General features: G+C 55.9%; 54 protein-coding genes, 1 CRISPR repeat array and 1 riboswitch (1 of these 56 cut by a window edge). Of the genes, 22 read left to right on the top strand and 32 right to left on the bottom strand.

From position 1 onward, the window contains the following. The first annotated feature begins 382 nt into the window (after positions 1–382). The 3 genes from QT231_RS19105 to yegQ all read left to right on the top strand — a co-directional run bounded on the left by QT231_RS19105 (position 383) and on the right by yegQ (position 4,187). Entirely contained in the window at positions 383–1,714 is a 1,332-nt protein-coding gene (locus tag QT231_RS19105; protein WP_374694415.1) for an SPOR domain-containing protein, read from the top strand. A gap of 82 nt (positions 1,715–1,796) precedes the next feature. Next, a complete protein-coding gene (locus tag QT231_RS19110) occupies positions 1,797–2,672 on the top strand; it encodes a DMT family transporter (RefSeq protein ID WP_308338419.1) in 876 nt (291 codons plus the stop codon). A 129-nt stretch (positions 2,673–2,801) separates the two neighbouring features. Continuing rightward, positions 2,802–4,187: a tRNA 5-hydroxyuridine modification protein YegQ gene (yegQ, locus tag QT231_RS19115; protein WP_308338420.1), complete on the top strand. Its 1,386-nt coding sequence runs from the start codon at positions 2,802–2,804 to the stop codon at positions 4,185–4,187. Here the strand turns inward: yegQ and QT231_RS19120 are convergent. The 4 genes from QT231_RS19120 to QT231_RS19135 all read right to left on the bottom strand — a co-directional run bounded on the left by QT231_RS19120 (position 4,180) and on the right by QT231_RS19135 (position 7,068). Continuing rightward, positions 4,180–4,917, bottom strand: a complete 738-nt coding sequence (locus QT231_RS19120; protein ID WP_308338421.1) for a class III extradiol ring-cleavage dioxygenase — start codon at positions 4,915–4,917, stop codon at positions 4,180–4,182. The genes yegQ and QT231_RS19120 overlap by 8 nt on opposite strands. A gap of 198 nt (positions 4,918–5,115) precedes the next feature. Continuing rightward, positions 5,116–5,748: a thiamine phosphate synthase gene (gene thiE, locus QT231_RS19125; RefSeq protein WP_308338422.1), complete on the bottom strand. Its 633-nt coding sequence runs from the start codon at positions 5,746–5,748 to the stop codon at positions 5,116–5,118. Further along, on the bottom strand, positions 5,738–6,547 hold the full coding sequence (gene thiM, locus QT231_RS19130) for a hydroxyethylthiazole kinase (RefSeq protein WP_308338423.1): 810 nt from the start codon (positions 6,545–6,547) through the stop codon (positions 5,738–5,740). Before thiM ends, thiE begins: the two co-directional genes overlap by 11 nt. A gap of 23 nt (positions 6,548–6,570) precedes the next feature. After that, positions 6,571–6,669: riboswitch (TPP riboswitch) on the bottom strand. Positions 6,670–6,723: 54 nt separating this feature from the next. Beyond that, positions 6,724–7,068 carry a hypothetical protein gene (locus tag QT231_RS19135; RefSeq protein ID WP_308338424.1) on the bottom strand — a complete coding sequence of 115 codons (345 nt, stop codon included), beginning with the start codon at positions 7,066–7,068 and terminating at the stop codon, positions 6,724–6,726. Positions 7,069–7,314: 246 nt separating this feature from the next. Here QT231_RS19135 and gloA point away from each other — a divergent pair, with 246 nt between their 5' ends. Together gloA and QT231_RS19145 are read left to right on the top strand one after the other, a co-directional pair. Next, positions 7,315–7,851, top strand: a complete 537-nt coding sequence (gloA, locus tag QT231_RS19140) for a lactoylglutathione lyase (RefSeq protein WP_308338425.1) — start codon at positions 7,315–7,317, stop codon at positions 7,849–7,851. Between the two features lie 9 nt (positions 7,852–7,860). Beyond that, the gene (locus QT231_RS19145; protein WP_308338426.1) at positions 7,861–8,229 is read left to right on the top strand and encodes a DUF6164 family protein; all 369 of its coding nucleotides are present in this window, start codon (positions 7,861–7,863) and stop codon (positions 8,227–8,229) included. Here QT231_RS19145 and QT231_RS19150 read toward each other — a convergent pair. Both QT231_RS19150 and ampC read right to left on the bottom strand, forming a co-directional pair. Beyond that, a complete protein-coding gene (locus QT231_RS19150; protein ID WP_308338427.1) occupies positions 8,226–8,891 on the bottom strand; it encodes a cupin domain-containing protein in 666 nt (221 codons plus the stop codon). The genes QT231_RS19145 and QT231_RS19150 overlap by 4 nt on opposite strands. Before the next feature lie 130 nt (positions 8,892–9,021). Then, complete coding sequence (gene ampC / locus QT231_RS19155; RefSeq protein ID WP_308338428.1) at positions 9,022–10,191, bottom strand: class C beta-lactamase; 1,170 nt, start codon at positions 10,189–10,191, stop codon at positions 9,022–9,024. Positions 10,192–10,340: 149 nt separating this feature from the next. Between ampC and QT231_RS19160 the strand changes: the two genes are divergently transcribed. Further along, complete coding sequence (locus QT231_RS19160) at positions 10,341–11,216, top strand: LysR family transcriptional regulator (RefSeq protein WP_308338429.1); 876 nt, start codon at positions 10,341–10,343, stop codon at positions 11,214–11,216. A 24-nt stretch (positions 11,217–11,240) separates the two neighbouring features. On the opposite strand, the gene QT231_RS19165 is transcribed toward QT231_RS19160, so the two are convergent. The 5 genes from QT231_RS19165 to QT231_RS19185 all read right to left on the bottom strand — a co-directional run bounded on the left by QT231_RS19165 (position 11,241) and on the right by QT231_RS19185 (position 15,009). Beyond that, positions 11,241–12,383 (bottom strand): metal ABC transporter solute-binding protein, Zn/Mn family, encoded by a 1,143-nt coding sequence (locus tag QT231_RS19165; RefSeq protein ID WP_308338430.1) that lies wholly within the window; start codon positions 12,381–12,383, stop codon positions 11,241–11,243. A gap of 37 nt (positions 12,384–12,420) precedes the next feature. Then, positions 12,421–13,311, bottom strand: coding sequence for a metal ABC transporter permease (locus QT231_RS19170; RefSeq protein WP_159175916.1), 891 nt, complete (start codon positions 13,309–13,311; stop codon positions 12,421–12,423). After that, the gene (locus QT231_RS19175) at positions 13,295–14,029 is read right to left on the bottom strand and encodes an ABC transporter ATP-binding protein (RefSeq protein ID WP_308338431.1); all 735 of its coding nucleotides are present in this window, start codon (positions 14,027–14,029) and stop codon (positions 13,295–13,297) included. The genes QT231_RS19170 and QT231_RS19175 overlap by 17 nt, the downstream gene beginning before the upstream one ends. Beyond that, on the bottom strand, positions 14,026–14,175 hold the full coding sequence (locus QT231_RS19180; RefSeq protein ID WP_170938615.1) for a hypothetical protein: 150 nt from the start codon (positions 14,173–14,175) through the stop codon (positions 14,026–14,028). Before QT231_RS19180 ends, QT231_RS19175 begins: the two co-directional genes overlap by 4 nt. 156 nt (positions 14,176–14,331) lie before the next feature. After that, the gene (locus tag QT231_RS19185) at positions 14,332–15,009 is read right to left on the bottom strand and encodes a hypothetical protein (RefSeq protein WP_308338432.1); all 678 of its coding nucleotides are present in this window, start codon (positions 15,007–15,009) and stop codon (positions 14,332–14,334) included. 158 nt (positions 15,010–15,167) lie between these two features. Between QT231_RS19185 and cas3 the strand changes: the two genes are divergently transcribed. The 8 genes from cas3 to cas2e all read left to right on the top strand — a co-directional run bounded on the left by cas3 (position 15,168) and on the right by cas2e (position 24,110). Continuing rightward, the gene (gene cas3, locus QT231_RS19190; protein WP_308338433.1) at positions 15,168–17,843 is read left to right on the top strand and encodes a CRISPR-associated helicase Cas3'; all 2,676 of its coding nucleotides are present in this window, start codon (positions 15,168–15,170) and stop codon (positions 17,841–17,843) included. Between the two features lie 74 nt (positions 17,844–17,917). Continuing rightward, entirely contained in the window at positions 17,918–19,618 is a 1,701-nt protein-coding gene (gene casA, locus QT231_RS19195; protein WP_308338434.1) for a type I-E CRISPR-associated protein Cse1/CasA, read from the top strand. Further along, entirely contained in the window at positions 19,618–20,283 is a 666-nt protein-coding gene (gene casB, locus QT231_RS19200) for a type I-E CRISPR-associated protein Cse2/CasB (protein WP_308338435.1), read from the top strand. The genes casA and casB overlap by 1 nt, the downstream gene beginning before the upstream one ends. 60 nt (positions 20,284–20,343) lie before the next feature. Further along, positions 20,344–21,435 (top strand): type I-E CRISPR-associated protein Cas7/Cse4/CasC, encoded by a 1,092-nt coding sequence (cas7e, locus tag QT231_RS19205; protein ID WP_308338436.1) that lies wholly within the window; start codon positions 20,344–20,346, stop codon positions 21,433–21,435. A 9-nt stretch (positions 21,436–21,444) separates the two neighbouring features. Beyond that, complete coding sequence (cas5e, locus tag QT231_RS19210) at positions 21,445–22,197, top strand: type I-E CRISPR-associated protein Cas5/CasD (protein ID WP_308338437.1); 753 nt, start codon at positions 21,445–21,447, stop codon at positions 22,195–22,197. Next, on the top strand, positions 22,197–22,886 hold the full coding sequence (cas6e, locus tag QT231_RS19215; RefSeq protein WP_308338438.1) for a type I-E CRISPR-associated protein Cas6/Cse3/CasE: 690 nt from the start codon (positions 22,197–22,199) through the stop codon (positions 22,884–22,886). The genes cas5e and cas6e overlap by 1 nt, the downstream gene beginning before the upstream one ends. Before the next feature lie 9 nt (positions 22,887–22,895). Further along, complete coding sequence (cas1e, locus tag QT231_RS19220) at positions 22,896–23,816, top strand: type I-E CRISPR-associated endonuclease Cas1e (RefSeq protein WP_035564115.1); 921 nt, start codon at positions 22,896–22,898, stop codon at positions 23,814–23,816. Continuing rightward, complete coding sequence (gene cas2e / locus QT231_RS19225; protein WP_035564117.1) at positions 23,817–24,110, top strand: type I-E CRISPR-associated endoribonuclease Cas2e; 294 nt, start codon at positions 23,817–23,819, stop codon at positions 24,108–24,110. Positions 24,111–24,220: 110 nt separating this feature from the next. Beyond that, positions 24,221–27,974: a CRISPR direct-repeat array (repeat unit 29 nt; unit sequence CCGATCCCCGCACGGGCGGGGATGAACCG). Between the two features lie 637 nt (positions 27,975–28,611). Here cas2e and QT231_RS19230 read toward each other — a convergent pair. Further along, a complete protein-coding gene (locus QT231_RS19230) occupies positions 28,612–28,917 on the bottom strand; it encodes a hypothetical protein (RefSeq protein WP_308338439.1) in 306 nt (101 codons plus the stop codon). A gap of 69 nt (positions 28,918–28,986) precedes the next feature. Further along, a complete protein-coding gene (locus QT231_RS19235; RefSeq protein WP_308338440.1) occupies positions 28,987–29,955 on the bottom strand; it encodes an alpha/beta hydrolase-fold protein in 969 nt (322 codons plus the stop codon). Between the two features lie 152 nt (positions 29,956–30,107). Here QT231_RS19235 and QT231_RS19240 point away from each other — a divergent pair, with 152 nt between their 5' ends. Continuing rightward, positions 30,108–31,139 carry an acyltransferase family protein gene (locus QT231_RS19240; RefSeq protein ID WP_308338441.1) on the top strand — a complete coding sequence of 344 codons (1,032 nt, stop codon included), beginning with the start codon at positions 30,108–30,110 and terminating at the stop codon, positions 31,137–31,139. A 62-nt stretch (positions 31,140–31,201) separates the two neighbouring features. Here the strand turns inward: QT231_RS19240 and QT231_RS19245 are convergent, their stop codons facing one another. Next, entirely contained in the window at positions 31,202–31,822 is a 621-nt protein-coding gene (locus QT231_RS19245; protein ID WP_308338442.1) for a hypothetical protein, read from the bottom strand. Positions 31,823–32,354: 532 nt separating this feature from the next. Between QT231_RS19245 and glnA the strand changes: the two genes are divergently transcribed. The 3 genes from glnA (at position 32,355) to ntrC (ending at position 36,779) form a co-directional block, all read left to right on the top strand. After that, the gene (gene glnA, locus QT231_RS19250) at positions 32,355–33,761 is read left to right on the top strand and encodes a glutamate--ammonia ligase (protein WP_035582759.1); all 1,407 of its coding nucleotides are present in this window, start codon (positions 32,355–32,357) and stop codon (positions 33,759–33,761) included. Positions 33,762–34,296: 535 nt separating this feature from the next. Further along, positions 34,297–35,355, top strand: coding sequence for a nitrogen regulation protein NR(II) (gene glnL, locus QT231_RS19255; protein WP_308338465.1), 1,059 nt, complete (start codon positions 34,297–34,299; stop codon positions 35,353–35,355). Continuing rightward, complete coding sequence (gene ntrC, locus QT231_RS19260; protein ID WP_308338443.1) at positions 35,352–36,779, top strand: nitrogen regulation protein NR(I); 1,428 nt, start codon at positions 35,352–35,354, stop codon at positions 36,777–36,779. Before glnL ends, ntrC begins: the two co-directional genes overlap by 4 nt. A gap of 3 nt (positions 36,780–36,782) precedes the next feature. On the opposite strand, the gene QT231_RS19265 is transcribed toward ntrC, so the two are convergent. The 4 genes from QT231_RS19265 to QT231_RS19280 all read right to left on the bottom strand — a co-directional run bounded on the left by QT231_RS19265 (position 36,783) and on the right by QT231_RS19280 (position 38,107). Continuing rightward, positions 36,783–37,196: a ChaN family lipoprotein gene (locus QT231_RS19265; protein WP_308338444.1), complete on the bottom strand. Its 414-nt coding sequence runs from the start codon at positions 37,194–37,196 to the stop codon at positions 36,783–36,785. Next, positions 37,180–37,353, bottom strand: a complete 174-nt coding sequence (locus QT231_RS19270; RefSeq protein ID WP_308338445.1) for a DUF6435 family protein — start codon at positions 37,351–37,353, stop codon at positions 37,180–37,182. The genes QT231_RS19265 and QT231_RS19270 overlap by 17 nt, the downstream gene beginning before the upstream one ends. Positions 37,354–37,442: 89 nt before the next feature. Further along, positions 37,443–37,970 carry a YqiA/YcfP family alpha/beta fold hydrolase gene (locus QT231_RS19275; RefSeq protein ID WP_308338446.1) on the bottom strand — a complete coding sequence of 176 codons (528 nt, stop codon included), beginning with the start codon at positions 37,968–37,970 and terminating at the stop codon, positions 37,443–37,445. Between the two features lie 5 nt (positions 37,971–37,975). Then, the gene (locus QT231_RS19280; RefSeq protein WP_308338447.1) at positions 37,976–38,107 is read right to left on the bottom strand and encodes an entericidin A/B family lipoprotein; all 132 of its coding nucleotides are present in this window, start codon (positions 38,105–38,107) and stop codon (positions 37,976–37,978) included. Positions 38,108–38,823: 716 nt separating this feature from the next. On the opposite strand from QT231_RS19280, the gene QT231_RS19285 reads away from it, so the two are divergent. After that, positions 38,824–38,955, top strand: coding sequence for a hypothetical protein (locus QT231_RS19285; protein WP_308338448.1), 132 nt, complete (start codon positions 38,824–38,826; stop codon positions 38,953–38,955). A gap of 79 nt (positions 38,956–39,034) precedes the next feature. Here QT231_RS19285 and QT231_RS19290 read toward each other — a convergent pair whose 3' ends face one another. The 3 genes from QT231_RS19290 to QT231_RS19300 form a co-directional block, all read right to left on the bottom strand. Beyond that, a complete protein-coding gene (locus QT231_RS19290) occupies positions 39,035–40,489 on the bottom strand; it encodes a sodium/glutamate symporter (protein WP_308338449.1) in 1,455 nt (484 codons plus the stop codon). A 142-nt stretch (positions 40,490–40,631) separates the two neighbouring features. Continuing rightward, entirely contained in the window at positions 40,632–41,171 is a 540-nt protein-coding gene (locus QT231_RS19295; protein ID WP_308338450.1) for a phosphatase PAP2 family protein, read from the bottom strand. Continuing rightward, entirely contained in the window at positions 41,134–42,297 is a 1,164-nt protein-coding gene (locus QT231_RS19300) for a glycosyltransferase family 1 protein (protein ID WP_308338451.1), read from the bottom strand. The genes QT231_RS19295 and QT231_RS19300 overlap by 38 nt, the downstream gene beginning before the upstream one ends. Before the next feature lie 320 nt (positions 42,298–42,617). Between QT231_RS19300 and QT231_RS19305 the strand changes: the two genes are divergently transcribed. Next, positions 42,618–43,622 (top strand): porin, encoded by a 1,005-nt coding sequence (locus QT231_RS19305; protein WP_308338452.1) that lies wholly within the window; start codon positions 42,618–42,620, stop codon positions 43,620–43,622. Between the two features lie 218 nt (positions 43,623–43,840). Further along, the gene (locus tag QT231_RS19310; protein WP_308338453.1) at positions 43,841–45,559 is read left to right on the top strand and encodes a 5'-nucleotidase C-terminal domain-containing protein; all 1,719 of its coding nucleotides are present in this window, start codon (positions 43,841–43,843) and stop codon (positions 45,557–45,559) included. Between the two features lie 23 nt (positions 45,560–45,582). Here the strand turns inward: QT231_RS19310 and QT231_RS19315 are convergent, their stop codons facing one another. From QT231_RS19315 to ugpB, 8 genes are all read right to left on the bottom strand, one after another. Then, positions 45,583–45,951, bottom strand: a complete 369-nt coding sequence (locus tag QT231_RS19315) for a DUF1428 domain-containing protein (protein ID WP_308338454.1) — start codon at positions 45,949–45,951, stop codon at positions 45,583–45,585. Further along, positions 45,948–46,337: a YciI family protein gene (locus QT231_RS19320; RefSeq protein WP_308321975.1), complete on the bottom strand. Its 390-nt coding sequence runs from the start codon at positions 46,335–46,337 to the stop codon at positions 45,948–45,950. Before QT231_RS19320 ends, QT231_RS19315 begins: the two co-directional genes overlap by 4 nt. After that, positions 46,334–47,179: a YciI family protein gene (locus QT231_RS19325; RefSeq protein WP_308338455.1), complete on the bottom strand. Its 846-nt coding sequence runs from the start codon at positions 47,177–47,179 to the stop codon at positions 46,334–46,336. Before QT231_RS19325 ends, QT231_RS19320 begins: the two co-directional genes overlap by 4 nt. Positions 47,180–47,261: 82 nt before the next feature. Then, positions 47,262–48,521, bottom strand: a complete 1,260-nt coding sequence (locus QT231_RS19330; protein WP_308338456.1) for an RNA polymerase sigma factor — start codon at positions 48,519–48,521, stop codon at positions 47,262–47,264. 129 nt (positions 48,522–48,650) lie between these two features. After that, complete coding sequence (locus QT231_RS19335) at positions 48,651–49,706, bottom strand: sn-glycerol-3-phosphate import ATP-binding protein UgpC (protein WP_308338457.1); 1,056 nt, start codon at positions 49,704–49,706, stop codon at positions 48,651–48,653. A gap of 1 nt (position 49,707) precedes the next feature. After that, the gene (gene ugpE / locus QT231_RS19340; protein WP_308338458.1) at positions 49,708–50,550 is read right to left on the bottom strand and encodes a sn-glycerol-3-phosphate ABC transporter permease UgpE; all 843 of its coding nucleotides are present in this window, start codon (positions 50,548–50,550) and stop codon (positions 49,708–49,710) included. A 146-nt stretch (positions 50,551–50,696) separates the two neighbouring features. Further along, complete coding sequence (gene ugpA, locus QT231_RS19345) at positions 50,697–51,581, bottom strand: sn-glycerol-3-phosphate ABC transporter permease UgpA (RefSeq protein ID WP_308338459.1); 885 nt, start codon at positions 51,579–51,581, stop codon at positions 50,697–50,699. Positions 51,582–51,647: 66 nt separating this feature from the next. After that, positions 51,648–52,973: a sn-glycerol-3-phosphate ABC transporter substrate-binding protein UgpB gene (ugpB, locus tag QT231_RS19350; protein WP_308338460.1), complete on the bottom strand. Its 1,326-nt coding sequence runs from the start codon at positions 52,971–52,973 to the stop codon at positions 51,648–51,650. 231 nt (positions 52,974–53,204) lie between these two features. Between ugpB and argE the strand changes: the two genes are divergently transcribed. Then, positions 53,205–54,371, top strand: a complete 1,167-nt coding sequence (gene argE, locus QT231_RS19355) for an acetylornithine deacetylase (protein WP_308338461.1) — start codon at positions 53,205–53,207, stop codon at positions 54,369–54,371. A gap of 35 nt (positions 54,372–54,406) precedes the next feature. On the opposite strand, the gene QT231_RS19360 is transcribed toward argE, so the two are convergent. From QT231_RS19360 to QT231_RS19370, 3 genes are all read right to left on the bottom strand, one after another. After that, positions 54,407–55,921: a tripartite tricarboxylate transporter permease gene (locus QT231_RS19360; RefSeq protein ID WP_308338462.1), complete on the bottom strand. Its 1,515-nt coding sequence runs from the start codon at positions 55,919–55,921 to the stop codon at positions 54,407–54,409. 12 nt (positions 55,922–55,933) lie between these two features. Beyond that, a complete protein-coding gene (locus tag QT231_RS19365; protein ID WP_308338463.1) occupies positions 55,934–56,383 on the bottom strand; it encodes a tripartite tricarboxylate transporter TctB family protein in 450 nt (149 codons plus the stop codon). 81 nt (positions 56,384–56,464) lie between these two features. Then, positions 56,465–57,136: the 3' portion of a tripartite tricarboxylate transporter substrate binding protein gene (locus QT231_RS19370; protein ID WP_308338464.1), read on the bottom strand. It continues 294 nt past the right edge of the window; the window shows 672 of its 966 coding nt (coding positions 295–966); its start codon lies off the right edge, out of view; the stop codon is at positions 56,465–56,467.

The raw sequence follows: 57,136 nt of genomic DNA on the forward strand, positions 1-57,136 counted from the left end.
AGGGACTGATCTCGATACTGGACGCGGTAAGATGGCTCAAGCGTTCTTCATGAACCGCCGTGGTACGGAACCGTATGCCCGGTGGTGTGAGAGGACAGGGGAGGCGACTCCCCTTCCTACTCGATCTGTCATTTATCGGCGCTTTTTCTACGCTTGACTGCGGATTAATCACCTATACTCGGCTTATTATTAAACGTAGTGAGCGGTATCATCTTGCTAGGCAAAGCCTTGCGTTGTTCCTAGAGTATGGCATGGTAGTGAATCAGTGGCAGGATGGGTAAACAGTGGTTAGAACTAGCGCATTGATAACAAGCAAGGGGCAGGTATGCAGGCGAGGATGAAAAGCGCTGTAAGTGGAGCGTCGACGATAGGGTTTCTGGGTATGCTAATGCTGCTCATACTCGCGATGGTAACCACTGCGCATGCTGACAACCCGCGCTACGCGGGTATCGTCGTGGATCTGGACAATGGCGAAGTGCTTTACGCCGAGAATATTGACGATCAGCGCTATCCCGCGTCCCTCACCAAAATGATGACGCTCTATCTCACCTTTGAAGCGTTAGAAGAGGGTACGCTGCGCTTGGATCAACCCTTGCCTGTCTCCGCTTATGCGGCCGCCAAGCCTGCTGTTAAACTGTGGCTGGCTGCCGGCAGCTCGATTCCCGTGGACACCGCCATTCGCGCACTCGCGGTTCGCTCGGCTAATGACGTTGCTGCCGTGGTCGCCGAAGCGCTGGGGGGTAGCGAAGCGCGCTTTGCGCAAATGATGACCACCAAGGCGCGCGAGCTGGGCATGCACGCCACTACCTTTCGCAATGCTTCCGGCTTGCCGGATGATGGCCAAATCACCACGGCCCGAGACATGCTAACGCTCTCGGTACGCGTGATGCAGGATTTTCCCCAATACTACCACTACTTCGGCTTGCAAGAGTTCACCTACCGCGGCACCCGGCATACCAGTCACAATCGCTTGGTACGTGACTACCCGGGCGCCGATGGCCTGAAAACCGGTTTCATTCGTGCCTCTGGCTTTAACGTAGCGACCACCGCAATGCGCGGTAACCGGCGGTTGGTCGGTGTTGTGATGGGTGGTTTTTCATCCCAGTCACGGGATACCCACATGGCCAATCTGCTGGATCGTAGCTTCCTGCGTGCATCGCTGCGTGACCAGCGAAATTGGATGGGCGACACTGATTTTTCACGCGAATTTATGGCCTTCGCACCCCCTGCCCAGCCGGTTGCACCGCCGCAGCCTGCACCACAGCAACCCCTCTTGGCGGTGGTCGAAACCACCACCTTGTCTCCATCGGCCAACTCCACCCCCTCAACACCGGTAGTCGATCTTGAAGAGCAACTAGCCGATATAGTCACCATTCAGCGCCCCCCTGCCGCCAACGAAGAGCCGCAGCCCGACCCACTGCAGGCTTTCATTGAGCGCGAGCGGCAGTTAGCTGCTGCCAACGAAACTGGCGGTGCCTGGGGTGTGCAGGTCGGTGCCTTCAGTCAAGAAGCCCAAGCGCGTCAGTTGGCTCAACAGGCGGCTCAACGCATTGCTCAGAGTTTGGGCGGGCGCGTCGCTGTGGACACGGTAGAGGGCCAGAATCCGGTTTATCGTGCCCGCTTGATGGCGTTGGACGAGCAGCGCGCTCGCCAAGCCTGTCGTGAGTTGCACTCCCAGGGTATGGATTGCATGGTGGTCAACGCCAGCTTATAGCCTGGCGTGGTGCCATTACCCCGCCAATGGCTGATGATTGGCGGGGTTTTTGTTTTTAAGCGCTATGCAAAAGGAGGGTGTGGTGACAACGTCGCTGAAGGGCATACTCTGCATGTGTTTAGGGGTTCTTTTTTTGGCCCTTGGCGATGCTGTTTCCAAGTGGCTGGGGGAGACGCATTCACCGCTGCAGATTATCTTTTTTCGCGCCTTGATCTCCTTACCCATGATAGCGTTGCTTGCCCATTTTGCGGGCGGGTTACGCAAACTGCGCACCAAGCGGCCCCGGGTACATTTGCTGCGTGGATTGATATACACCGCCACCATGGTCTGCTTTGTGTGGGGGTTAACGCTGCTACCCCTCGCGGAGGCCACGGCCATCGCCTTCGTAGCGCCGCTTTTTGTCACCTTGTTGTCAGTACCTTTATTGGGTGAGCGGATTGATCCACCGGTGCTGATTGCATCCTTAGTGGGGTTTGTAGGCGTGCTGATCGTGGTACGCCCCAACGGCGACGCCTTTCAGGTCGGCGCGCTGGTGTTGGTAGGGGCGGCGCTGTTTTATGCGCTGATGATGATTACCGCCCGGCGCTATGGCGCCCGCGAACACCTTTGGGCGATGCTGTTTTATATGACCTCCGTACCATTGGTGATTACCGCTCTGACGTTGCCCTGGGTGTGGCAAACACCCCAGCCGTGGCACTGGGTAGGGTTTTTCGCTTCAGGCATATTGGGCGTTGCAGCCACCGCCTTTATCACCTTGGCCTTTCGGTTTGCCCCTGCAGCCATCGCCGCGCCGTTTGATTACACCGCCATGCTCTGGGCGGTGCTGTTGGGTTGGTGGTTCTGGGGCGAAATGCCAGATCTTTGGGTCTGGGTAGGCAGCGCCTTGATAATAGGCAGCGGGTTAGCGGTCGCGTATCACGACCGTAGAACGACCCTTAAACGCCGCCCTACGGCTTAGCCAAAGATACTTTTTGATCCAGGTCATGGAAGCCATGCGCTTGGCAGGACAGTGAATTTGGGCTGGTTATAATCCAGCCCTTTCAGCGCAGCCCGCTGCGTGCCATCGTCCTGACCACGGTGACTGTCTATGCCAACCCCTGAACTGCTTAAGCAAGCCCCCGAACTGCTTTCCCCTGCCGGTACCTTCAAAAACATGCGTTACGCCTTTGCCTATGGGGCTGATGCGGTCTACGCAGGGCAACCGCGCTACTCACTGCGGGTGCGTAACAACGATTTTAAAATTGATAACTTACATCGGGGTATTGAGTACGCCCACGCCCGTGGTAAGCAGTTTTATGTCGCTTCCAACATTGCCCCTCACAACAGCAAGCTGAAAACCTACCTTCAGGATATGGAGCCGGTGATTGAAGCAGGGCCCGATGCGCTGATTATGTCGGATCCCGGCTTGATTATGATGGTGCGAGAACGCTGGCCGGAGCAAGCCATCCACCTCTCGGTGCAATCGAATGTAGTCAACTGGGCTGCCGCCCGGTTCTGGCAGCAGCAGGGTATCAGCCGCATTATTCTATCCCGGGAGCTCTCGCTGGATGAGATCGGCGAAATACGTGACAAGTGCCCAGGCTTAGAGATCGAAACCTTTGTCCACGGCGCGCTGTGTATCGCCTATTCAGGGCGCTGCCTGCTGTCGGGCTACTTCAATCATCGCGACCCTAACCAGGGCACCTGCACCAACGCGTGCCGCTGGAAATACAACACCATAGCGGCGACCCACGATGACAAGGGCGACTTAATCGCCGCCCAGGGAGCTGCAACGACCGTCAACCAGGACGAGCTTTCGGCGCTGATTGAAGACGTTTCCCGCCCTGGCAAGCTGATGCCGGTATATGAAGATGAGCACGGCACCTACATCATGAACTCCAAGGATCTGCGCGCGGTACAGCACGTGGCTCGGCTGACGCAAATGGGCGTGGCATCGCTAAAGATCGAGGGGCGCACCAAGTCCCATTATTACGTCGCGCGTACAGCACAGGTCTATCGGCAGGCCATTGATGACGCCGTCGCTGGACGCCCCTTTAATAAACGGCTAATGGATGAACTTGAGAACCTGGCGAATCGAGGCTACACCGAGGGTTTCTATCAACGCCATGTTCACGGTGAGTTCCAAAGCTATGAGCAGGGTCACTCCATTGGTGTGCATCAGCAGTTTGTCGGTGAAGTGCTAGGTTACGACCCGGTTCGCGGAACCGTGGAGGTAGAGGTTAAAAACCGTTTCGAAGTAGGGGATGGCATGGAGCTTATGCTGCCAGGCGGCAATCACCGCTTCGTGCTCGACCATATCGAGAACTTACGAGGCGAAGCGCAAGGTGCAGCACCTGGCTCGGGGCATCGCGTGCGTATCCCCATTCCCAATGTCAGCATTGTTCCCGAGCAGCTTGAGTTTGCGCTGTTAATGCGTGATCTCACGCCTTCCAAAGCAGCGCAATCTGCATCCCTAGGAGTAGCGATCAACTAAAGGCATAAACGTCCATGGCAAGCACCCCGTGCTCCACGCTGTGGTGTAGTTGGGTCGCTTCGCCTCCCGCCCCCATGGCCACCAGCAACGGTTGAAAATGCTCAGGGGTTGGATGGTTCTTCTCGGCATTGGGCGCGCGCTCCCAGCTAAGCAGTGCGTCGCGATCATTGGCGATCAGGCGGTCGCTCACCCAGGTGGCGAACTCATCGACCCAGGCGGGCATAGGGCTATTCTGGGGCATGATTTCATACAGGTTATGGGTCAGGCTGCCTGAGCCAATCACCAGAACGCCTTCTTCCCGGAGGGCCGACAGGTGCTCACCCAGCGCGACCAGCTCCGCATTGCTCCAGCGCACCGGAAGCGACAGCGATACAACCGGCACATTGGCATCAGGAAATAGCAACGAAAGGGGCACCCATGCACCGTGATCCAGGCCACGTTCCACCCGCTCTGCGCCCAGTAACACGGCCAGCCGTTCAGCCAGTTCAGGTTCGCCAGGGGCGGGATATTGGCACTCGAAGAGCGCCCGTGGGAAGCCGCCAAAGTCGTGGATAGTCTCCGGCTTTGCGCTGGTACTCACCTTGAGCGCCAGGCTCTCCCAGTGTGCCGATACCACGACTACCGCTCTGGGTGACAGCTGTTTGCCCAGCTCGCGGAGAAAATCGTGAGCTGGGGTTTTATTAAGCGCCAGCATGGGCGAACCATGGGAGATAAATAGACTAGGTAACATAAGTGAGTCTCCACAGCAGCATTGCCAACCCTGACGGTGAAGCAAGCGCTGGATAGGCGATAGCGTTAGTTGTTAGTTGTTAGTTGTTAGTTGTTAGGTGTTAGGTGTTAGATGCTAGGCGAATCAGTTGCTTAACACCTCAGCGGCCGCTACCCAAGCCCGCTAGCACGATTAGCGCTAGCGTCCAGAATAACTGATTCATGACACCGAAGCGGCCTGGAAAACCTGAAAAGCGCGCGCTGCCTGGTAAGGGTCTGGCTGGCCGCAAATGGCCGAGATCACCGCCAGGCCGTTCGCACCTGCCCGCTGTACACTAATCGCATGATCCGCTTTTAGCCCGCCAATGGCCACGCTGGGCAAGGGGCACGCCTTGACCAGCGCCGCTAACCCACCAAAGCCGATGGGCTGGGCGTGATCCTGCTTGCTCTCGGTGGCAAACACTGGGCCAATCCCCACATAATCAAGCAGCTCAAACGGAGTGGCTTGCAACTGAGCGATAGTATTGATCGACAGGCCGATAATCGCCTGCTCGCCTAACATTCGGCGCGCTTCCTGAACGGCGGCGTCGCTCTGGCCGACATGCAGGCCATCCGCTTGGCTTTCCAGCGCTACCTGCAAACGGTCGTTAATGATCAGTGGCACACCGGTGCCCGCGAGCACTGCTTTGAGCCGTTTGGCTTGGGCAATCATCTGTTCATCACTGGCATGCTTATCACGCAGTTGCACGATGGTCACGCCGCCTTTTACCGCTGCCTCAACCGTCTGCTCCAAGCCCATCTCTCTGCACAACCCAGCGTCAGTCACTAAATAGAGCGATAGATTAAGCGCCATGGATGGCCTCCAGTGGGGAAAGGGTGGTGAGGTCGTCGGGGGTGAGTTGATACAGTGCATCCAGCAGCGCCACTTGAAAGCTACCAGGTCCCTGGGCATTGTTGCCCGCCCGCTCACCGGCGACTGCAAAGCAGGCCAGGGCGGCGGCTGTGGCGCCCAATGGCGCTTCACGATTGGCGGCGACAAAACCTGCTACCAGGGCGCTTAGCCCACAGCCGAGCGTTGTTACCCGGGGCATTAAGGGGTGGCCACCGTTAATACGGTAGTGCTGTGTACCGTCTGTTAGCCAGTCACTTTCGCCGGTCATCGCGACGATACAGCCGTGTTGTTGCGCCAGGGCTATTGCTGCGTCTACGGCTTGCTCGGTGGCAGCCGTGGAGTCCACTCCGCGGCCTTGGCTGGCTAAGCCGTTAAGGGCAAGAATTTCAGACGCATTGCCACGAATCACGCTGGGTTTAGCGGCTAGCAGTTTCGCGCACAGCGTTTGGCGATAGCGGGTGGCGCCAACGGCGACGGGGTCTAACACCCAGGGCACGCCATGCTCATGGGCAGTCGCGGTGGCGGTCAACATGGCGTCAGCCCAGTGGGCAGAGATGGTGCCGATGTTAATCGAAAGCCCCGCGGAAATAGCCGTAAACTCCGCGACTTCTTCAGGTGCATGAAGCATGGCGGGCGATGCACCAGTGGCTAACAGCAGGTTGGCCGTGCTGTTCATAGCCACATAGTTGGTCATGCAGTGAACCAGCGGCGTCACTGCGCGCAGCGTCTCAAGGTAATCGCCAAGCGGGCGTAGGGTCATAGCATCCTCCCGGCAGGGAGGTGGTAAGCGCTACCACGACTCCCTACGCCGGTGTTATCCGGTTCAGGTTCAAAGGGTGCTTCTCAGCCCACCCGTAATGGAGGGCGCCCCTGTCGAGGGTTTACTATCCTAGCCTGAAGTAGCCCTGTAAAGCCCCGGATGCGGACGATGACCATCTAACGAAACGAAATGCGTGTACCGTAGGTAAGCATTTCATCAGGTGTCATCGCTTTACCTTCTATCCCAATCATCTCGTCACCACACTGGTCGGCAAAGGTCAGCACGCCGTGAGTCAAACCCAGTTGGCCAAGCGTGTCGCGAATCTCACCGGTGCCCAGAAAAGTACTGACGTGACCCTTGTTATCGCTAAGGTCAGACACGCCGTTAGCGTGATGAAAACGTACCTTGTAGATGCCATCCATGGACTCAACTTCGACAATCGGCGAAAAGCCGTTGTGAAGCGCATTGGAAAGCTGCTTTAGGGTTAGGTGGTCACCCAGTGTCATATCAATCGCGCTCATGGAAAACTCCTGGTGGACGCCTCAGATTGGGGGGCGTCGCTCATGTGGAGGGAACTGCTATTTGTAGAGCTTGTGAATAATAAGTGTAGGGTTTTTGTTTAGGATTGCCAGCGCGCTTATGAATACGTCAATACGACGCTGCCTAGGTGTTTGTAAGGGCTGGTATTATGGCGCTAAAGCCCCCATGGTAAGCGGTATGTGAGGCGCAATAGGCTCAATGGTTAACATCAGCAACAGGAGAGTGAAATGAGTTTTCAAGGCGAGCAGCACCCCGGTGTGGTGGCCACACCACCCCAAACCCAAGGGTTTCGTTTAAATCACACCATGCTGCGGGTGAAAGATCCTGAGAGGGCGCTGGCGTTCTACTCAAAGGTGTTTGGTATGCAGGTGATGCGGCGGCTGGATTTCGAAGAGATGCAGTTCTCGCTCTACTTCCTGGCCAATCTGGAGCCCAGCGACAGCGTGCCGGAAGCGTCTGAAGCGCGCACCGTCTGGACCTTTAGCCAGAAGGGGCTGCTGGAGCTGACCCACAACTGGGGCACCGAAAACCAAGACGACTTCGCCTACCACGATGGCAATGCCGAACCCCAGGGCTTCGGGCATATCTGCTTTAACGTGCCGGATTTGGCAGCGGCCCAGGCGTGGTTTGACGAGCACGACGTCACCTTTGTGAAGCGCGCCGATCAGGGCAAGGTGAAAGATGTTATCTTCGTGAAAGACCCGGACGGCTACTGGATCGAAGTGATTCAGGCCGATTTAATGTCAGGTAAGAGCGACGCTTGAGGCACGCCAATGGCTGAACTACTGTTCCGGCTGCGCCACGTTACCGACGAAGAAGCCATGGAAGTGCGTGACCTGCTCGCCGCCCATGGCTTTGATACCTACGAAACCCAGGCGGGCTTTTTCCGCCTGGGGGTCGATGCTATTTGGCTGCGCAACCCCCAGCAACACGACGCGGCCATCGCGGCGTTAGAAGCCTATCAGGCGGAGCGCCTGGAGCGTGCCCAGCAGGAGCATCAGGCGGCGGTTGAGCGGGGCGAGCAGATGACGCTATGGAAGCGTCTGGCTGCTCACCCGCTACAGGTCATACTGGTGCTGTTGGCGGTTGGGCTGATTGCCGCCCTCACCCTTCTGCCGTTCCTGGGCCTGTCGCGGGCCTAAGCGACAGGCAGGTGGCCGCGCTTGAGGTACATCATCACGCCGTCATTGCCGGCGGTTAACGCGGGTGCCGCGCCGCTGGGGTAACGGCACCAGGTACCCGCGGTGTAGCTCTTCTCGCTATCACTTAGCGTGCCTTCCAGAATCAAAAACTCCAGACCGCCTCGCAGGGTGGGGTAGGCAATAGACGTGCCCGCCGACCAGCGTTCCAGGCTGGTGCGCTCCTGCTTGTAGGTGTGCAGCATCTTATAGGCAATGCGCGGGCGACGATCAGGCTGCCAGGGCAGCCGGTGGGCAGGCACCGCCAGCTGTAGCGTATCGTTGGGGTCAAACTGATGCAGTTTGACAAAAATCAGCGCGCCTTCCTCACCAATTTGCGGCGTATGGCCGGTGCCGATGGGGTTTCTTAAGTAGCTGCCAGCTGCGTAGCGCCCATGCTCATCGGCGAACACGCCCTCCAACACCAGAATCTCTTCGCCGCCGCCGTGGGTATGCCGCTCAAACTGGGTATTGGGGGCGTAGCGGACAAGGCTGGTGGCGCGGGCAACTTCGTCGCCAATACGGTCAAACATCATGCGTTCTACCCCCGCACTGGGGGAGTCGACCCACTGATACTCTTCCGGGGTAACACAGGCAAAGTGGCTAAAATCGGCGTTTAAACGCATGGGAAAGGGCTCTTCGCAGTGAAGGTTAGTAACGGGGAGGGGGTTAGCAGCCTGCTAGTCTCCTTATCAACAGCGAAAAATGCAACCCAAAAGCCGCCCGAAGGCGGCGTCAAGGTGTCTGGTCACTTACTCAGGGCGTTTCAGTTAGCTCGGAAAGGATATGGTGGGCCGCCTCGATGCGTGTTGGGGTGGGGTAGTTGCGGTTGGCCAGCAGCACAATGCCAATTTGCTCGCTGGGCACAAAGGCTACATAGCCGCCAAAACCATTGGTCGCGCCGGTTTTGTTGTAAAACGCCTCCTCCCTGGGGGCGAGCGGTGGGGTTAAGCGGTTGGCGGGGTTGGGCTCCAAAATCATCTCAAGGGAGTTGCCCGCCAGTAACTGCTCAAGCGCCACCGGGTAGGCGTAGCTTTCCCAGCCCAACCCTTGGGTCATATTGCCGAACTCAAAGTAGCCTGTGCGCGTGGCTGCCAAGGCTTGGCTGAGTGGCTCGTCTAGTGCGCTATTCATATGGGCTTCCACGAACGTCAGCACGTCGGCGGCTGTTGACTTCAAACCGTAGGCTTGGGCATCCAACATGCCCGGGTTGACCCGAATGGGCTTATCCTCTTTTGAGTAACCGTAGGCGTAGTGCGCCTGCTGCGCTTCTGGTACCTGGTAATAGCTATGCTCCAGCCCCAGCGGGGCGAACACCGCTTCTTCCATAAGCGTCTCGAACGGTTTGCCAAGGCGTTGGGCGGTTAAATAGCCCATCAGGCCTATGCTCGGGTTGGAGTAGAGGCGATGGCTGCCGGGGGGAGATTCAGGCTGCCACTGGCGATAGTAGTCGAGCATTTGCTCTTCGCTTTGTACCGCATCGGGAAACTGCAGCGGCAGCTCGCCCGCCGCATAGGTGCCCAGTTCCAGCAGCGTGATCTCATCGAAGGCGCTGCCTTCAAGGGCTGGTAGATACTGGCTGGCCGGGTCGGAAAGCGAAAGGACACCGCTGGACTGGGCATAGCCAGTTAACGCCGCCGTGAAGATCTTACTGATCGAGCCTAGTTCGAACAGCGTTTCATCGGTGACTGGAATACCCGCTTCTTGATCGGCTTCCCCATAATTAAAGTAATGCTGTTGGCCACCGATGCTCACTGCGACCGCCATGCCGGGAATACGGTGCTCAGCCATCAACGGCGCAATAGTGTCGTTCACCAGCGCCTCGATGTCTGTGCTGGCAGGCACATCAGACGCCCAGGCAGAGCTGCCGATTAGAAGAGAACCTGTCATGATAAGGCCGGAGTTTGCTGCTAACATCTTACGCATACCAATATCCTGTTGTGATGAGTGCGGCGCGAAAGCTGGGTGGGATCACCAGCCGTGAAGAGCGTGACAGGGGTTAATTTACGGCGGGCTGTGCGAATTAACAAACAGCGATATTTTGCCCGAGCCATTAGAAAAATTTGGGGGTCAAGGTGGTGCGTCCCTACCTGCCGTTAAAAGCGCTGCGCGCCTTTGAAGCGTCGGCCAGGCACTTAAGCTTTACCCGAGCATCTGAAGAACTTCATGTCACCCAGGCGGCGGTCAGCCATCAGGTCAAGCTGCTCGAAACCCAGTTGAAGGTGCCGCTGTTCAAGCGCTTGCCCAGGGGGCTAATGCTTACCCAGGAGGGTGAGCTGCTGCTGCCGGTATTGAAGAGTTCATTCGATCAGATCTCCCACACACTGGAGCGGGTGGGCGAGAGTAGCTATCGGGAAGTGTTAAACGTCGGGGTGGTCGGGACCTTTGCCGTCGGTTGGCTGCTGCCAAGGCTGGCGGATTTTCAGGATCAATACCCGTTTGTCGATTTGCGCCTTTCCACCCATAACAACCGCGCGGATATTGCGGGTGAAGGGCTCGATTTTGCGATCCGCTTTGGTACCGGTGCTTGGCACGCTACCGCGGCGCAGCCGCTGCTACCGGCATCGCTCTCGGTCATGTGCATCCCCGATATCGCCGCCCGGCTTAGCACTCCCGCGGATGTATTAGGTGAGACCTGGCTGCGCTCATATCGCGCCGACGAGTGGACAGAGTGGCTAACGGCGGCGGGGCTGTCAGGCAGCTTTCCGATGACCAACAGCATTGTGTTCGACTCCTCCATCGCCATGGTAGAAGCCGCGTTACAAGGGGCCGGTTTGGCCTTGGCACCACCGCTGATGTTCCCCCGCCAACTGAATAGCGGCGCGCTGGTACAGCCTTTCGACACCGCCGTCAGTCTGGGGGGGTACTGGTTGACCCGCCTGCAGACACGCCCGGAAACCCGCGCTATGGCGTGTTTCCGGGAATGGCTGCTCAAGGCGATTAATGCCTGAGCAGCACTTGTTTATCCAGCCCGCTTAGTGACTATGCTCGCTGTGGTCATGGTCATGGTCATGGTCATGGTCATGGTCATGGTCTTTGTGATCGTGCTCATGATGGCCGGGCTCTTTGTGACCACCAGGCTGGGCTAGCGCATCGTGCAGCACATGGGCGTTGTGGCGCATCATGCCCAGGTAAGTGCTGGCTTCGCCTTCTGCCGCCAGCGCATCGGCGTAAAGCGTGCCGGCAATCGGTAGGCCGGTCTCTTCAGCGAGCTGGGTGATGATCGACTGATTGGTCATGTTCTCGTGGAACAGTGCCTTCACGTTCTCCTGCTCAATCACATCCACTAACGCCGCCATGCTGGCGCCGCTGGGGTCAGCTTCCGTGGAAAGCCCCACCGGAGAGAGGAAGGTCACGCCATAGGCGCTTGAGAAGTAGCCAAAGGAGTCGTGTCCGGTGATCACGCTGGTGGAGGCCGGGATCTCGTCAATCAGCGCACGAATCTCGGCGTCCACCTCGGCGATTTGCTGTAAATACTGCTCCGCATTGGCGCGATATTCGTCGGCGTTGTCAGCATCCGCAGCGATTAATCCATCGCGGATATTGGCCACATACACTTCGGCCTGGCGCATATCCTGCCAAGCGTGGGGATCTTGACTGCCATGGTCGTGACCTGCGTGCTCATCCGCATGTTCTGCATGATCATGCTCATCATGGTCATGGTCTTCATGATCGTGGTCATCGTGGCCGTGCTCTTCCTGGGCATGCTCTTCATGGCCATGAGACTCATGGTCGTGCCCATGCTCGTCATGCCCTGCGTAGGAGAGCGGCTCGATACCGTCGGTGGCGGTGACCAAGGCGCCCGAGTAGTCGCTGGCGCTAATCAAACGCTCCATCCAACCCTCGAACAGCAGGCCGTTGAAGACCACTAAATCAGCATTCGCCAGGGAGCGTGCATCGCCGGGGCTGGGGGAGTAAACGTGGGCGTCGCCATCGGCAGCGACCAGGGAGGTCACGTCCACATGCTCGCCGCCTACGTTTTCCACCATATCGGCAAGGATCGAGAAGCTGGTAACCACCTGAACGCGCTCATTCGCCATGGCCGCAGGTAGCGCCAGCATAGCGGAAACACCGACTAACCAGCGCGATGACCGAAATGATAAATGGGCAAAAGACATACAGCACTCCTTTTACGGTTAAGCATAAATACGCAAATTAAGACCCCTGCTCAACAGCCAACGGCGTTGTTTTACGCCGCAGCTTGGCTGCCAAGCTGTGGTAGCGACCAAATAGGGCCGAGAAGAGGTAACCAAACCCGGCCAGCAGAATAATGCTGGGGCCCGAGGGAATATCCAGATGAAACGAGAGCAGCAGTCCGCCAGTGCTCGCCACCATGGCCAGCACAATGGCAATGCCGATCAAGCCCTCTAAGCGTTTGCTCCAAAAGCGCGCCGAGGTGGCGGGTAGCATCATCAGCCCCACCGCCATCAGCGTACCCAAAGTTTGAAAACCGGCGGTTAGGTTGAGTACCAGCAGCCCCAAAAACACGCTGTGCACCCAGCCGCTGCGACGGCTCTGGCCGCGTAAAAACAGCGGATCCAAGCACTCCACCACCAGGGCACGGAACACCACCGCCAGGGTCAGTACAATCAGCGTACTGATACCTGCGATCAGCAGCAGCGCAGTAGAGTTGATCGCCAAAATCGAGCCAAACAGCACGTGGGTTAGATCAACACTGCTACCGCCCAGCGAAATCAGCATTACACCGGCGGCTAGCGAGATAATAAAAAAGCTCGCCATGGCGGCATCTTCACGCTGGCCGCCCATCTTCGACACGGCCCCCGCCAGCAGCGCGACCATTAACCCAAACAGCACCCCGCCAATGCTCATAATCGGCAGTGAAAAGCCCGCCAACAGGAAGCCCAGCGCCACACCGGGCAGAATCGCGTGGGCCATGGCGTCACCAATCAGGCTCATGCCGCGTAGCACCAAAAACACCCCCAGCGGCGGGGCGGCCAGCGAAAGCGCTAAACCACCCACCACTGCGCGGCGCATAAAGCCGTAATCGAACGGGCTGACAAACCAAGCGTTAAGCAGATCCAGCATGGCGTCCCCCCATGGTAAACGGCACTACCTGGGCGGGCGCGTGTTGGTGATTAAGCGCACTGGGCGCCACCCACCGGCCATGGCCGCCGTTAAGCATCAGCACTTCGTCAGCCAGGCGGCGCAGATGATCCATATCATGGAGCACGACAATAATCGTCGCGCCGTCATCGGCCATCTGGCGCAGAATGCGGATCAAAATATCCACGGTTTCGCTATCCACGTTGGCAAACGGCTCATCGAGCAGTAACAGCTCGGCTTCCTGCATCAGCGTGCGGCCAATCAGGGCACGCTGGCGCTGGCCGCCGGAAAGCTCGCCCAGCGGACGGTGGGCCAAGTGGGAAATACCCAGCCGCGCCATAATCTCGCGGCCCTTGCGGTAATGCCCTGCACAGTAGCCGGTTAATGCGCCGTGGCTGGGCCAACTGCCGGTCATCACCAGCTCTTCCACGCTCATGGGGAAGGTCAGGTCTAACGCCAGCTGTTGCGGCAGCCACGCCCGGCGCTCTTTGGCAACGGTGCACACCACTTCGCCGCTAATAGGCCGAAGTTCGCCCATAATCGCCTGAATCAAGGTGCTTTTACCCGCGCCGTTAGCGCCGATCAGCGCGGTAATCGCCCCTGGCTTGAAGTCGCCCTCGATATGCTCCAGAACTGTGCGGCGCGCCTGGGCCAAGTGCAGGTTATGCAACTGTAAGCGTGATAAAGAGCGCTGACTCATCCCAGCCACCCACCAGCCCACACCACTAAGACCCAAAGCGCCAACAGCGGTACGGCAACAAACAGCAGCCGTTTAACCGCCGATAGCGACATCAAGGAGAAGTGGCAGGGGCCCTCCTTGTTATGGCGGTGCGTATGCTCACTCATCAAGTGGCCTCGTTTAATAGCAAATAGGTTATAACATAACGTTTAATAAGGCTAAAAAATTGCTGATTATTTTACGCGTTCACACAGTGCTGGCAACGGTAAAGCGCTGGCGGCGTAGCGCCGCCAGCGCTTTAGAGGAGCAACTACAGCGAACTATTAGTAACGCCAGGTAGCGCCTAGCTGCTGTGGCGCCACGTTAAACGCGTATTCACCAGGGATCGTAATCGGCCCAAGCGACAGATTGGCGGGCTGGAAGCGGTTTATCGCAGAGGAGGCCTGATTAGGCTGCGACCAAATTTGCAGCTCGTTGACCAGCATGCCGGTGGCAAAGTTGATCGCCCCGTCGCTTTCTCGGCCATCGGCGGCAATCACCGCGCCTGCTACGCCATTCACCACCAGTGAACTGACGCGAGCTCCCCAGCCGCGCCGCTCGCGTTCGGCTTGAGCAAGCTCCAACACCAGCGCCTGCACACCGCTTAAATCGCCGTTGGCTTTCAATCGCTCATACTCCGCCAGTGCCGCCGGGTGCGGCTGGCGGTCGGTCAGCATACCGGCCACGGCCAGGGCTGATTTCACCACCCCTACCCGGGCATCAAAGCGGTCATCCGGGTCGCTCGCCTCGCTGGATTGGTACGCGTTCACCGCCAGGCTGGTGCCGTAAATTCCCGTCCAGCCCCACTGCCAAACATTGGCGTGGCTAGCGCCGTTCTCAAATACCTCATCGTACTCACTCCACTGCCCATCCGGTTGTGCCTGGGCTTGTGCTTGTAGAGAGACAGGCAGGGCGATCATCAGAGTGGTCACCAGCGTGGCGAGAAGACGAAAAGCATGCATGAAGAAGTGCCTATATAGGGGAGCAGTAGCGCTAAGCGTAGCACGCAAAACCAATCAGACGAGGAGGATTGAAGGTTGGCGAAGTATGACTAAGGTCAATGGCGTTGCAGGATGAAGGATGGTTAGATGGGGGATTAGCAAACGGTGGAGGGGCAACGGTGACTTACTATCGCTATTGGGGCAAAGCGCAAGCCAAGGGAAAGAGCGTCGAGTGTCATCTATTGCCGTATCACAACCTTGATGTTGCAGCCGTGGGCTGGTTGCTGCTTTCATCTGATAGACCACTGACACAACGCCTGGCAGCGCAACTAAGTCTTGAGCCTGAAGCGCTACGTCAGCTGTTAGTTTTTTGGTTGGGTTTGCACGATATTGGCAAATTTTCACGATCTTTTCAGGGGCTTTTTCAATCTACCTCAAACTTGGCATTAGTCCCTCCCGCTGCGCAATATGCCTATACCGAGCGCCATGACCGCTTAGGCGCAGTGGTTTGGGAGGCTAAATGGCTAGACTGGTTTGAAGATGGCACGTTGCAGTGGCCTGGTGATCCGAGACGCTCTACAGTCAAAGCGCTTCGCGCGGCCCTCCCCGTTATCAGTGCTCCATTCTTTGGTCATCACGGCCAGCCAGTAAGCGCAGGCAATATCGATGTAGAGATGTTTTTCTGCTGCGACGAGCGCGCCGACGATATTGAAGCGACGCGCCAATTTATTGCCGATTGGGCCAGTGTCGTTCCACCAGGGTGGCCAATCGAGCAGCTGTCTTCTGAACAGTGGGTTTACGCCCTACAGACGCTAAGTTGGTCAATTGCAGGCTGGGCAACCTTAAGTGACTGGCTGGGCTCGAACCAGGATCACTTTCCTTATCTTCAAGAGCAGCTTCCTCTCGCCGATTATTGGCAAATTGCATTAAAAAACGCTGAAAAAGCGCTGCAAGAAACAGGGTTTAACAACGTTTCCAAGCCGTTGCCATACGCTGGCATGGCCGACTGGTTTGGTAAGCAATCCATCACGCCAACGCCTTTGCAGAAGGCTGCCGAGACAGTAGAGATCTTAGACGGGCCGCAGCTGTTTATCTTGGAAGACGTCACCGGGTCTGGAAAAACCGAGGCCGCCTGTATTCTGACCCAGCGCCTATTAGCGGCAGGCCACGGCGATGGGCTCTATTTTGCCCTGCCCACTATGGCCACCTCTAACGCCATGTACTCACGGCTGGGCAATTTGCATCGCCGATTTTATACCGCTGAATCTTCCCCTTCTTTTGTCCTTGCCCACGGTGCGCGGGATTTAAACGACGATTTTATCGCCGCCGTTGCTGCACCTCAGCCTGCTGATTTGGATTACACCGCTAGCGAACTGTCGGCCACAAGCCGCTGTAACCAATGGCTCGCGGATTCGCGTAAAAAAGCGCTTCTAGCAGAAGTGGGTGTAGGCACCATTGACCAGGCCTTGATGGCGATTTTGCCGTTTCGTCACCAGTCGATGCGCTTGTACGGGCTGGCGCGAAAGGTGTTGGTGATTGATGAGGTGCACGCCTACGACAATTACATGCAAACACTGCTCAGCCAACTGCTGGCCTACCATGCTCGCCAGGGCGGCAGCGCGATTCTGCTAACGGCCACGCTTCCCCGCGCCATGCGCAGTGCTTTAATGGCTGCTTGGCAAACGGGGCTTGGCCAGTCGACCACAAAACCACAAAAAGATGACTTTCCGTTGCTGACCCATGTGAGCGAAGGGCCGCCGCTGGAGCTGCCGCTAGGCTCGCGCAAAGAGGTGTCTAGGAGTGTTGAAGTCGCTTGGCTTAACGAAGAAGAGCAAGCGATAGAGGCGGTGATGGAGGCAGTGGAGGCCGGCGAGTGTATCGCCTGGGTGCGCAATACCGTAGATGATGCCATTCGTGCGTTTGAGGCTATTGCTGCTCGCCACCCTCAGCCCGAACGCTGCCTGCTATTTCACAGCCGCTTTGCCATGGTCGATAGGCAACGGATTGAGTCTCAGGTCATTGAGCGATTAGGGAAAGATTCGACGCCTGAAATACGCAAGGGGCAGGTGTTGATCAGCACTCAGGTTTTCCAAGAATCCTTGGACTGCGACGTGGATGTGATGATTAGCGATATCGCACCAATTGATCTGCTTATCCAGCGTGCAGGCCGCTTACAGCGCCACCAGCGTGGGGCACGCTGCCTGCCGCGTCTGCTGGTACTAGCGCCGCCCTGGACGGATGATCCCGATGAGCATTGGCTCAAGCGCACGCTGCCAGGCACCCAGGCGGTTTATCGGGATACGTCTCTATGCTGGCTAACCCAGCGGGTGCTGCGCCGCCTGGGTGAGATACGCATACCGGAGAGGGCAAGAGATCTTATTGAGGGGGTGTATGGACAAGTGTCTGAAGATATTCCTGATGCCCTGCAGGCAGCACGCTACGAGCAAAAAGGAATGCAAAGAACGGCTGGCTCAATAGCGAACTTCAACGCACTCAACTTAGAAGAAGGTTACACAAAAAGTGACCAGTGGCAGGAAGAGCAAGAGATAGGTACACGCCTGATGGATGAGCCCACGGTCAATGTCGTGCTGCTTTCACTCACTGACGATAACGAGCTGGCGCTATGGGCGGGTGAGAGCCGCCATGCCGATATGCTTAGCCAGGTGAAACTACGCCAAAGTCAGGTCACCAAGTTGGCACCGCTGCCAAGCCGCTACGAAAGCCAGTGGATTGCCCTTCAAGAGCACTATAAAGCACTGAAATATTCCCAGCCCTGGTTGCCCAGCGATGACCCTGAGTGCGACTACGACACCCAATGGGGGGTTAGGCTAGGTGGTAAGGAGAAAGCACCATGATGCATTCCTGAAGTTCAGGATGTCTTGGAAGCTAATTAAACAAATTGCTCAAATGTTGAGCAGGAGGTGAATGCTTGAATTTACTTGAAGACTCCTGGCTACCGTTCCTGCTGAAAAACGGAGAGGTAAAGTACCGACCGCCCTCAGCAATGGCTGATCCTGACGTAATCAATCTGGCCCTGCCGCGTGCGGACTTTCAAGGAGCTGCCTACCAGTTCCTGATCGGCCTACTACAAACAGCAATACCACCGAAAACTCACGACGACTGGCTTGATTTGTTAATGGAGCCCCCCAGTGTTGATGCGTTGGATAAAGCGTTTGCGCCTTTCAGTAGTGCTTTTGAGCTGGACGGCGATGGCCCTCGCTTTATGCAGGACATTGACCTGCTGGAGGATGTAAAAAACGCCACGGTCAGCGGTTTATTAATTGATGCCCCCGGCGCTAACGGCATCAAAAATAATACCGACTTTTTCGTCAAGCGCGGCCGTGTTGAGGTGATGTGTGACGCCTGCGCGGCCATAGCGCTATACATCATGCAGATTAACGCACCTGCGGGCGGTGCCGGTATCCGCGTGGGCCTGCGCGGCGGTGGCCCTCTGACCACGCTGGTGATGCCGGAGTCATCAGATGCCAGCCTGTGGGAGCGCCTATGGCTAAACGTCATTACGCAGAAAGAAACCATTCAGAAAGGGCAGCAATGGTCGACGCCGCATCCAGAAGAACCTTCGCTATTTTTCTGGATGGCCAATACTCGGGTAAGTGATAAAAAAGGCACCGAGGTGCTGCCTGAAGACACCCATCCACTACATGCTTACTGGTCAATGCCGCGCCGGTTCCGGCTGCTATTTGAAGAAGCCGATGAATGCCCGTGTGATATTTGTGGACGAAAAACGCAGCGGGTAGTGCGCGAATTACGCGCTAAAAAGCAGGGGGCAAACTACGATGGCCCATGGCTACACCCGCTGACACCCTACCGACGTGATCCCAAAAAGCCCAATGAATTGCCGCTTTCCAGTAAAGGTCAACCGGGTGGGCTTGGCTACCGGCACTGGTCAGGCTTTGTACTGAACGATGAAGACAACAGTGGCGCCATTGCGGCGGTAGTGCTGAAAAGTTACATCGAAAAACAAGTGGTGGTAAGGGATGCGCGCCGTTTCGATTCAGACATTCCAGAGCTGCTGAGAGAGGCGCGGCTATGGGTGTTTGGCTACGACATGGACAAGATGAAGCCCCGAGGTTGGTACAGCGTGGAAATGCCCCTGGTGGAAATTCCACCAGGCCAGCAGGAAAGACTTCGCGTATGGGTTCAACAACTGACCGACCTTTCGCGCAACATTGCGTGGATGGTACGCACTCAAGTGAAAAATGCTTGGTTCTCGCGGCCATCGGATGCCAAGGGTGATATGAGCGCCATTGATAACCAATTTTACGATGTAACCCAGCCTGAATTTTTTAAAGCGTTGTCAGCCCTTCAGCAGGTGCTGCAACAAGACTCGCCGCCTCCGCATATTCCTTCTGACATCTCTGAGCGTTGGTACTTCGCCCTTAAGCGTGAAGCCATGCGCGTATTCGAAGAACTGGCCCTAAGCGGTGCCCAGGAAAACATGGATCTTGAACGTGCCACTGCTGCTCATAGGCAGCTGCAAAGCTTTCTTGGTGGCAAGAGTAAGGGTAGCAAAGTGGTGAGCGATTTTATCCAACAGGGTGATTTTGACCCTTCCGCGCGGGCCAAGCGTAACGCGGCCTCTGCTGCATCCACGACAGGAGACGCCTGATGAGTGATGTGTTAACGGCGGAAACAACCGAAAAAGAAGATATTTTGACCGAGGCGGAGAAAAAAGCGCTCGTCGCTTTGAAACGGGATGAAGCCGCCGCCCTACGTTGTTGGTGGCAGCGGCTGACGTTACCGCCACAGGCTTTGAAAGCATTAACCCCTCAGCCACCACTGCCCCGTGGTGTACGAGCGGTACTGCGCCGCTGTGATAGCGCTGAAGCAGCAATGCTGACCCAAGGTTTTCGCGAGCTCTGGGCGATGCTGCCGGAAATGACGAAACAAACGGATTATCGCGATGAAAAGCTGCAGGTGTGGTCATGCATCGCGCTAATAGCAGCGGAGTTGCGCGAAGAAAAGAAGGGCGCATCGTTAGCCTTACGCCTTGGCCAGCAAAAAGAGCAAACCGGTAAACCGCTGATGAGTGAACTGCGCTTTCAACAACTTCTTTCCTGCCGTACGCCCGAAGAGTTTATCCAGCGCTTACGCCGCGCGTTGGCGCTTGCAGATAAGCGGGAGGTCAGTGTCGTACTGCTGGCGAGTGTTATCTCACTTTGGTGGCGCGAGCATCGTGGACGTTTATCTGCCAAGCCTACCCAACGGCTTGGTTTTGTCTTAGCGAACGACTATTTCGCGGCAACGTCTCGCTATAGCCATCGCAGCGACTGATTTTTACGACTGATTACTACCCTTTTAAGTTTCATACTTACCTCACTAGCGGAGTTATCCATGAGCCATTTTATTCAACTGCACCTGCTGACCTCTTATCCGCCCGCCAACCTGAACCGCGATGATTTAGGCCGCCCCAAGACCGCCTTGATGGGTGGGGCTAAACGCTTACGAGTTTCGTCACAAAGCCTTAAGCGCACTTGGCGTACCTCTGCGCTCTTTGAAGAAGCACTGGCGGGGCATGTGGGCACCCGCACCAAGCGACTGGGCAAAGAGGCTTATGATCAGCTGTTAGAGAAAGGCGTTGATCAAAAAATGGCAGGGGCTTACGCTGAAAAAATTGCCGGTGTGTTTGGCAAGCTGCGAAAAGTAGAAAAAGGCGAAGCTAAAGAGTTTGAGATAGAGCAGCTCGTCCATGTGGGCCTGGAAGAACGCCAAGCCATCAGCGATTTAGTGGAGACACTGGCGGCAGAAAAGCGTGAGCCAAACGATGGTGAATTAAAGCTCTTGCGCCACAAACCTGCCGCCGCCGATGTGGCGTTGTTTGGTCGTATGTTAGCTGCCGTGCCAGAGTACAACGTCGATGCTGCCTGCCAGGTTGCCCATGCGATTACCGTGCACGCTGCCGAAGTGGAAGATGATTACTTTACTGCTGTCGATGACTTAAACAGCGGTGATGAAGACCGGGGGGCCGCGCATATTGGCGAATCTGGCTATGGTGCCGGGCTGTTCTATATCTATATTTGCATTGACCGCCAGCAGCTTGTTGAGAACCTGCAGGGCAACAGTGAGCTAGCCGACCAGGCAATTGCTGCATTGGTGGAAGCTGCGGCTAAAACGTCACCCAAAGGCAAGCAAAATAGCTTTGGCTCTCGTGCCCATGCGAGCTACGTGCTGGCTGAAAAAGGCAACCAGCAGCCGCGCTCACTCTCCACCGCTTATCTGCGTCCGATCTCGGGGCAAGATCAAGCACTCGATGCTATTAAGCGTATTGAAGAGCAAGCTAACGCGTTTGATAGCGCCTATGACGCAGGCGCTGACAGTCGCTTCGTCACCAGCGCCGAGACCGGCTATGAAGAACCGCAGCTAAAAGGCAATGTTAAAAAAGGCAGCCTTACAGAACTGATCGCTTTCTTAAAAGCCGACCAGTAAGGAGGCCGCATGACCGACTATCTTATTTTTCGGCTCTATGCGCCGCTTGCCAGTTGGGGGGAAGCCGCCGTTGGTGAAACGCGCCCTACCGCTACTTACCCCGGCAAAGGGGCTGTTTTGGGGTTGCTTGGGGCCGCACTAGGTATTCGTCGCGACGACGATGAAGGCCAAGCGCAACTGCGTGAAAGCATTGCCATGGGCGTCAAACAGCACACCCCCGGTATGCTGATGCGCGACTACCACACGGTGCAGATGCCAGCCGCTCAGTCAAAAGTGAGCTATCACACGCGCAAAGAAGAGTTAAGCGCGCCGCGTGATGCGCTGAAAACGATCCTTTCCAGCCGAGACTATCGCTGTGATGGCCTATGGACAGTAGCCGTATGGCTAACGCCTGCGGCAACCCTGACACTTCCCGAGCTTGAGCAAGCGCTGAAAACGCCCTATTACCCGCTATATTTAGGGCGAAAATCCTGCCCGCCCGCTGCGCCACTGGCGCCTCAATTGCGGCAGTGCCACACGCTTAAAGAGGCGCTTGATGTGGCGTTCCCTAAGCTGGCGGTTAACTGCCAAGAAGACAGAAAGGCCCTGCGTTTTCCCGATGAAGCGCTATACGCCTGGGAAGGGGAAGCCAGTAGGTTAGATGGCAATGGCCAAGAGGCAGAGTACAACGATGTATGGGATTTTCCGCTCAATCGCCGCCGCTGGCAGTTTGGCCCTCGGTTAGAGTTTCGCCGGGCCATAGCAGCAGAGGAGGCGTGCTAATGTATCTCTCACGCGTACGTATTGACCTGAACGGGCTTTCTCGAGAAAAACTGTTTGATGTGATGAACGCCGAAGCTTATACGGCCCATCAGCTTTTATGGCAGCTATTTCCCGACTACGAAGGGCCTAGGCCATTTATTTTCCGGCAAGAGCTGGAAGAAACCGAAGAAGTTAAAGGCCCCAAAGGGCTACCGCTATTTTACGTTCTTTCAGATCGCAAACCCTTGTCAGTGCCAGGCTTGCTGTCCGCAGAGAGCAAACCCTACGCACCAGAGCTCAAAGTGGGCGAGACACTGGCATTCCGCCTACGCGCTAACCCCACGATGGCGGTTCCCGTGCCAGGGCAACGCGGGCAGCGCGCCGATGTGTTAATGGCAGCCAAAAAACCATTCCCGCCAGGGCAGCGCACTAGCCAAGCCTGTGTTGATGCGATGAATGAAAAGGCCCGTGAGTGGCTCGAAAGTCGTTCTGAAGCATGGGGCTTTAGCTTGCCGGTTACGCCAGAGCTGGGTGCCTACCGCCAGCATGTGTTGAATAAAGGGAGCGGCAAGCCGGTTCAGTTCTCAACAGTGGATTACGAGGGCCTGCTGGAAGTCACAAACCCAGGGAAGCTGATCGAAAGCATGGCCCATGGTATTGGGCGGGCCAAGGCTTTCGGCGGTGGTTTGCTACTACTGCGCCGGCCTTAGGAGATCAACATGGGCTTTATTCCACTAAAGCCCATCCCCGAAAAAGACCGGATGTCGATGATCTTTATCGGGATGGGGCAGATAGATGTGCGCGACGGTGCTTTCGTTGTCATTGATGAAGTGAATGGCGAGCGCATGCATATCCCGGTGGGCTCGGTGGCTTGTCTGCTGCTTGAACCAGGTACACGGGTTTCACATGCTGCTATTAAGCTCGCCGCTACGGTAGGTACGCTACTGATTTGGGTAGGGGATGCTGGCGTACGGCTCTATAGCGCTGGCCAACCGGGTGGCGCGAGGTCAGATAAATTACTCTATCAAGCGCAGCTGGCGCTGGATGAAAAATTGCGCCTAAAAGTGGTACGCAAAATGTTTGAGCTGCGTTTTGGCGAGGAGCCGCCCTCGCGCCGAAGCATTGAGCAACTGCGTGGTATGGAAGGCGCGAGAGTGCGGAAAACCTACCAACTGTTAGCCAAACAGTATGGCGTTAAATGGAACGGGCGACGTTATGATCCCAAACAGTGGGAGGCGTCTGATGTTGCAAATCAGTGCTTGTCTGCCGCCACTGCTTGTCTTTATGGCATCACCGAAGCAGCTATTTTAGCAGCAGGTTATGCCCCCGCGATTGGTTATCTGCATACCGGCAAGCCGCTAAGTTTTGTTTACGATATTGCCGATATCGTGAAGTTTGAAACCGTAGTGCCTGCGGCTTTTCGAGTGGCGGCGCGCAACCCACCCATGCCGGAACGCGAAGTTCGTATTGCCTGCCGTGATGCATTCAAGCAATCCCGCATACTTCAGCGCTTAATCCCCATGATTGAAGATGTGCTGGCCGCTGGCGATATACAGCCCCCACCGCCAGCACCCGATGCGGTGCCACCTGCTATTCCAGAACCCCCTTCGGTTGGCGATGCCGGGCATAGGAGCGGATAAATGGCGATGCTCGTAGTGATTACAGAAGCTGTACCTCCTCGCCTACGTGGCAGGTTAGCGGTGTGGCTATTAGAGATTAGAGCCGGTGTTTACGTTGGCGATGTAAGTAGGCGCATTCGCGAAATGATCTGGGAGCAGGTCGAAGCCCTAGCAGAAGATGGCAACGTGGCAATGGCCTGGGCCAGCAATCATGAATCCGGCTTTGAATTCCAAACCTATGGCGAAAATCGCCGGGAACCGGTCGATCATGACGGGTTACGTTTGGTGCGCTTTTTGCCGCCACAAGTTAACTAACTGATTTAACTGGATCTTTAATAATTTAATGTGGTTAAAAAGTAAGCAAAATAGCTGGTAGAATTTTTATCTGCTATTTTCTTCTTGTAGATCAATTATCTACAACAAGTCCGATCCCCGCACGGGCGGGGATGAACCGGGCAGGCGGTAGTTGCTAAGTAGCGTCGCCCACCGATCCCCGCACGGGCGGGGATGAACCGAAATGACCGCTATGATAGAATCGGGTCAAATTCCGATCCCCGCACGGGCGGGGATGAACCGATCAACCGCACATAGGAAACCGAGTAATGTTCCCGATCCCCGCACGGGCGGGGATGAACCGATATGGCACGGCATAAAGTAACGCTTCACCCACCGATCCCCGCACGGGCGGGGATGAACCGCATGTTTTTGAATTGCTGAAATTAATCGAGAACCGATCCCCGCACGGGCGGGGATGAACCGTGCCGACTACCGCCGATGGTGGCCGTTACCAGCCGATCCCCGCACGGGCGGGGATGAACCGCTCGTTGATATTGAGGTTTAGGCGCTCAAAGACCGATCCCCGCACGGGCGGGGATGAACCGCTATAATTGTTTCTTGGAGTGCAAGCGAAGATCCGATCCCCGCACGGGCGGGGATGAACCGTCATCTTTAATCTGTTCCATTAACGTATCACCCCGATCCCCGCACGGGCGGGGATGAACCGGGAAATACCATGGCCAACGGCAGCCGCCATTCCCGATCCCCGCACGGGCGGGGATGAACCGAATTTGTAAAAAATCTTTGCACATTCTTAAATCCGATCCCCGCACGGGCGGGGATGAACCGTTAATAAAAAAAGCCACGAGCAAAGAGGATGTCCGATCCCCGCACGGGCGGGGATGAACCGTGCAATATCCGCCAACTTGTGGTTAAGCAAGGCCGATCCCCGCACGGGCGGGGATGAACCGCGTTCCTGTTTAGTGCTAGACTTTGCAGGTAACCGATCCCCGCACGGGCGGGGATGAACCGGTTTGCACCCTGGTAACGTCAAAGCTGAATATCCGATCCCCGCACGGGCGGGGATGAACCGACGAAGGGTTAACCCGCAACGAGCGCCGAATTCCGATCCCCGCACGGGCGGGGATGAACCGGTGCTTAACCAGAACTCAATACCTTATTACAACCGATCCCCGCACGGGCGGGGATGAACCGGCGGGCTATCGTCAGCTGCCCTAGCGAGTGCGCCGATCCCCGCACGGGCGGGGATGAACCGCCTATCGTGGTCGCCTTCACCGGTGATATGCACCGATCCCCGCACGGGCGGGGATGAACCGTGGTGCAGCAAGCCCAGGTCGCTCAGCAAGCACCGATCCCCGCACGGGCGGGGATGAACCGCCTCAGCATGGATATCTATGAACGCAAAGAAACCCGATCCCCGCACGGGCGGGGATGAACCGCATTGCCAGGTGGCCAACCAGTAAGTCGAAGTCCGATCCCCGCACGGGCGGGGATGAACCGTGGTAGCCGTCGCAATAGCAGGTGTATTTTCGCCGATCCCCGCACGGGCGGGGATGAACCGTTTATGGGTGCGGGAAATGCTAATTAGAATCCCCGATCCCCGCACGGGCGGGGATGAACCGGGCAATGAAAGCGCCGACCTCTACAAACTGGTCCGATCCCCGCACGGGCGGGGATGAACCGTCACCAACGACTATCCCGACCAACCGCTAACCCCGATCCCCGCACGGGCGGGGATGAACCGCCCCTAGGACAACCAGCGCGCCAGCGCTGGGCCCGATCCCCGCACGGGCGGGGATGAACCGGCATTACCACCACCCAGGTAGTAATTGAGAAACCGATCCCCGCACGGGCGGGGATGAACCGGCTGTAGTCATTAAATTCTACAGGGCTTATACCCGATCCCCGCACGGGCGGGGATGAACCGAACTTGCCGGGGTGGTCGTAGGGCATGCGGCCCCGATCCCCGCACGGGCGGGGATGAACCGGTGATAGCGATGCCAATACCACTACTTGAACGCCGATCCCCGCACGGGCGGGGATGAACCGCACCCAAACGACTACACCCGGCGCATCCGCTGCCCGATCCCCGCACGGGCGGGGATGAACCGTTATTGGCAGCGCATCGGTGAAAACAACGGTACCGATCCCCGCACGGGCGGGGATGAACCGACTATCAATTTTTTCATAAATCCCCCTGTTTTCCGATCCCCGCACGGGCGGGGATGAACCGCGCAAACGCTCAGACACCCGCGACCTGTTCGCCCGATCCCCGCACGGGCGGGGATGAACCGTGAGGATCGACGAAGCGGCGCTACACAAAAATCCGATCCCCGCACGGGCGGGGATGAACCGGCGACGCCGCCCAGCCCCTGGGCAACGCCGACCCGATCCCCGCACGGGCGGGGATGAACCGCGAGCCGGTTGTCACCTTTGCCATGATTGACGCCGATCCCCGCACGGGCGGGGATGAACCGTGGACATTTACAGGCAATCAATTATGGGCAACCCCGATCCCCGCACGGGCGGGGATGAACCGGGCGCGATGCAGCCCACCAGCGCGCCGCCGATCCGATCCCCGCACGGGCGGGGATGAACCGGGCAAATTGGGAACTGTTAGACTGACATATTCCCCGATCCCCGCACGGGCGGGGATGAACCGGCCATTTGACGTTCAAATTGCTCGGCAGCTGACCGATCCCCGCACGGGCGGGGATGAACCGTCGTCTACTACGTCCTTAACCGCGCCGGAAAGCCGATCCCCGCACGGGCGGGGATGAACCGCCTGATCGAGGTGTTTAGCTATGCGCAAATATCCGATCCCCGCACGGGCGGGGATGAACCGGAGGCAGCTGGTTATGAGCTACACCGCCCAGCCCGATCCCCGCACGGGCGGGGATGAACCGTCGGGCAAAGAGATCTCAGTCAGTAACGACATCCGATCCCCGCACGGGCGGGGATGAACCGCCAGGCGAACGCAGAAGCGGCAATAGTAGCAGCCGATCCCCGCACGGGCGGGGATGAACCGCCGAGGCAGCAGAAGCCGAGCCGGATCTGTTCCCGATCCCCGCACGGGCGGGGATGAACCGCGGTTTAGACTCACCTGCGATGTCGTCTTCTGCCGATCCCCGCACGGGCGGGGATGAACCGTATTGACAGCAACCGGCTGTGCGTTGCGTGCTCCGATCCCCGCACGGGCGGGGATGAACCGTCGGCGACAGTAAATTGCAGCTGCAGGAAGCCCCGATCCCCGCACGGGCGGGGATGAACCGGAAAAGGGAAGGGCTAAGCCATGGCCGACAATCCGATCCCCGCACGGGCGGGGATGAACCGCAGCCATAACAAACAGCCCGGCGATGCCATCCCCGATCCCCGCACGGGCGGGGATGAACCGAGCCCTATGGCAGCAAGTGGCCCCATGGGAAGCCGATCCCCGCACGGGCGGGGATGAACCGATGTATAAGGATATAACGCAGGAATGCCGAAGCCGATCCCCGCACGGGCGGGGATGAACCGTAAAGAAGATAAAGCTAAAATTGAAGAACAGGCCGATCCCCGCACGGGCGGGGATGAACCGCCATTTAGTTTAAAAGCACCGCAAACAATAGCCCGATCCCCGCACGGGCGGGGATGAACCGGCGTCTTCTAGCTCGTCTCGCGTGGCTTTAGCCCGATCCCCGCACGGGCGGGGATGAACCGAACGTCGGCGAAGTTGTCATGCCTAAGGGTAACCGATCCCCGCACGGGCGGGGATGAACCGCGTGGGTTCTGGCACAGCATCGCGGCACGGCGCCGATCCCCGCACGAGCGGGGATGAACCGGATATACAAAAGGATACGGTCACCAAGGTTATCCGATCCCCGCTTAAGTGGAGATAAACCGTTCAAAGTGGCGAAAAAAAGCCTCATTTAGACTGTCATGGTTAGTCTAAGTAATGTGCCCCTGGCACCGCTGCGCGGTGCTTTCGCGGGTGCGCCTGAGGCTTACCACGCGCTACTCGGAATGTGCATAACTGGTAATAATTAGCAAGTGAGCGCTGCCGCCCAGACAGTTGTGGCTAGATTTAAGATATGTGCCCTTGGCACCGCTGCGCGGTGCTTTCGCGGGTGCGCCTGAGGCTTACCACGCGCTACTCGGAATGTGCATAACTGGTAATAATTGGCAAGTGAGCGCTGCCGCCCAGACAATTGTGGCTAGATTTAAGATATGTGCCCTTGGCACCGCTGCACGGTGCTTTCGCGGGTGCGCCTGAGGCTTACCACGCGCTACTCGGAATGTGCATAACTGGTAATAGTTGGCAAGTGAGCTTTGCCGCTCAAGCACTTAGGAAAGGTGTGGGAGTTCGAGTCTACCCATCCTCAGGGTGTTTCAGCCGAGGCCGTTTTAAAGCTGGCTTTAAGGTGTGTGCCCGTGGCATCGCTGCGCTGACGCTACTCAAAGTGTTGCTTGGTTGTTTAGCTTTGCGCGAAAAAGCCACCGTGTTGGTGGCTTGTCTGGTGAGTTTAGAAAACGCTAAGCCTTAATCTTCTTTTGGGGGTGTTTCCATCGCGCGTTTATCATCGGGTACTCGGACGATGTGGCCGACTTCCAGCTTGTGGTGGCTTTGGTGGCGGCCACCTTTGGTATCGATAATAGCGGCGACTTCGCCAATGCTAACAGCGTCGTCTTCTCGGTAGGCTTGTACTTTGATGCGCACCATGGCGCCCTGGTAACGGGCGGAAATAATGTCACCAGGGTCGGGTTGGCTGCTGTGATCCGGATCCTTTTTAAAGTGCTCCGCTACGCTGGCGCTGCCGGGTGCGTCCCATTCGATATGCTGATGCATCGCTACCTTCCTTGTTTAAATCAGAGTGTTTTTGAAGAGTATTGCTTTAGTGTAGTGCCTTTAACAGAGTCATGTGTTTTGATCCTCCACCGCGCTGTTAATCTCCAACGCTGGGCTGTTTTCCTGCCCCACGTACTGAAATAGAAAGTTAAGTGCTGCCGGTAGGCTGGCCCGCCATACGCGCCAGGTGTGGCCGCCGGGGTAGAGATCAAGTCGTACATCGTTGGGCTGGATGCGCTCCATGGCTTGGCGCAGGATGCGGGCGTGAAATTCCGCATCATAAACATCGCTACGCCCGGCGCTGATATACAGCGGCACGGGGGAAAGGTCTCCCTCTGCTTCGGTGCCGCGGGGTGTCACGCGCAGGCGATACTCTTCCAAATAGGCGGTGTAGTTAAGGGCTTGCCACAGCTCGCGATCAAACTGGCCCTGCTCATTGCGAAACGCGGGGTGGCGCCAGGCGGAGGAGTTACGCGGCGGCAGGGGAGCGTAGCTGGCGGGGCTTAACGCGGCGACCGCGGCAAACAGTTCAGGCCGCTCCAGGGCGAAGTTGAGTGCCCCGTAACCGCCGGCGGAATAGCCCGCCACGCCACGCAGGTGGCGTTCTTGTCCCACACGATAGGTCGTTTCCACGTGAGGCATTAGGTCGTTAAAAAACGCGCTACGGGCAGGTTCGTTGTGGCCATCCACCCACCAACTGCGACTGCCGGGCATAATGAAAACCGCCGGAGGAATATGTCCTGCGCTAATTAACCTATCCGCCACCTGCTGCAAGTTGCCGCGAGAAACCCAGTCACGGTCAGTGTTAAAAGAGCCGTGCAGCATATAGACAACGGGATAGGCGTCTGTCGCTTGGGCGTCATAATTGTCGGGTAAATAAACACTATAGGGGTAGTCGTAACCGAGCGTGGGCGAGAAAAACTGATGGTGCTCAACCTCGCTGGCTAAGCTATGACCACTGAACGTCAGCCAGCCGATAAATGCAGTGAGTAGGGCGTTAAGTCGGTACGGCAGTAGCGGTGGCTTGGGGATGAACACGTTTCCTCCGGGAATTAAAACTGTTCAATAGGGTCGGACAGCGTGAAGGCCCTCATTGTTCATCATAGCCATATAAGACAGTCAGTTAGCATCGTCATTCATTATCGCCATGCTAAATACCAGGGTAGGAGTAGGTAGCGGCGGGAGGCCCAATGCGGAAAATTGAAGAGATCTACTGGTTACGTGCTTACGGCTGTATGGCCGTTTTTTTGTTTCATTTATTAGATCACGTCAATCAACGCCTCAATAACGTTGCTACCGATTTGATGCGCATCCCGTTGGTTTTGGGCACGCCGATCTTCCTGTTTATTGCTGTCTTCGTGTTTGCCGTTCGTTACGACAAAGCTGTTCCGGAAGGCTTTCTAGCCCAGCGCGTGAAGTATGTGATGGTGCCGTATTTTGTGTATGGCTTTATTTATTCGACGGCTGAATGGGTAAGGTTGCAGGCATCAGACGAGCCGGTAAGCTTCGTGGACAACGCTATTGAGTATTATATTTATGCGGGCTGGCATGGCTATTTTTTGATCATTGCAATGCAGTTTTATGTCGCCTATTGGTTATTTACCCGCTGGCAGCTATGGCGCTTGAACCCGGTGCCGTGGCTATGGGGCGCTTGTATAATCAGCATGGGGTATTGGGGGTTAGCTTACTGGTTTGATGTTGACCTGCCCGGCTACCTGCTGTGGATCGCTCCGCTGGGGTGGATCTATGTATTTTTTCTGGCCCTGGTATTGGTGCGCTACTACCCGCTGGCCCCTGAGAGCGTGCTGATGACACGGCCTGCCTGGATGCAGCAAATGGCACGCCCGCTGTGGTTGGCGCTACTGGTGGCGCTGATTATTGCTGCGACCTTCGCTGGCTGGCTGGCGTTCTCTTCCAAAGAGGTGTGGGTCATTCCTTTTTTCGTGCTATTTACGCTGTGTGCCATGCGCTACTTGGCTAGCCGGCCTGCGCCTTTGTGGGTGCGCCACGTCAATGCATATTCGTTCGGCATTTACTTGGCTCATCCCATGTTCTTTGTGCTCACCGATCTGGCTGTCGAGCCGTTATCGTTGCCAATTGGCGTCTATGCGCTGTTGCTTATGGTGGTCGGGGTGGTGGGATCAGTAGGGCTTAATAAGCTGGCGAATACTACCACCTCAGGCGCGATGCTATTCGGCAAGCAGTTGAAGGTAAGCCAGTAAAGATAAGCCAATTAGGGATAGAGCATTAAGGCAAGCACTAGTGGGGCGTGGCAGAGAGCGTATTAGGGGTGTGGCGTGGCGGCCGCATCGGGGTTAGGCATCAAAGGGTCGTCTGGTTCATCCATTTGGCTAAGCAAGTGCCCGCTGTAGGTTTTCAAGCGGGTAGGGCAGGCGTGTAAACGCTGCAGAAAATCGTTTATCGCGCTGTGATCGTCAAGCTCAGGGTCAAACCCGCCCAAGCGCTCTAGCCAGGCGCGTCTAACGGCAATATAGGGCGGAAAGATCAAAGCACTTGCTAATAAGCGCCGCAGGATGCGTTCCGACAGCGTTGGCCGGGTGAGGCCGATGATCAAGGCGTCAAGGGTGTAAGTGTTGAGCTGAGGATAGAGTGCGCCCCAAAGGTCGGCAGATAGCGGCTTTTTCTGCAGTGCAATGATGAGCCACTCCGCTTGACTGACAAACGCAGCTTTATTGAGGCGGGCCCCCAGTGGCCGCGCTGGCGTAATCAGCGAGTGCGTGTGGTAGCGCTGCTCAATAGCGCTGAGGCGCTCCTGGGCTTGAGTGGCCGTTACCAAAATGGGCAGCAAGTGGTCGGCCACACCGGACTCACGTATGGATCTTAAGTGGCGTGGCAACATCTCACCCGTCACCATGGCATCAACAATAAAGCAGACCGATCCCATTTGCCGACTCCATTTGTGAGCAAATCTATCAATTTGTAATTTATTGTAGTAGCTGGCTTATTTGAGTAGCAAGTAAAAAAACTTGCGGGCCAAAAAAGAGTGCTCACTATATTGAACGCACCATAAGAGAGCATTTCTTTTTATTTTTGGTCTATTTTGGTGCGATATAGGCCTTTTAGATGACTTTTGAGACCGCGTTTAGCCTTTATGCGTCATCAAGAGGCATTCATATCCATTTTTTATTATTTATAAAACAATCAGTTGTTGTTTTTTTATGCCATATTGGTGCAGTGTTGGCATGCTCTCTGCATTGTATTTGGAAGCGGCTAGCGTGTCGTAGGCATAAGCCTTGCGGCGTGCTAAAACGATAGCCGGTCTGAAATGCTCGCTGAGCGATTTGTTAAAAATGTCAGGCAAACGTTGAGCGAACAAGAATGACAAACGTGCGGTTTAGCACGTATTTTGTCGAACAACACTTTTATCGGTAGCTTACTGTCGTTAGCTTTAAGCCACGCTCATACCGGAGGACACTATGTCAGCCAAGACTCTCGCGCTAATTGAAGAACACGATGTTAAATGGGTAGACCTGCGTTTTACCGATACTCGCGGTAAAGAGCAGCACGTGACCGTGCCTGCCCGCGATGTTGACGAAGAATTCTTCGAGAATGGCCAAATGTTCGATGGCTCTTCGATTGAAGGTTGGAAGGGCATTAACGAATCCGACATGATTCTGCGCCCGGAAGATGGTACGGGTTACCTCGACCCCTTCACCGAAGATGCGACGCTGGTGCTGCGCTGCGATATCATCGAGCCGGCCACTATGCAGGGCTACGATCGTGACCCGCGCTCTATTGCTAAGCGTGCAGAGGCTTACCTGCAGTCAACCGGCCTGGGCGACACCGCTTTCTTTGGCCCTGAGCCTGAGTTCTTTATCTTTGATGAAGTGCATTGGAAGTCTGATATTCAGGGCTCCATGTACAAAATCACCTCTGACGAAGGCGCTTGGGCAACCGATAGCGTCGTTGAAGGCGGTAACTTGGGCCACCGCCCGCGTGTTAAAGGTGGCTACTTCCCGGTTCCCCCGGTCGATAGTTTCCACGATATCCGTGGTGCCATGTGTAATACCCTGGAAGCGATTGGTCAGACCGTCGAGGTTCACCACCACGAGGTTTCCAACGCAGGTCAGAACGAAATCGGCGTTAAATTCAACACGCTGGTGAAGAAAGCTGACGAAGTTCAGGAAATGAAGTACGTGATCCACAACGTGGCTCACGCCTATGGCAAAACTGCCACCTTCATGCCGAAGCCCCTGGTAGGCGACAACGGTTCGGGCATGCACGTGCACCAGTCGTTCTGGAAAGGCGGTGAGAACCAGTTCGCCGGTGACGAGTATGCGGGCCTGTCTGAAATGGCGCTGTTCTACATCGGCGGCATCATCAAGCACGCCCGTGCCCTGAACGCCTTTACTAACGCCTCTACCAACTCGTACAAGCGCTTGGTACCTGGCTTTGAAGCCCCGGTTATGCTGGCTTACAGCGCCCGCAACCGCTCTGCTTCTATCCGCATTCCCTACACCGCTAGCCCGAAAGGCAAGCGTGTAGAAGCGCGTTTCCCTGATCCGACTGCCAACCCCTACCTGGCGTTCTCCGCCATGTTGATGGCGGGCATCGACGGTATCAAAAACAAGATCCATCCTGGCGATGCCATGGACAAAAACCTGTACGACCTGCCGCCAGAAGAAGGCAAGTCAGTACCGACGGTAGCGCACAGCCTGGATCAAGCACTGGAAGCACTCGACGCTGACCGTGCGTTCCTGACCGAAGGTGGCGTGTTCACCGACGAAATGATCGATGCCTACATTGAACTCAAGATGGAAGAAGTGGAGCGTATTCGTATGACCACGCACCCCATCGAGTTTGATATGTACTACAGCTGCTAATCAGCGTGACTCACCCCTGGCTGTTACTATCAGCCAGGCGGTGGTTGCTGTAACTGTAAGTTGGTTACTGTGGTTGTTAATAGAACCCCGCTCCGGCGGGGTTTTGTCGTTACTGAGGGCTGAAAAGCGTTGCAGAGTTGACGCCACTGCCGAGCCTTCCGCCTGCATTAAGCGCTGCACTCGCCGCCAAGCCTGACGCTAGCACGGCCCCACAGCGACCACAGGGCAAACCCATACTTCTCGATTGCTCTGCCCCAGCAAAGCGCAAGGATGGAAGACAGCATGAACGCGGTTTATGTGTAAACCCGTCATTAAAATTCCCCTCCATCGCCTGCGTGCACTAAAGTGGTGCATGAAAGAGTGCATTTGCCGCCTGGGGTGCGCTATAACGATTCGTTCTCGCCCTCTGCGATGCCCGCAAGCCGTGCAAATGGGCATAAGTGTGTAATTGGCGCGCTTTTTGCAGTTCCCTCATTGATCATCCACCTGTAGGTCGGTATCGGCGATGGAAGACGCTATTTTTCAGGACACCACCATGCATCAGCGTTTGCTTGAACATCTCACCACGGCAGTACTACTGCTGGACGGCGAGCTGCGTGTGCGCTGGATGAACCCCGCCGCTGAAGCGTTGTTAGCGGTCAGCCTTAGCCGTGTTCACGGCATCAGCCTGGACACGCTGCTCGGCGGGGATGAAAGCATTGACGATGTATTGGCCAAGGCACGGGATGCCTTTCACCCATATACCCAGCGTGAAGCGCGCATTACGCCACTGAACAGCGAGCTGCTCACGGTTGACTATACGGTGACGCCATTATCCGACGATGAGCTGTTGCTGGAAGTGGAGCCGCGGGATCGGTTGATGCAGATCTCCCGTGAAGAGGCACTCACCACCCGTCAGGAGACCATCAAGGTGCTCGCCCGCGGGCTTGCCCATGAAGTCAAAAATCCCCTCGGCGGCATCCGCGGAGCCGCCCAGCTACTAGAGCGCGATCTGGACGACCCGGCACTGCGCGAATATACCCATATCATTGTGGAAGAGGTGGACAGGCTGCGCGATCTGGTCGACTCCATGCTAGGCCCTAACCGTATTCTTAAGCACGAACCGGTCAATATTCACAAAGTGCTGGAGCGGGTGCGGGCGCTGCTGATTGCCGAACACCCTTGCGTGACGATCAGCCGCGATTACGATCCCAGCCTGCCCGACCTCTCTGGCGATGAGTCGCAAATGATTCAGGCGGTGCTCAATGTGGCCCGCAACGCGGTGCAGGCCATGAGCGATGCACAAACGCCGGAGCCTACGCTAATACTGCGCACCCGCGCCCGTCGTCAATTTACCCTGGGCGCTGAACGCCACCGGCTGGTCAGTGAAGTCGCGGTCATCGATAACGGCCCCGGCATTCCTGATACGCTGCAGGAAACGCTGTTTTACCCCATGGTGTCGGGGCGCGCGGAAGGCAGCGGTCTTGGGCTCTCTATCGCCCAGTCGATTCTGCACCAACATCAAGGGTTGATCGAATGCGACTCACGCCCTGGACATACCGAATTTCGTTTACTGATTCCCATGGTTGTTAATTTCACCGGAGAAGCGTCATGACTGAGGCTGCACGTAATGATGTTGCGCGGGTGGTCATTGTCGATGATGACCGCGCTATCCGCTGGGTACTGGAGCGCGCCTTAGCGCAACCCGACCTGGACGTTGAGTGTATTGAGCGCGCCGACGTTGCCCTTGCACGTTTGCTGGAAAACCCGCCCGACGTGCTGGTCACCGATATTCGTATGCCGGGTATCGACGGGCTTGATCTGATGGCGCGCGTGCGCGAAGCGCATCCCGACCTGCCGGTGATCGTGATGACCGCGCACTCTGACCTGGACAGCGCGGTGGCCTCTTATCAGGGCGGGGCATTTGAGTACCTGCCCAAGCCGTTTGATGTTGACGAAGCCCTGGCGCTGGTACGCCGCGCCGTGGCTCACGCTCGTGAACGCCAGCGTCCGGTCACTGTGCCGGAAGGGTTAAACGCTGAGATTATTGGCGAAGCGCCGGCGATGCAGGAGGTGTTCCGTGCCATTGGCCGCCTCTCCCACTCCCATATCACGGTGTTGATTAACGGCGAGTCGGGTACCGGTAAAGAGCGCGTTGCCCAGGCGCTTCACCAGCACAGCCCGCGGGCGGGTAAGCCGTTTATCGCCCTTAACATGGCGGCCATTCCTCGCGATTTGATCGAGTCTGAGCTGTTTGGTCACGAGAAGGGCGCTTTTACCGGGGCAGCCCAACAGCGCCAGGGGCGCTTTGAGCAGGCCAATGGCGGTACGCTGTTTTTAGATGAAATAGGCGATATGCCCTCTGAAACCCAAACCCGCTTACTGCGTGTATTGGCTGATGGGGAGTTCTATCGCGTTGGTGGGCATACGCCGGTCAAAGTGGACGTGCGTATCATCGCCGCTACCCACCAAAATCTGGAAGTGCTGGTGGACGACGGTCGCTTCCGGGAGGATTTGTTTCACCGCCTGAACGTGATCCGTATCCACCTGCCCAAGCTTGCCGAGCGGCGGGAAGATATTCCCCGCTTAACCCGGCACTTTTTAGCCGAGGCGGCGAAAGAGCTGACCACCGATATCAAGGTGCTGACCAGCGAAGCGGAAGCCCACTTAACGCGCTTGCCGTGGCCCGGCAACGTGCGCCAGTTAGAGAATATCTGCCGCTGGCTCACCGTGATGGCGTCCGGGCGTGAAATTCTGGTTGAGGATCTACCGCCGGAGCTGCGCTCACCCAGCGCTTCCGAAAGTAGTGCCCACGGCGATTGGCGCACGGCGTTTCGCGACTGGGCGGATCACGCCCTGGCTGAAGGCCATACCCATCTGCTGGAAGAGGCGGTACCCGATTTTGAGCGGATTCTGATTGAGACAGCGCTAAAACACACCGGCGGGCGTAAAGGTGAAGCCGCCGAGCTGCTGGGCTGGGGGCGCAATACGCTCACGCGTAAACTTAAAACGCTGCTGCCCGCGCTCGCTGACGAGTAAACGCTACTCGTCAGCGAGTATATATACCGCATCGGCTAGGGTGGGGTCGGGCAAGGTGCAGTCGCTCATTTGCCAGGGCAGCAGGCTAACGGTGTCGTTAACGCCCAGGGCATTGAGCTGATAGGCAACGCCTTCGTTGTAGGTAACATGGCCTAGCCCCATTAAGCCCACCGCCAGGGCGCCGCCCTGCGTGGCCTCGGCCAGGCGCTGGGCCATGGCGGTATCCCAGGTGAGCTGCGCCTGAATAAAACGCTCAAGCGCTTCAGGGTCATCACCCATGGCGTGTTGATTAAACACTTCGGTGAGACGTAAGCGATAACTGGCGCTGGCGGGCTGTGGCGGCGGGATCGCAAAGCGCTCATCCGCGAGTAAGCTGTAGTGTTGTCTACTGCCGAAACGGCTATTCTGTCGCTTCAATGCGTCTGATCTCGGCCAGTAGTGCTTCTGCTTCTTCAGTAAGGGTGGCGTTGGCACGCATATCGCCATTGCGTGAGGCCTCCATGGCGGCTTGAAGTTTGCGCTCATACGCTTGCTGCAGCTTCTTTTTGGGGTCGCGCTTAAACATACCTAACATGAGCAATCTCCTCGTTATCTACGCCACGGTGTACACCATTTGTATAGGTTTTGAGGGCGAGTGTCGAATATTTGTTTCAGCTAGGCTTGCTAAGCGTATTGAGTAGGCGCGCTGCACTGGCGTAAAAAACGCTCGAAATCCCACAAAATAGTCTCCAGGCTGGCATGCAGACGATGATCGTCGTCTACCATCCGTAGCGATAGGCGCTGCAGTCGGGCCCGCTCGATGACCGGTTCCGGAGCGACGACATCGTCCCGCCAGCCGTGAATGATATGGGTGTGGCGGGCCTGAATAGTCGGTGACGTTTCTGGGTAGTCGGCTAACCCCAGCGCAGGTGCCAGCAGAAAGCAGCCCAACACCGGCTGTTGAGCGCTAACCGTCGCGCTTAGCCAGCCCCCCAAACTTGAGCCTGCCAGCACACACTGGGCCGGGTCGTCACCGCGCTTGGCTAACACCCCCAGCAGATGCTGCAGGCGCAGCTTAGGCTCTGCTATGTCTCGATAGTCCATGACCACCGGTTCACAGTCATCCAGCTTTTCCGCAACGCCTTTCAGCGCCTGGGTTTTTAGCGCTCCTGGCCCGCTCTCAAGGCCATGGGATAGATACACCGTCATCATAACGTTTAACTCGCTGCGCGCTGGATAGCTTCGCCACCCTGCTGAAGGTCTTCACCCGCACCGCGAATGGTATTACAACCACTGACCAGCAGCAGTGTCATCATCATAACTATGCCAAGTGCGATAGTACGTTTCATAGGGGCCTCCATGAAGGCATCCGGCTAGAAGTGAGTGAGGAGATAAAAATAACGCCTGCGGTGACGATTCGCTACGCTTTTCAATGTGTTTAGTTTCAAGGAAATGTGCCGTGTTGCCCCCAAACCGGTGCCCTTATGTCGCATGTGCCAGTTCTATACATGAAAGAGGCTGTCTGAAGAGTGTTTTTAGGCACAAGGTTTGTTTTTTAAGTTATTGTTTTTGAATTATTTAATGTATTTTTGGCATGGGTTGGCGTAGCACCTGCAAGTACTGTGTAGCTACAAAGAAATGTATTAACTATTCAGTTGTTTAAAGTGACAGTTGTTTAGCGTTAAAGGTACAGATTAAGTGTCAGCAAAAACTGAGTGAGTGGGCTGACAAGCAAAAGGAAGGCAGGACGCCGAAAGACCAACAGGATGTTAAAGGGAAATTAGCCCACTCACTGGTTACAGCGCAAGGAGGCGCTGTTCATCAAACTAAGGAGTGGACTGATGCGAAACGACCATCTCATGAAAATGAGGTGGTTTTTTCGCGTGGGCGTGTTTTTTTAAGCTATTGATTTTTATAATCTTTATTGATTCAGCTATGTGCATGGCTTTTGTAGAGGCACGAGCAAACAGATTAATGCATTGTTTTGGTCTATCCTTCGATGAAATCAAAAGGCAGCGGTTAGAAAACGTCAACGTAACGACCGCGCACTATCAGGGACAAGATTATGGCGATGGCATTGATGTTATGCATGTTTGTTTTGTTCTTAGGGTTTTCAGGCGTGGGCGTCTATATGATGTTCAAGACATCGTTCACGGCCAAAGTAGATGAACGTGATGATGTGCCGCCAGATGCCTAGTTTTTTGATTTTAAATAAAAAAACTGCTACGCCCGCTAATGCGGGCGTAGCGGTTTTTGGGTAGAGCTACTGGGTGGCGTTAGCTCTTCTTCCAGCGACCCTTACCGCGTTCCGGCACCATGCGTCCGAAGTAGAGCAAGCCAAACGCAAGCCATCCCACTGTTAACAAAGCGGCAAAAATCAGGATGGCCAAGGCGCCAAATTCGGCAATCAGCGGTAAGGCGGCGGCTGTAAAAAGCCCGCCACCCACAATGGGTTCAAACATCAGCTGCTTATAACCAAAGCTCTCTAGCGCGCCAGACTCGTTTTTGGGATCTGCCATGCGCATCAGCAGTAGGCCGGTCACAGTGACCCCCATTGATTGGCCGAAATCACCCACCCCACGTTCAAACCAGTTTTCCGGTATCACTCGGGGCGCTATAACGATTAGCACGAACAGTCCCCAGGCAATCCCCGTCACAGCGAGCAGCAAGAAGGGCAGAAAGTGCTCGCCTAAGGTGGTCAGCGAAAGGGTGGCGAGCGCGGCCACGATAGTAAAGTCCAGCGCGGTGCCTGCAATACGTGACATAGTGCGGCTAGATACGTGACGCTCTAACCCAAATCGCATCACAATCAATTGCACAATTACCCCACCAATCATGGCAATAGGGAAAAGCGGCACATGGGCGAGGATTTCCAGGCCGCCGTCACGTGCCCAGGTGAATTGCTCTATCCATTGCAAGCCCGACAGGATTAACCAGCCGATCACAATGGCGATACCGACTAAACCGATATGCAGGCTGAGCGGGTCGGTGGTGCCTGACTCTTGCTCCAGGTCTTTTTTAAATTCGCTGAATTCTGCGGTAGAAGGGCGCTCGTCTTCACGCATCAATTCATCGGGATCATCCGACTGGCTGCTCTCATCGTTGAGTTTGATGATCCCGCGGTGCGCGGCAATGTTGATCAACACTGTGCCAATCAGCACCCCTGAAACGATACCTACTGTCGCCAACCCTAAAGCCAGGTCGGCGCCTTCTTCAAAGCCCAGTTCGGCGAAGGTGTCGGCCATGCCAGCGGCGGTGCCATGGCCGCCTTCAAAGCCGATTTCGATTAATGCCCCCACCATGGGGTTCATATTAAACACCGGCACCAGCACCAGCAGCGCCAGGCTCAACCCAACCACATATTGGCCCCATGCCATGGTTTGCCCAACGACAACCTGCGGCCCTGCGCGCAGCCAGATAGTCCTGAGCCCGGGGATCGTTTTACCAATAAATAACGCAGCGAAGACAACATTAATCAACAGCCCCGGTAGCGCTGCCCAACTCTCTTGAACATAGGCAGGAAACAGGCCGGGGCTATCTTCAAAAAAGGTAGGCAGGGCTTTGCCTAGCACATCAGGGCCCATCAGTAAGAGTAGCAAACCACCGATTACCGAGCTGGGTAGGAAGAGTCGTCTTAACCAGGGAAGCCATAGACGCAGGGCATTGCTTGCTAACAGAACTAACCCAATGAGAACTAGCGCTATAAATAATTCCCCAACCGTCACGGTCATCACATCACTCCTTGATGCTGGCGCACCGCTACTAACGCTAAGCAGGGGCGTTCAAAAAAGACAAGGTTGGATTAACCATAGCGCTTAGTAATCAATTACGCGAAAACAGTTATGGGAAAACAGTTATGGGAAAACAGGGGGATTACCCCATCCAATAGAGGCTAGTCAAGGCAAAAGCGTAGCCCATTGCGCCACCTGCCAGTACATCGCTTACGTAGTGCAGCCCTAAGCCCACCCGCGAGATCGCTATCAGCAGCGTTAAGGGCAATACCACCGGCAGTAGCCAGGGCGTATGGGCGGCGACTAACACGCTAAACATCACCGCGTGCATGGTGTGGCCGCTGGGGAAGCTGTAGCGATCGCGGGCTGGCTCACAGCACTCGATGCCTTCCCCATAAGTAATAAACGGCCGCTCACGGCACAAGCGGGTTTTCACCAGCCGATAAATGGTGACGGCAAACAGCGCAATCACGCTGTACTGTAAGACACGCCAGGTGCCATTGGGCTGCAGCCAGGGCTGGGCGAGAATCAGTAGCACCCAGACGGGCCAGTCGCCTAAGCGGCTGGCGGCCTGAAGCGTGATGCGCCAGGGACGGTAGCTCGATAGCCGAGATATACGCTGGCAGAATTGCCACTCCAGTAGGTCAAGACGATCGAATACGACAAGCGGACGCGGGCGCATGATGGGCCTCCTGGGCTTGGTGTAGGTAATGCAAAAACTGCTCGGCGATGCTTGTCCAGCTTTGCTCAAGTGCGCGTAAGCGCGCTACGCGACCTAAACGAGCGTAGTCAGCGGGGTGTTGGCACAGCTCCACCGCGGCCTGTTGAAAAGCGGCGCTGTCACCAGCGGGCACGGTGACACCGTTGTGGCCGCTGTTAATCAGTTCGGCGCTGGCCGCGTGCTCGTAGGCCACCACGGCCAAGCCGCTGGCCATGGCTTCTGCCACCACGTTTCCCCAGGTTTCGGAAAGCGAGGGGAAAATGAACATATCGGCGCTGGCATAGTGGCGAGCGAGCGATTCCTGCCCCACAAAGCCGGTGAAATGTGCATCGGGCAGCGCCTTTTCCAGCAGTGCCCGTGCGGGGCCATCGCCGACAATCACCTGGGCGATATCGGGCCGCACCTCACGCATGGCTTGAAAGCTTTCATGTAGCAAGGTGAGGTTTTTTTCCGCGGCTAATCGGCCCACGTAAAGCGCCACCGGCTGGTGTTCGCTAACTCCCCAGCCTTTGCGTAACGCAGGATCACGGTGGGTGGGTGAGAAGCGTTCGCCATCCAACCCACGTGACAGTACATGGACATTACGTATTCCCTGACGCTGTAGTGCTTTTGCCTGCTGGTGGGTAGGCACTAGCGTTAGATCACAGCCGTTATGGAAGTAGCGTAGATAGCGCCGTGTGGTCGAAGCCAGCCAATTGACGCCGTAATCTTCACAGTAGTGGTCAAAGTTGGTGTGCCAGCCCGCTACCAAAGGAATATTGAGCTGCCGCGCTACTTGGCGAGCCGCCCAGCCGAGAGGGCCTTGGGTGGCTACATAGATGATATCGGGACGGTACCTGCGCCAGAAGCGGCGCAGCGTAGCGGGCCTAACCAGCCCCACCTGCACATCGGTGTAACCGGGTAAGGCAAAGCGTTGCACCTGTAGCTCGCGGTTAATAGCGGTTGCGTTACCAGCGCTCCGAGGGCGTGGGCGGATCACATCAACCGGCACTCCTTGCCGGTTAAGTTCATAGCTTAACCGGCTCAGCGTATGGGCAACGCCATTGATGTCCGGTGACCATGTTTCACTAACGATGCAGAGCCGCATAAGCGATTCATCCCTTTATCACGTTTTCGTACAGTGTGGGTGGGACGAATGACACTGCCGAGTCAAACAGGTGAATAAGTGATGACAAGCTTAAATAGGGCAAAGAGATAAAGTGCTATAGCTAACTGCTTAAATAGCAGTTCAATGTTAAATTTGGATGGCAGTTTTATGTAATAGTGCATAAAAAATAAGTTCCAAAAAAATAAAACTTTAAAGTAAATGAAATATAACTCCTTTAAGGTTTGTTGCGTTGAGGCGTTATTCGTCCTTCATTGTGCCTTCGCAGAGCGCAAGCATTAACTACTTCAATGGGAACGATCATGTTTAAAAAAACGACTCTGGCATTAGCCGTTAGCGGTTTATTAGCCGCCTCCGCAGCACAAGCTGCCACTGTTTATGATCAAGACGGTACCGATCTGGAAATTTATGGTCGTATCGCTATGGGTCTTGAAGGCGGCGGCATCGACAACGGTGTTGATAACGGCGAAGAGTTCCGTAATTTCGGCTCGCGTTTACGGATTACCGCTGGCCACCAGATCTCTTCTGATCTGCGTGCGTTCGCCCGTGTAGAATGGCGCTTTACGGGTGATGAGCGTAATACATCTTCTGGTTTCGATGAAGTGCGTAATAGCTACCTGGGTCTGGAAAGCCAGCAGTTCGGTACCTTTATGGCCGGTAACTACGATAGCTTCTACGATAAAAACGTAATGGCGCCGTTCGATGTCTACGTTGAACGCGGCTACGAGTTTGCTGGTGGTGGCCTGCAGGCACGCGGCGATTCGATTGGCTATAAAACCCCTAAAATGAGTGGATTTCAGGCGGTTATTTCTGCCAAGCACTTCTCTGAACGTGGTTTAACTGAAGCCCAGCAGAGTGACGAAGGATCCGTTATCGCCACTCAGGGTGGTGTTGTCTATGAAACAGGCCCCGTTCGTTTAGCGCTTGGTTATGTGGAAGATACGGTGCGTGGTGGCGGTAACGGTGAAGTGCGTTATGGCACCACGGGCGAGTTTGCCATTACAGATGCCGTCTCTGCGCGTGTCGGTTATGAAACCCGCGGTGATGACGATGTTAACGGTGGTGGTTTCGATAAAATCGGTGTTGGTGCTACTTTCGCTATCGATTCCTGGAAATTCTTCGCTGACTACTACAACATCGATGTAGACGGCGCCAGCGATGAACGTAACGCTTGGGCACTAGGCTCCATGTACAAGCTGTCTAGCAATTTCGATATGTTTCTCGAGTTTAACGATCGCAATCTTGATGCTGTCAATGACTACGAAGAAGACGTGTACTACGCACTGGGTGCCCGTTATCACTTCTAATTCATAGCGTGATGTTAGCGGTAGTTTGCTTTAGTTGTTTGTATTAGTTCTTTAGCTTTTAGTTAGCTCGTATGTTTCGATCTTTACCGGTGTGGATAATTCCACACCGGTTTTTGGCGTTTAGTGAAGGTGATATTTCACCATGGAGACGAAAAGCCGCTGGTAGGCTATCTTTACTGCTAAGGTGTCTGAACACTGTTATGAAAGGAGTCATTTAAATGCGTTTTCACCGCTATGGCATGGCGCTAGGGACAGCGTTATTCGTCACCGTTCCCCCCGCCTTTGCTGATAACTACACCCTGACGCTGTTTCACACCAATGATCTACATGGGCGCACCGATCAGTATCCCCATTTGATCACCACGCTGAATGAGGCGCGGGAGACCTATGGCGAAGGATTATTGCTGGAAGCGGGCGATATTTTTTCCGGCACGCTCTACTTCACTGAATTTCAGGGCCAGGATGCGTTGGAATTTATGAATTTAATGGGTTACGACGCCTTCGTGCCAGGCAACCATGAGTTTGATTTGGGTGACCCAAAAGAGGGGCATCAGGCGCTCGCGGCATTTTTTGCAGGCGCTGAGTTTCCTATTCTAGGGGCTAACCTGGACTTCTCAGCGGGCCCTGAGTTTGCTGACATGCTGGGTGAGTCAATTAGCGCAGATCCGCAAGCCGGGCAGCTCTATGACGGTATTGTGGTTGAGCATAACGGTGAGCCAATCGGCATCTTTGGGCTAAGCACCCAGGACAGCGAGACGATCTCCAGCCCTGGCCACGTCACCATTAGTGACTATCGTCAGGCGGCTGAAGCCATGGTGGCAAGCTTTGAAGAGCAGGGCGTTAACAAGATTATTGCCCTTACCCACCTGGGCTACGACAGCGACCCTAGCGTAGGCAATGATCTACTGCTGGCTGAACACGTCGAAGGCATCGACATTATTATCGGCGGGCACAGCCATAGCCAAGTCTCACCGCCCAGGCTGCTAAGTGAGAGCCGCGCGGGTGAGGAACTCCCATCACCGACGGTGATTGGCCAGGCAGGTGAATATGGCCAGCACCTTGGGGTGATGCAGGTTACCTTCGACGAGGATGGCGTGGTGGTGGATGCCAGCGGGGAACTGCTCGCCGCCGACGACCGCGAAGCGGATTCTGACGCGGCTCAGCGGCTTGAAGCCTACACGGCTAAGATTGAAACACTGCGGGACACCTTGATTGGCGCCAAGGCGATCTCAGCGCTGCCCAACCCCCGCCACGGCAGCGGTGATGAACAGAGTGTGCGAGCCAATGAAACAGCGTTGGGCAACTTAATCACCGATGCCCAGCTGCATGCTGCGCAGCAGGTGGCGCCCGAGACGGTCATGGCGATCCAGAATAGCGGCGGTATTCGCGAAGCGATTGAGCGGGGCGATGTGTCCGTAGGCGATTTAATCGCCGTGCAGCCGTTTGGCAATCGGCTAACGCTGCTCGACGTTACCGGCGCCGAACTGCTGGAAACCTTTGAAATTGCCCTGGCCAATGCGCCCGATGAGAACGGCGGTTTTCTGCAGGTGTCAGCAGGCGTTGAGCTGGTGTACGACAGCGGCGAGCCACCAGGTGAGCGGGTGATCAGCCTCAAAATTGCCCGGGAAGGCGCGATGCAGGCGGTAGATCCAGAGCGTACTTATACCATTGCCACCAATAACTTCACTGCCGCTGGTGGCGACAGTCATACGGTACTCGGAGAAGCCTACGCTGATGGCCGCAACACCATCGTCGGCAATACAGATTGGGAAATGCTGCGCGACTATATGGTGGAGAGGAAAGAAGTCTTCTACCAGGTTGAAGGGCGGATCACGGATGTAGCTCAAGAGGTTGTAGCTCGAGAGGATGTAGCTCGAGAGGATGTAGCTCAAGAGAATGTAGCCCAAGAGGATGTGGCCCAGGGCGATTCGGAGTAATTTTCTGGGCCACTTATTGATGCTTACTCGTTGATGATGCTTGCAAAGCCCCCATAAATGAGGCGCTTACCATCAAATGGCATCGGGTTAGCGTCCATCTGCAGGCGAGGATCCTGCATGACTTTGGGCATGGCTTCATCGCGCACGGCGCGGGATGGCCACTCTATCCAGGAAAAAATAACCGTCTCGTCATCCTTGCGCTTAACCGCCATAGAGAAGGAGGTCACTTCTCCTTCGGGCACATCGTCGCCCCAGCACTCCACCACGCGGAGCGCTCCGTGCTCCTTGAACACAACGGCCGCGGCACGGGCGTGTTCAATAAAATCTGCTTTATTAGCGGTGGGTACGGCCGCGACAAAACCATCGACATAGGGGTAGGCGTTATTATTCATGATTGTTCTCCTATTTCTGTTTGGGGTGCTGCTTTAGGGGGGAGTTCTCGAACAGGGCGAACTTCAATGCTGCCCAGCCGGGCCGGTGGAATGCGGCTAGCCAGTTGCAGCGCCTCATTCAAGTCGTGGGCTTCAAGCAGATAAAAGCCCGCCAATTGCTCTTTGGTTTCGGCGAAAGGGCCATCCGAGATTAGCGTCTCACCATCGCGCACGCGCACGGTGGTTGCCGTCTCTGTCGGTTGTAACGGCTGCCCGGCCAGGTAGTGGCCGCTGGCGCTTAGGCGTTCTACCCCGGCGATACACTCCTGGTTCAGGTCGTGCCACGCCTGTTCGCTCATGGCGTTGATAATCTGTTCCTGGTAATACACCAGCGCTACGTACTTCATGGTTCGTCTCCTTCAGTGGCCAAGGGGCAGTTGTCTGACGCAACGTTAACCATCCAGTGAATGCCAAAGCGGTCGGTTGCCATGCCGAACCCTGGTGACCAGAAGGTCGCTTCGAACGGCATGGTGATCTTTCCACCCTCTGCCAGTTGGGCAAAGGTGCGTGAGGCCTGCTCGATATCCTGATACTCCAACTGAACCTCTACCCCTTGCGGTGGTGTATAGCAGTCAGCCGCCATATCGGCGCCCATTAAGCGGCGGCCACGTAGGTTCAACGAAGCGTGGATGATGCGGTCATGGAGTTCCGGTGGTGAATGCTCAGCGGCGGGCGTTTCAGCATAGGTCAACAGGCACTCCAACTGGCCGCCGGTAACATCGGCATAGAACTGCATGGCTTCCCGGCAGGTGCCGGGAAAGGCAACGTGCACGTTCATGGCATCGGGTACACGCGCCTGGGTGCGGTGCTGCTCAAGTCCGGCGCCGGGCTCGAAATCTTCCAGCGAAAAGTAGCGCCGTAGCTCAAGGGTCACGTTGCCATCGGCATCCTGGATGGGCCATTGTTGGGCCCACTCGATGGCCGCCTGCAGGGAAGGGGCTTCGAGCACGCTATAACCGGCAATACGCTCACTGGCTGGCAATAACGGCCCGGGGATGATGGTGGGTTCACCGTTTTCGAAACGGATCAGACACCCGTCGCTGGTCGGATGTAAGCCATCGCCGCTCAAAAACACGCCTGCCTCGGTCATGCGCTGGTTATAAGCAGCCATGGCGGCAAGCATTTCCTGGGATGGCATAGCGCCATTCTCGGTGCTGGCATCAGCACGGCGTATCAGCATGAATTTCATTGAGAGCCTCCTGGTTGGTCAGGGTAGTGACTCTCTTTAGTCGTTTGGCAGCGTCTTGAATCGACATAGCCTAAACATTTTTTTATGAAGAATGTTCTAGCTTAATCTGTTCTAGCTCAACCAGCCGCCTGCGCAAAAAACGCTTTTCTGGATCCAGGGTGGCCAATTGCAGCGCTTGGTGATAAGCACTGCGCGCGGCTTCATGCTGGCCTTGGCGACGCAACAAATCCGCTTTTGCGGCATAAAATAGATGATAGCGGGATAGTTGTGGGTGATGGGCGATGTCGTCGAGTAACTTCAGGGCGGTATCGGGCGCACCATTCATGGCAATGGCGACCGCACGGTTTAGCGCCAGGATCGGCGATGGAAAACGTCGGCAGAGAGCATCGTAGAGCCTGACGATACGCCCCCAATCGGTCTGCTCTGCTCGGCTGGCCTGGGCATGTACGGCGGCAATCGACGCCTGAAGGGTGTAGTACCCGGCGGGAGTGAGTGCCAGCGCTTTTTCCAACCACGCTATACCTGTTTGGATATCTTCCTGGCGCCATAGGCGCCTGTCCTGCTCATCCAGGGTGACCAGCTCCCCGTCGCTATCCTGGCGCGCATTCCGGCGGGCATCATTAAGCAGCATCAAGGCCATTAGTCCAAATACTTCCCCCAGGGGCAGTAGTCGTGCCAGCTCATTGCCCAGCCGCATGGCCTCTTGGGTTAGGCTGATATCGACTACGCTGACGCCCGTGCTGCGTGAGTAGCCTTCATTGAAGACCAGATAGATGACTTGAAGTACATCGGGCAGGCGTTCGGGGAGTTCGTCCTGGGGTGGTACGGCATAAGGAATATGCGCATCGCGAATTTTGCGTTTGGCGCGCACGATCCGCTGTGCCAGCGTGGTAGGTTTCAACAGCAGGGCGCTGGCTACCTGCTCAGTGGTCAAGCCGCACATCTCGCGAAGCGTCAGAGCTATCCGCGCTTCCATACTCAAGCTTGGGTGACAGCAGGTGAACAGCAGCCGCAAGGCGTCGTCTTCGATGGTGGTGGGCTCAAGATCCAGCGTCTCTTCTGTAGTTAGCAGCTCTGTGGGGAACAGTAAGTGAGCTCGACGGCGTGCCGTACTGCGCCGACGAATCTGGTCGATTCCGCAGTGGTAGCCGGTGCGAATTAGCCATGCCGTGGGGTTGTCAGGACGGCCGTTAACCGGCCACTGCTGAACAGCGGCCACAAAGGCATCCTGCATGGCTTCTTCGGCAAGCTCAAAATCGCCCAGCAGCCGGATCAACGTCGCCTGCACGCGCCGGGAGTGATCGCGATACAGGCCATCCACGTATAAAGGTTCAGTACTCATCGATCCGTACGCTACTTGGATAACAGGGTAGGTGAGCAGCAGGCACGCGTGCTGCTCGTTATCTCAAACGTAGCGCATGGTGGCTCCGTTGACTTGTTTTTTATTGTCATGCTTTTTGGGAGTTGGCTTTCAATCCCCTGTGCGTTGCCCCGTGGCGCTGTTGAACGGGTGCAGCGCATCGCGGGGCACGTAGAAGCGCAGGGTTTCGCCTTCGGCGACCGGCGGTTGCCCCGAGACGCGGATCACCGTGGGCTGGTCGCTACCGGCGAGGTTCACATACAGGTGGCTTTCGGCCCCGGCGGCTTCAAACAGCGCAAGCGTAGAGTCGACAGTTAAGTGGGGCGCTGTAGGCGGCGTTAAGTGCATATCATCCGGGCGAATGCCGACGGTATCGGTGCCTTCGGGCAGGTTATCCAGCAGGCCGTTAGCGCCTGGTGTTTTCAGGTAATCCACGGGCAGCATATTCATAGCGGGGGAGCCGATAAACCCGGCCACAAACATGGTCGCGGGGCGGGCGTAGATCTCCATCGGCGTGCCCACCTGCTCGATCTGCCCGGCGTTGAGCACCACCAAGCGATCGCCTAGGGTCATGGCTTCCAACTGGTCGTGGGTCACATACAGGCTAGTAGTTTTCAAACGCCGCTGTAGCTGCTTGATCTCGACGCGCATCTGCACGCGCAGCTTGGCATCCAGATTGGAGAGCGGTTCGTCGAATAAGAACGCCGCCGGGTCGCGCACCAACGCACGGCCCATGGCGACGCGCTGGCGCTGGCCGCCGGAGAGCTTGCGCGGCTTGCGCTCTAGAAACTCTTCGATCTCCAACATTTTGGCGGCGACTTGAACGCGCTGATCAATCTCATCTTTTTTGAAACCGCGGTTTTTCAGGCCATAGGCGAGGTTGTTGTACACCGTCATATGCGGATAGAGCGCATAGTTCTGGAACACCATGGCGATATCGCGCTCGGCGGGTTCGAGCTTGTTCACCACCCGTTCGCCGATTTTGAGCGTGCCTTCAGTAATCGTTTCAAGCCCGGCCACCATGCGCAGCAGGGTGGATTTGCCGCAGCCGGAAGGCCCGACCAGCACTACAAACTCGCCATCTTCAATCTGTAAGTCGATGCCTTTGACGGCGTGAACATCGCCGCTATAGGTTTTCTTTAGCCCTTCCAAGGTAATGCTGGCCATGCTATTTCTCCGTCTCGGTCAGGCCTTTCACAAATAGGCGTTGCATAAACAGAATCACTAATACCGGCGGCAGCGCTGCCATGACTACTGCCGCCATGACGAGTTGCCACTGGGGATTCTCTTCCGATGTCATACGCTGGATACCCATCACGATGGTGTAATAGTCAGGGTCGGTGGTGATAATGAGCGGCCAGAGGTACTGGTTCCAGCCGTAGATAAACATGATCACAAACAGCGCAGCGATATTGGTCACCGACAGCGGCATCAAGATGTCTTTAAAAAACTTCAGCGGCCCGGCGCCATCGACGCGGGCGGCTTCGAGCATCTCTTCGGGAATGGTCATAAAGAACTGGCGGAACAGAAACGTCGCGGTGGCCGAGGCAATCAGCGGGATCGACAACCCGGCAAAGCTATTGAGCATATTGAGATCCGCAACGACCTGAAACGTCGGAATAATGCGCACTTCCACCGGCAGCATCAACGTGACGAAGATGATCCAGAAAAAGAACATCCGAAAGCGGAAACGGAAGTAGACGATGGCAAAGGCGGAAAGCAGCGAAATAGATAGCTTACCCACGGTGATCGCCATGGCCATGATAAAACTGTTCCAAAGCATCAGGGCGGCAGGTGGTGCTCCGGCATTAGAGACGCCGGACTGCCACATACGCGTGTAGTTTTCGATCCCGTGGCCGCCGGGCAGCAATGGCAGCGTGCCCTGCAGTAAACCCGACAGGGAGTGGGTCGAGGCAACAATAGCGACATACACCGGAAAAACCACCAGCGCGACGCCAGAGATCAAAACAATATGGGCTATCAGGTTAGCCCAAGGGCGGTTTTCAACCATTAACGTTCTCCCAAAGGCCAGGGCCCGTTTTTACCCGCGGCGGCGGTTAGTCGTCGTTCATTTGGAATCACCAAACCTCTCTCCTCCTGCCTTGCCGCGAATAAAAACGGGCTCCAGCGCGGCCGTGAGTGAAACCTCAACAGGCCCTAGTAGTTGACTCGGCGCTCAATAAAGCGGAACTGGATCATCGTTAATGCCACCACAATCACCATCAGAATCACCGATTGAGCCGCGGACGAGCCAAGGTTTAGCCCGACAAAGCCGTCGGCATATACTTTGTAAACCAGTATGTTAGTGGCCTGAGCGGGGCCGCCCGCGGTGGTGGCGTGAATAATCGCGAAGGTATCGAACATGGCGTACACCACGTTAACCACCAGCAAGAAGAAGGTGGTCGGCGTGAGCAGCGGGAAAATAATCGTCCAGAAGCGCTTAGTCGGGCTGGCGCCGTCAATGGAGGCGGCTTCAATCAGCGATTGCGGGATGGACTGTAAGCCTGCCAGGAAAAACAGGAAGTTATAGGAGATCTGCTTCCAGGCGGCGGCAAAAATCACCAACAGCATGGCATCATTTCCCGAGTTACGGTGGTTCCACCGGTAACCCACCATCTCCAGCATGTAGGGCACAATGCCGATGGAAGGGTTGAAGATAAACCACCACAAAACGCCTGCCAGCGCAGGCGCAATGGCGTAGGGCCAAACCAGTAGGGTGGTGTAGGTACTGCGTGAGCGAATCATCCGGTTGACGGTGCTGGCCAATAAAAGCGCCACCGTCATTGCCAGCAGTGTGGTACCGATCGCGAATACCGCCGTCACCGACAGGGAATTAACATAGCTGCCGTCGCGAAATAGGCGAACAAAGTTCTCGAAGCCTACAAAAGTCGTTTTAAGGCCAAAGGCATCTTCGCGCAACAGCGACTGATACAGAGCCTGGCCCGCAGGCCAGATAAAGAAAATCAGCGTCACAATCACCTGGGGCGCCAACAGCGCGTAGGGCAAAAAGCGACCAGGGTAGGTCATGCGTTTAGTTTGCATGGGCAGCTCGCATCCAAACAAAATCGCCGCCTACCCAGCAGGGTAAGCGGCGAAGTGAGTGCTTATTTACTGGTTGGCAGCTTCAAAGTCACGGAGCAGATCATTGCTGCGTGCTACTGCGTCGTCCGCCGCTTCCTGGCCGGATTTATCGCCGGTCATCACCGCTTCCATTTCTTCAGAGATGATGTCGCGAATCTGGACAAAGTTACCAAAGCGTAGGCCCTTAGAGTTTTCGGTTGGCTCGTTAAGCGTCATCTGCTTCAACGAGATATCCGCACCGGGGTTCTCTTCGTAGTAGCCCTGCTCTTTGCTCAAATCCCAAGCGGCTTGAGTGATGGGCAAGTAGCCGGTTTGCTGATGCCACTGCGCCTGTACTTCGGGCTGGGAGAGGTACTCAAAGAAGGCGGCAACGGCTTCATACTCATCGTCGCTATGGCCTTGCAATGCCCACAGGGTGGCGCCGCCGATAATCGAGTTTTGTGGTGCGCCTTCTACGTCGTCGTAGTAGGGCTGCATGCCAAAGCCGACTTCAAATTCTGAATTGGCGGCGACGTCCGCACGTGAAGCAGAAGAGCCGAAGAAAATCGCGCAGTCCTGGGAGTAGAACAGCGGCTCTGAGTCGGGGCCAGAACCGGGGCCACCCCATTTAAAGACACCTTCTTCCTGCCAGTCGTGAAGGTTGTCCCAATGGCGAGCGACCAGCTCATTGTTGAAGGTCAGCTCGGTTTCCATGCCGCCAAAACCGTTTTCCAGCGTACCTAACGGCTCGTTATGCCAAGCGGAGAAGTTTTCCAGCATTACCCAGCTAGGCCAGGAGGTGGTAAAGCCACAGCTGGCTGCCCCAGAGTCGACGATTTGGCGCGAAAAATCGGCCACTTCTTCCCAGGTTTGTGGGGGCTGCTCGGGATCCAGGCCTGCTTCCTCAAACATGTCCCGGTTGTAGTACATAATCGGCGTGGAGGAGTTGAACGGGAACGACAGCATATTGCCGTTGGTGTCGGTGTAGTAACCGACAACGGCGGGCAGGAAGGCATCGTTATCGAAAGCGCGGCCGTGCTCTTCCATCAGCTCGTACACCGGGTAGATGGCGCCTTTGGCGTTCATCATGGTGCCCGTGCCGACCTCAAATACCTGCAGGATATGCGGCTGCTCATTGGCACGGAAGGCGGCGATCGCGCCCGTCATCGTTTCGGTATAGGTGCCGCGGTAGCTGGAGGTAACGTGGTAATCATCCTGAGACTCGTTAAAGTCCTGGGTCATTTTTTCGAGAATTTCGCCCAGCTGGCCGCCCATGGCGTGCCACCAGTTAATCTCTGTTGCCGCCTGAGCAGACAGGCTGAGGCTGGCCGTCGCCACCCCTACGGCAAGCGCGTGCAGTGTAAAACGAGACATAACGACTCCTTGTGGGCCTGAACTTAATCAGGCGTGCAATGCGTTTGTTAAGATTTTTTGGATGCACTGAACAGTAAGAAGTGTAGATGACGTTTTAGTGAATGCACGATGAACCTGCCGTGACAGTCAACATTACGCTGCCAGCAGGTCTGCTGAGTAGGAAAAGACAGAGGGCGGTGATAGGGTGATATAAGGTAGGGTGATACAAAGAATCCAACTAACGAGAATAGCATGACTGACGTGACCACTTTGCTGACGAAACTGGTGTCATTCGATACCACTTCCAGCGAATCCAATTTGGCGCTGATTGAGTATGTGGAAGGCTATTTGGCCGAGTATGGCGTTAGCGCCGAGCGGGTGATGAGCCCCTGCGGTACCAAAGCCAACCTGATCGCAAGAATTGGCCCAGCGGCGCCGGGCGGTGTGATGCTTTCCGGGCATACCGATGTGGTGCCGGTGGCGGGGCAGCCGTGGTCGAGCGATCCGTTCACTCTGCGCGATGGCGGTGATGGGCGCCTGTATGGGCGCGGCACCTGCGATATGAAAGGCTTTATCGCCTGCGTATTGTCGATGGTGCCCACTTGGACGAAAGCGCCGTTGCAGCAGCCGATTTATCTGGGGTTCTCTTATGACGAAGAGATCGGCTGCGTGGGTGCGCCAAGCCTCATTAAGCGCTTCTACGAGCACTACTCCACTACGGCTCACGTTATTGTCGGCGAGCCGACCAGCATGCAGCCAGTAGTGGCGCAAAAAGGGGCGACCAACTTGCGCACCACGGTGGTAGGCCGAGAGGCGCACAGCAGCCAGGTCAACCAGGGCACTTCGGCCATTCATGTGGCCGCGCGCTTGGTCACCTTTATTGAAGACACCATGGCGGCGTTGGTGGAAGAAGGTCGTGTCGATGAGGCCTTTAACGTGCCTCACACCAGCCTGCACGTTGGTAAAATCAAAGGCGGTACGGCGATCAATATTATGGCCAGGGAGTGCCAGTTCGAGTGGGAGATCCGCCATCTGCCGACCGATACTTTTGATGAGATTTACGCGCGGTTTGAGGCCTATTGCGCCCAGCTAAGCGCTGAGCTACAGGCCAAAGGCAAGCAGGTGGAAATCACCACCGAGCCGCTTAATGTAACGGTACCGGGACTGGCCGACCGTGATAATGACCATGTGCTTCGCCTGGCTAAAGATCACTTGCCCACCCCCTGCTGCAACCACGCGGTGGCTTACGCTACGGAGGCGGGGCAGTTCCAGGGCCAAGGCCTGCAAACCATCATTCTCGGCCCTGGCAGCATTGCCCAGGCGCACCAGCCCGATGAGTATATCGATATTGAACAGCTTGAAGCGTGCGAGGCGTTTCTAGCTAAGATGGGTAGTGCACTGGATAAGCCATGGCACTAACCAGCCATGGCTTATTGTTGGGTTGTCTACAACACCTAAATGGCATGCTGAGATTTCTGTCTTTTCCAGCGCACAATTAGTGGTGATACCAATGCCAACAGGATCAAACCCATAATGAGCAGTGAGAATGGCCGGTCAAAATAGTATCCCAGCATATTGCCTTTGGACATGACCAGTGACTGGCGGAACCCAATCTCAGCCATAGCACCGAGTATCATGGCAAGCACGATGGCGGCTGTCGGAAAGTCGGTCTTTCTCATCAGGTAGCCCAGCAGTCCAAACGCCGCCATGACGTAAACATCAAACATACTATTGTTGATGGTGAAGGAACCGACCACTGATAGAACCACAATGATCGGTGCGAGAATGGCAAAAGGAACGGTAGCCACTTTTACAACCTGCTTTGCCAACGCCAAGCCCACGACGCCCATCAATATATTAGCCAAAAGCAGTCCTACGATAATGGCATAGACAATATGGGCGTTGGCGGTGAATAGTTCGTGTCCAGGCTGCAAACCATGAATATACAGGCCTCCTAGCATAACTGCCGTTGCGGCACTGCCGGGAATCCCCAGTGTCAGCAGTGGAATCATGGCACCACCCGTCACGGCATTATTAGCTGTTTCGGCTGCAGCCAGTCCTTCAATGTCGCCTTTGCCAAAGCTAACGGGATTTTTGGCGTTACGTTTGGCCTCATTGTAGGCCACCCACGATGCGACATCGCCCCCTGCCCCTGGTAATGCTCCCACCACCACACCGATGATCGAGGAGCGAGAAATAGTGCGTCGAAGTTTTCGCCACTCTTCTCGGCTGGGAAAGAGATTGCCACTCAACGTTGGTGTTTGAGAGGTAAGGTTGTTGGCTCCATGGAGCTTTTCTGCCTGAATCATGACCTGAGAAATAGAAAAGAGGCCAATCATAGCGGGAATCAGAGAGATGCCACTCTCTAGCTCTGCAACACCAAAGGTGAAGCGCGGATAGGCTGTCATGACATCAACGCCGACCAAGCTGATTAGCAGACCCAACAGCCCAGCCGAGAGCCCTTTGGCCATTGCTCCACTGGACAGGCTGCCAATAATGGTTAGGCCAAATATTGCAATGAGGAAGTATTCGGGGGCGCTAAAGCGTAATGAGATTTGTGCTAAAGGAGGCGCGAGCAGTAGCAATGCCACCACGCTCACTAAGCCGCCAATCACTGAACAGAGCGTGGATGTTCCCAGCGCTTTAAGCCCTTCGCCACGCAGCGTCATCTGATAACCATCGATTGCAGTCGCTGCCGATGCGGGTGTGCCTGGTGTATGAATTAAGATAGCCGTAATGGAGCCCCCATACACAGCAGAAGCATAGATGGCGGCAAGCAATACCAGCGCCGCCACAGGCTGCATACCAAACGTCACCGGAATCAATAATGCAATGCCCATGGTGGCGCTTAACCCTGGTAAAGCGCCAAGAAAAATTCCTCCCAGTACACCAACGACTAGCATGAGCAGCACATCAGGAGAAGCAAGCTGGGCCAGCACTGACAATAGCAGGGTCGTATCAATAGCCATGATGACTCTCCTTTATATAAATAGCCCGGTAGGAAGCGATATGCGTAGCTGCCAAACAAAAAGTAAATAGACAAAGGTGTTCATAAGGATGACCACCAAAAGCGCTTGAATATAAGACTTCACGCCAAAATAAAACATGAAAAAAATGGCGGCGAGAGAGCTGGCAGTAAAAAATCCAAGAAGGTTGATTAATGCTAAATAAACGCAAAGAGCGATAAAAGTAACGGCTGGGCCGCGGGCATGTTTAAAAATAGGTATATTTTTTAATCTCTCCTTTTTGGCTGACAGTGTCTTAGATACACCTGTCCAAATAATCAACAGCGAAAAAAGAGCTAAAATAGAAAGTATAAGTTTGGGGAATACTGCGGGATCAGCAGGTATCTGCGCGGAGAGACTATAAAATACTATCGAGAAAAGCAGTATCGCTAACCCGATAACTACATCTATATGTAGTGTTTTCATAAATCACCTATTTATTATTGTATAAAGTAGCTGAAACATGATGTTGGCCGTGATGATTGGCAGCATCACGACCAGTGGGGTTTACCAGCCAAGCAAGCCTTCAAGGGAGCGAACGCCCTCTTCTTCCTCTTCTAGCATTTCTCGATAGGCATCACCTGTACGGATATCAACCATCAGGCCCATTTCTTCCATTTTGGCTAAATGCTCTGGATCCTGCATACCCTTAACGAACGCTGCCTGTAACTGTTCTAGTTGTGCTGGGTCAGTCCCCTTAGGCGCCGCTATGCCACGCGCCGACCAAGAAATCACGCCTGAATAACCCAACTCATCCAGGGTGGGAACGTCTGGAATAAACGCCGAACGTTCTGGTGCCATTATCGCAATGATGTTTAGGTCACCGCTACGATGCGCCATGTTGGTATCACCTACATTTGAGAAGTTGACATCCACGTGCCCACCCTGCATGGCTGCGCGCTGTTCCGCCGTACCTGTGGTATGTACGGGTACAAACTGTGTGTCGTAATGATGGTTCATCTTCAGCATGGCAATATGATCATCACCATTTGCCCCGGTGGTTGACGCTGTCAACATGTTTGACTGAGCATAGTTAACCAGCTCTTCTATATTGCTATAGCGAGTCTCATCTTTATTGATCGAGATAACGCCGTAGTCTGTAACGTGGTTGGCAATGAGTTCAAAGTTATCAAGATCAACGTTTCGGCTATATTGAGGATCCAGATACCCAGTAATTAA

Origin of the sequence: Halomonas sp. SpR1, assembly GCF_031010175.1 — a bacterium.
GTDB lineage: Bacteria > Pseudomonadota > Gammaproteobacteria > Pseudomonadales > Halomonadaceae > Vreelandella.

Bases quoted from the DNA above. Each gene is read 5' to 3' on its own strand.
- QT231_RS19165 (WP_308338430.1), bottom strand. From the start codon at position 12,383: ATGTCTTTTGCCCATTTATCATTTCGGTCATCGCGCTGGTTAGTCGGT.
- QT231_RS19135 (WP_308338424.1), bottom strand. From the start codon at position 7,068: ATGAGCGCGATTGATATGACACTGGGTGACCACCTAACCCTAAAGCAG.
- QT231_RS19320 (WP_308321975.1), bottom strand. From the start codon at position 46,337: ATGAAGTACGTAGCGCTGGTGTATTACCAGGAACAGATTATCAACGCC.
- QT231_RS19290 (WP_308338449.1), bottom strand. From the start codon at position 40,489: ATGACCGTGACGGTTGGGGAATTATTTATAGCGCTAGTTCTCATTGGG.
- QT231_RS19185 (WP_308338432.1), bottom strand. From the start codon at position 15,009: ATGCATGCTTTTCGTCTTCTCGCCACGCTGGTGACCACTCTGATGATC.
- cas6e (WP_308338438.1), top strand. From the start codon at position 22,197: ATGTATCTCTCACGCGTACGTATTGACCTGAACGGGCTTTCTCGAGAA.
- QT231_RS19175 (WP_308338431.1), bottom strand. From the start codon at position 14,029: ATGAGTCAGCGCTCTTTATCACGCTTACAGTTGCATAACCTGCACTTG.
- QT231_RS19310 (WP_308338453.1), top strand. From the start codon at position 43,841: ATGCGTTTTCACCGCTATGGCATGGCGCTAGGGACAGCGTTATTCGTC.
- QT231_RS19245 (WP_308338442.1), bottom strand. From the start codon at position 31,822: ATGGGATCGGTCTGCTTTATTGTTGATGCCATGGTGACGGGTGAGATG.
- glnA (WP_035582759.1), top strand. From the start codon at position 32,355: ATGTCAGCCAAGACTCTCGCGCTAATTGAAGAACACGATGTTAAATGG.
- gloA (WP_308338425.1), top strand. From the start codon at position 7,315: ATGAGTTTTCAAGGCGAGCAGCACCCCGGTGTGGTGGCCACACCACCC.
- casB (WP_308338435.1), top strand. From the start codon at position 19,618: ATGAGTGATGTGTTAACGGCGGAAACAACCGAAAAAGAAGATATTTTG.
- thiM (WP_308338423.1), bottom strand. From the start codon at position 6,547: ATGACCCTACGCCCGCTTGGCGATTACCTTGAGACGCTGCGCGCAGTG.
- QT231_RS19315 (WP_308338454.1), bottom strand. From the start codon at position 45,951: ATGAATAATAACGCCTACCCCTATGTCGATGGTTTTGTCGCGGCCGTA.
- QT231_RS19180 (WP_170938615.1), bottom strand. From the start codon at position 14,175: ATGAGTGAGCATACGCACCGCCATAACAAGGAGGGCCCCTGCCACTTC.
- QT231_RS19145 (WP_308338426.1), top strand. From the start codon at position 7,861: ATGGCTGAACTACTGTTCCGGCTGCGCCACGTTACCGACGAAGAAGCC.
- ugpA (WP_308338459.1), bottom strand. From the start codon at position 51,581: ATGCAAACTAAACGCATGACCTACCCTGGTCGCTTTTTGCCCTACGCG.
- cas7e (WP_308338436.1), top strand. From the start codon at position 20,344: ATGAGCCATTTTATTCAACTGCACCTGCTGACCTCTTATCCGCCCGCC.
- QT231_RS19300 (WP_308338451.1), bottom strand. From the start codon at position 42,297: ATGCGGCTCTGCATCGTTAGTGAAACATGGTCACCGGACATCAATGGC.
- QT231_RS19325 (WP_308338455.1), bottom strand. From the start codon at position 47,179: ATGAAATTCATGCTGATACGCCGTGCTGATGCCAGCACCGAGAATGGC.
- glnL (WP_308338465.1), top strand. From the start codon at position 34,297: ATGCATCAGCGTTTGCTTGAACATCTCACCACGGCAGTACTACTGCTG.
- yegQ (WP_308338420.1), top strand. From the start codon at position 2,802: ATGCCAACCCCTGAACTGCTTAAGCAAGCCCCCGAACTGCTTTCCCCT.
- QT231_RS19360 (WP_308338462.1), bottom strand. From the start codon at position 55,921: ATGGCTATTGATACGACCCTGCTATTGTCAGTGCTGGCCCAGCTTGCT.
- QT231_RS19230 (WP_308338439.1), bottom strand. From the start codon at position 28,917: ATGCATCAGCATATCGAATGGGACGCACCCGGCAGCGCCAGCGTAGCG.
- QT231_RS19295 (WP_308338450.1), bottom strand. From the start codon at position 41,171: ATGCGCCCGCGTCCGCTTGTCGTATTCGATCGTCTTGACCTACTGGAG.
- QT231_RS19280 (WP_308338447.1), bottom strand. From the start codon at position 38,107: ATGAAACGTACTATCGCACTTGGCATAGTTATGATGATGACACTGCTG.
- QT231_RS19365 (WP_308338463.1), bottom strand. From the start codon at position 56,383: ATGAAAACACTACATATAGATGTAGTTATCGGGTTAGCGATACTGCTT.
- ampC (WP_308338428.1), bottom strand. From the start codon at position 10,191: ATGCGTAAGATGTTAGCAGCAAACTCCGGCCTTATCATGACAGGTTCT.
- QT231_RS19275 (WP_308338446.1), bottom strand. From the start codon at position 37,970: ATGATGACGGTGTATCTATCCCATGGCCTTGAGAGCGGGCCAGGAGCG.
- thiE (WP_308338422.1), bottom strand. From the start codon at position 5,748: ATGGCGCTTAATCTATCGCTCTATTTAGTGACTGACGCTGGGTTGTGC.
- ugpE (WP_308338458.1), bottom strand. From the start codon at position 50,550: ATGGTTGAAAACCGCCCTTGGGCTAACCTGATAGCCCATATTGTTTTG.
- QT231_RS19120 (WP_308338421.1), bottom strand. From the start codon at position 4,917: ATGTTACCTAGTCTATTTATCTCCCATGGTTCGCCCATGCTGGCGCTT.
- cas1e (WP_035564115.1), top strand. From the start codon at position 22,896: ATGGGCTTTATTCCACTAAAGCCCATCCCCGAAAAAGACCGGATGTCG.
- QT231_RS19170 (WP_159175916.1), bottom strand. From the start codon at position 13,311: ATGCTGGATCTGCTTAACGCTTGGTTTGTCAGCCCGTTCGATTACGGC.
- ugpB (WP_308338460.1), bottom strand. From the start codon at position 52,973: ATGTCTCGTTTTACACTGCACGCGCTTGCCGTAGGGGTGGCGACGGCC.
- argE (WP_308338461.1), top strand. From the start codon at position 53,205: ATGACTGACGTGACCACTTTGCTGACGAAACTGGTGTCATTCGATACC.
- ntrC (WP_308338443.1), top strand. From the start codon at position 35,352: ATGACTGAGGCTGCACGTAATGATGTTGCGCGGGTGGTCATTGTCGAT.
- QT231_RS19270 (WP_308338445.1), bottom strand. From the start codon at position 37,353: ATGTTAGGTATGTTTAAGCGCGACCCCAAAAAGAAGCTGCAGCAAGCG.
- QT231_RS19150 (WP_308338427.1), bottom strand. From the start codon at position 8,891: ATGCGTTTAAACGCCGATTTTAGCCACTTTGCCTGTGTTACCCCGGAA.
- cas2e (WP_035564117.1), top strand. From the start codon at position 23,817: ATGGCGATGCTCGTAGTGATTACAGAAGCTGTACCTCCTCGCCTACGT.
- QT231_RS19330 (WP_308338456.1), bottom strand. From the start codon at position 48,521: ATGAGTACTGAACCTTTATACGTGGATGGCCTGTATCGCGATCACTCC.
- QT231_RS19335 (WP_308338457.1), bottom strand. From the start codon at position 49,706: ATGGCCAGCATTACCTTGGAAGGGCTAAAGAAAACCTATAGCGGCGAT.
- QT231_RS19105 (WP_374694415.1), top strand. From the start codon at position 383: ATGCTAATGCTGCTCATACTCGCGATGGTAACCACTGCGCATGCTGAC.
- QT231_RS19305 (WP_308338452.1), top strand. From the start codon at position 42,618: ATGTTTAAAAAAACGACTCTGGCATTAGCCGTTAGCGGTTTATTAGCC.
- cas5e (WP_308338437.1), top strand. From the start codon at position 21,445: ATGACCGACTATCTTATTTTTCGGCTCTATGCGCCGCTTGCCAGTTGG.
- QT231_RS19240 (WP_308338441.1), top strand. From the start codon at position 30,108: ATGCGGAAAATTGAAGAGATCTACTGGTTACGTGCTTACGGCTGTATG.
- QT231_RS19285 (WP_308338448.1), top strand. From the start codon at position 38,824: ATGGCGATGGCATTGATGTTATGCATGTTTGTTTTGTTCTTAGGGTTT.